Here is a 57,671-nt window from a genome sequence, read left to right on the forward strand (position 1 = left end):
CGTCCGGGTTGTGACCGCTTGACATCCAGTCGACCCAGCCCGCCCTTGCGGATATGGGCCGGTCGTCCCATGCGGCGGCGTGTCGCACGTGGCACGTTGGATACAGCACCATTCTGAGGAGAGGGCGGCGATCATGCGAGCTCACCTCGGCGACCAACTCGTCATCGAAAGCCCGAAGACTGGCGCGACCAGGCGCGACCAGGCGCGACGGCGAGATCGTCGGACTCCACCACGAGGACGGAACACCCCCCTACGACGTGCGCTGGTCGGACACGGATGATGTGACCCTCGTGTTCCCCGGGCCTGACGCACACGTCCGGCATGTGGAGCACGGGCAGCCCGGGACCACCCGCGGGTCTTCCCAGCCGGACACGGGTGAGGCGGAGGCCGTGTCCGCGGTCGCTCCGCCGACCGGGACACCCAACCCCGGCGGCATCGGCCGACGCGTGGCCGTCGAACGCCGGAGGCGCGGGCTCAGCCGGGAGGAAACGGCCCGCCGCGCCCGCATCTCGCCGGGCTATCTGGCGTACCTGGAGGAACAGCCGGCCGACCCGGCCGTGGCGACTCTCCTCAGTCTGGCCGATGCGTTGGGCACCACCGCCACGGCCCTGCGCGGGGCAGGCGTCGACCTGCCACCCGGTCAGGGTCACGCACTGCTGCATCCGATGCTGCGGGACCTCCGCCCGGAGGAATGCCGCCGCCTGCTGTCCACGCATGGCGTGGGGCGCATCGCCGTGTCGGCGCCCGAGGGTCGCCCCGCTGTCGTCCCGGTCAACTACGAGGTCGTGGAGGACACGATCGTCTTCCGGACCGCGCCCGACTCCGTGCCCGCGGCGGCTGTCGGAACGGAGGTCGCCTTCGAGGTCGATCACGTGGACGAGGCGATGAGCAGGGGTTGGAGTGTGCTCGCGGTCGGCCCCGCGAACGTCGTCACGGAGCCCGACGCCGTGCGTGGGCTCGCCCAGCGCGCACACACCGAGCCATGGGCGGGCGGTGCACGCGAGATGTGGGTGTCGATCCGGTCCACGCGCCTCTCGGGCCGGCGCATCACTCCGGCCGAACAGTAAGCGGCCACGGGCCGCCGACGAGCGGCCCCATCCCGGCGCGCCGCCGACTCGCGAGGGGAGGTTCCAGTGAGCCGACAGGCACCGGCCGACGCGGAGGTGACGGCCCTGGCCCAGGCCGCTGCCGCCGCCCCGTCGATGCACAACGCGCAGCCCTGGCTGTTCCGCTACTTCCGGCGCAGCCGCACGTTCGAAATCCACGCCGACTTCGAGCGCACCATGCCGCACTCCGACCCCGACACACGCGGCCTGCACATCGGCTGCGGCGCCGCCCTGCTGAACCTGCGAGTCGCCGTGGCCCACGAGGGTTGGTATCCGGAAACCCGGCTGCTGCCGGACCCCACCGACCGGACGCTGCTCGCGAGCGTGCGGCTGACCGGCGCCGCAACCGACGAGAGCGAACTCGGCGCGCTGTATCCCGCGATTCACCAGCGGCACAGCAGCCGTTACCCGTTCGAGGAGAGGGAGATCCCCGATCCCGTGCGGGAGGCTCTCAGCGCAGCCGCCCGCGTCGAGGGAGCAGCGCTGACCTTCCCGACCTCATGGCATCTGCGGGAGGTGCTGGAACTGGTCCAGGAAGCCGAGGCACGCGACATCACCGACCTCGGCAGCGACCAGGACCTGGCGCGGTGGACGCGTATCGACACCCCGTCGGTGGGCACCGCCGACGACGGAGTCCCGCACTACGCGTTCGGGCCGCGCAAGCGCGGCGGCAAGGCCCCCATGCGCGACTTCGCGGGCTCCCGGAGGGTGGCGGGCCGTGACGCCGCGGACTTCGAACGCACTCCTCAGCTGGCCCTCCTCAGTACGAGCCACGACCGCCCGGAGGACTGGCTCCGCGCCGGTCAGGCCATGGAACGCGTCCTGCTGCTGGCCACCCTTGAGGGCCTGTCCAGTTCCTTCGCCACCCAGCCCCTCGAATGGATCGACCTGCGCTGGCCGCTGCGCGACCCGGTGTCCGGGACGGGCTACACGCAGATGCTCCTACGCCTGGGGTACGGCCCCAAAGGACCCGGCACACCGCGCCGCCCGGTGTCGGACGTACTCGACATCCAGCCCTGACCGCCATCCAGCCCTGACCCGCCCGAGGGACCGCAGCCGGCCGGCGGTCGGCCTGGCGCACGGTCACTGAGTTGTCCCAGGCCCGTCCCGACCGGCTGACTCGCCGGTGAGCTGTGGCTCGACGTCCACGACGCCTTCCACGGCGCGCACGAGGCGCACGGCGACCGAGATGAGCGAGGTGTCATGGATGTGCCCGCGGAGCGTGACGACTCCCTCGTGCACGTTCACGTGGATGGCGTGGCTGAAGGCCGGGAAGAGGTAGGACACCACGGTGCGGCGGACCTCCTCCTCGATCTCCTCATCCGACCGCAGGAAGACCTTCAGCAGGTCGGCGCGGCTGACGATGCCCTGGAGCATGCCGATGTCGTCGACCACGGGCAGCCGCTTGACGTGCCGGACGGCCATGATCCTGGCCGCCTGTGCCAGGGTGGCGTCGGGGTGGACCGTGATCGCGGGGGTGCTCATGAGCTCCTCCGCCGTCACCGCCCCGGCCTTGGCGACGTCGGACAGGCGCCGGCGTTGCTCGAAGAGGCTCGGGTCGCTGTCGCGGAACTCCTCCTTGGGCAGCAGATCGGCCTCGGAGACGACGCCGATGACCCGCCCTTCGCCCTCCAAGACCGGCATGGCACTGACCTTCCACTGCTCCATGGTCTGCACGATCTCCTTGAAGGGCGCGTCGCGTCCGACGGCCACGACCGTCTGGGTCATCACATCGCTGACGATGTGCGGGGTCTCAGGCACCGCGATCCTCCTCGTCTCGCCTTGTCAGGGCACCTCCCCGGCGCCGTGGGGTGCGTACAGGTCGAGCAGCCGCACCCGGGAGGACCTGAGCCGGCTCGCGATCACGCCGGCGACGTAGGTCAACAGCGCGTGATCCAGCTCTGGGTCGTTCCCGCACAGCTCACGGACCGCAGCTGCGCCGAACTCGTAGGCACGTACCGGGCTGCTTGCCTGGGCCCCCAAGTGCCAGTGATGGGGAGGGATCAGCCAGGACCAGCCCAGCAGCTCCCCGGCACCGAGGGTCTCGATGACCGCTGCGCGGCGGCCGGGCACATGTACGTCGAGGGCGACGGTCCCCGTGTGGATGATCCAGAAGCGGTCGGCTTTGCCGCCCTCGTTGAAGATGCGCTCGTCGGTCGCGAACGACACCTCGCGAGCGAGGGGCATGAGCTGTTCGCGATGTTCCTTGGTCAGGGCGCCGAAGACGCCGGTCCTGGAAACCACGATCGCCTTCCCTTCACCATGACCGCGAAGCGGAAACCCGCTCGTATCAGGCCGATGCGACGGCCGTGGCGGCGATGCGAGGAATGGAACCCCGTTCTTTGTCCGACCGCATGACTCCACGATCGTCGCAAATCGCCGCAGTGCAACCTGGGCCGACGTCCCCCTTCGAGAGCCGGTCCAGGTGTCGCGACGGAACCCGTGCGGTGCGACGGTATTCACAGGGGCTTCTTCAAGGCAGTGGCCGGGCAGGAAGGTGGTGGCGACCATGGACCTCCCGCTGGTCGTGGGAGTCGACGGGTCGGATTCCAGCCTGGACGCCGTCGACTGGGCGGTGGACGAGGCCGCGCGCCTCGGGCTGTCTCTGCGGCTCGTCCACGCCTCTTTGTGGGAGCGGTACGAGGGAGGCCGGCCGTCCTTCAGTACCGGCCGTCCAGCCGAAGAGGTCATGGCCCAGCACATCGCCGCGTCCTGCGCGGAACGAGCCCGGCTGCGCAACCCGGAGGTGAAGGTCTCGAGCGACGTACTGCCCGACGACGCCGTGTCCGCTCTCCTGCACGCAGCTCATGAATCCTTCGCCCTGGTCACGGGCTCCCGCGGCCGCGGTGAAATCGCCGGGATGGTGCTGGGGTCGGTCAGCCTGGCGGTGGCCGCCCGTGCCGTGTGTCCGGTGATCGTGGTCCGCGGCGGGGAGCCGAACCAGCAGGGCTCCTTCGGCCGGGTAGTGGTCGGCCTCGGCGACTCCACGGAGGGCTCGGCCGCCGTGCGGTTCGCCTTCCGCGAGGCCGAGACGCGCGGCTGCGCCCTGCACGCCGTACGGGCCTGGCGCCGCCCCGCCCATGAACACCTGGACCATCCCCTGATCGCCGACGATGCCGCCGGTGCCCACGAGGAGCGCGCCTCCGCCCTCCTCACCGACGCGCTGCGCGACGCCGTACGGAATCACCCGCAGGTAGAAGTGCATCGTCAGGCTGTCGAAGGCCCCGCCCACAAGGTCCTGCTGGACGCCTCCTCCGACGCCGACCTGGTGGTCGTGGGTGCGCGCAGGCGCCACGGCCATGTCGGTCTGCAGCTCGGCAGGGTCGCCCACGCCCTGCTGCATCACGCCGAGTGCCCGGTGGCCGTCGTCCCCCAACGGGCCTGACCCGACGCGCGTCTCATACTCCTGCACACCTCGTGAAGGGAGAAGGAGAGGGCGGCGGATGTCGGAGTGGACCTGGGAGTACGAAGGCTACGATCCGGCCGGCGAGCGGCTGCGTGAATCGCTGTGCACGCTCGGCAACGGCTACTTCGCCACCCGCGGCGCCGTACCCGAGAACAGGGCGAGTCTGGTGCACTACCCGGCCACCTACGCGGCCGGGGTCTACAACCGCCTGGAGTCGACCGTGGCCGGGCGACGGGTGGTGAACGAGGACCTCGTGAATCTCCCCAACTGGCTGCTCCTGCGCTTCCGTCTCCGCCATGCCGACGGATCGGCGGGCCCGTGGTTCTCTCCCGACACGCGTCCGGTGCTCGATTACCGGCACACCCTTGATCTGCGCCGTGGCACGCTGACGCGCATGTTCCGGTTTCGGGACGAGGCGGCAGGCACGCTGAGCGTGGAGCAGATTCGCTTGGTTCACATGACGGATCCGCACCTGGCCGCACTGCGGACCGTTGTCACAGCCGAGGAATGGTCGGGAGAACTGGAGGTCGAAGCCGCCCTTGATGGCGACGTGATCAACAGCAACGTGCACCGTTACAGGTCCCTCAACCGTCACCACCTGGCCCGTGTACGGACCGGCGCGTCCGCGACCGACGTGACGTGGCTGAGCTGCCGCACCAGCACCTCCGATGTCGGCATCGGCATGGCGGCCCGTACGGTCGCCGCCGGGCCGCCCACGTCGTCGGAGTTTCGTCCGTCTCATCGCCGTGCCGTACACCGGCTGGTGATACCGGTCGCCCCAGGCCGACCCGCCGTCGTGGACAAGACAGTGGCCCTGCACACCTCCCGTGATCCGGCGATCAGTGACCCGCTCGGCGCGGCGCTCGACCAGGTGGCCTCGGCTGCGGGTTTCCCGGCGCTTGTGGACTCCCATGTCGCGGCCTGGGCGCGGTTGTGGCGGGGGGCGGACATCCAGGTGCAGGGGGAGGCGGGCCGTGTTCTGCGCCTGCATCTGTTCCATGTGCTGCAGACACTGTCGCCGCACACCGCGGACCTGGACGTGGGCGTGCCGGCCCGTGGGCTGCACGGCGAGGCGTACCGGGGCCATGTCTTCTGGGACGAGCTGTTCGTGCTGCCGTATCTGAACCTGCGTTTCCCGGAGGTCTCGCGGGCACTGCTCAACTACCGTCACCGGCGCCTGCCCCGGGCGTGCCGCGCTGCCCAGGCGGCGGGCCGGGGCGGGGCGATGTACCCGTGGCAGTCCGGCAGCGACGGCCGTGAGGAGACCCAGCAGCTGCACCTCAACCCCCGATCCGGCCGGTGGCTGCCGGACCACTCCCGGCTCCAGCACCACGTCGGCTCGGCGATCGCCTACAACGTGTGGCAGTACTGCGAAGCGAGCGGTGACACAGAGTACCTGCACACCAAGGGCGCGGAGATGCTGCTGCAGATCGCCCGCTTCTGGGCGGACAGCGCGCAGTTCACCCCCGGCCTCGGTCGGTATCGCATCCTCGGCGTGGTCGGCCCCGACGAGTACCACGACGGCTACCCCGACGCCGCCCGGCCGGGCCTGGACGACAACGCGTACACCAACGTCACCGCGGTCTGGGTCCTCAGTCGCGCCCTGGACCTGGTGCGGCGCCTCCCGGCATGGCGCCGACAGGAGCTGTTCGAACGTATCGAGCTGGACAGCGGCGAACTCCCGAAGTGGGAGGAGGTCTCCCGTCGGCTGCGCGTGCCGTTCCACCGGGGCGTCATCAGCCAGTTCGACGGCTACGGCGACCTCACCGAGCTGGACTGGGACGCCTACCGCACCCGCTACGACAGCATCCGGCGGCTGGACCGCATCCTCGAAGCCGAGGGCGACTGCGTGAACCGCTACCAAGCCTCCAAACAGGCCGACGTCCTGATGCTCGGCTACCTCTTCTCGCCCGCCGAACTGCGGGATCTGTTCCGCCGTCTCGGGTACGAAGTGGACGACGAGGTCTGGCGCAGGACCGTCGACTACTACCTGCGGCGCACCAGCCACGGCTCCACCCTCAGCGGCCTCGTCCACGGCCTCGTCCTGGCGAGGGCCAGACGAGCCGAGGCGTGGAGCTACGTCCGTGAGGCTCTGGAAGCGGACATCGCCGACATCCAGGGTGGTACGACCGGCGAAGGCATCCACCTCGGAGCCATGGCCGGGACTCTGGATCTGGTGCAACGCGGCCTGACGGGACTGGAGACGCGTGAGGACGCGCTCCGGCTGGATCCGGTACCCCTTCCTGCACTGTCGGAGTACGGGTTCTCCCTGCGCTACCGCGGACACTGGGGTGTCGGCATACGGCGCCGGAGCGGGCAGCTGGAGATCCGGGTGCCCGACTCGGAGGAGTCACCGATCCGCGTGGTGCTGGCCGACCGGGCTGTGACCGTAGCGCCCGGAGAGACCTGCACGCTCGTGCTGCCGGAGAGCTGATCCGCGCAGACGGGCGTGCCGACCTCGGCGTCTGCGGCAGGATCAGCCGGACAGGTCATAGGCTCCGAAAGCGGAGTTCGGCTTCAGGCGACAGTGCCCTGGGAGACGTGGATGAAGTGGTTGGTCTCGCTGGTCGGCGCCGGGCTCGTCATGCTCACCCTGCGGGACCTCTTTCATACCCTCTGGCACCCCACCCGCCACGGCGGCCTGAGCCGCCTCGTCATGACGGCGCTGTGGCGTCTCGCCCGGCGCCTCCGAGCGCGCCGGCGGGTGGTCGGGCTCGTCGGACCGCTCGCCATGGTCACGGTCGTGTCCATGTGGGCCGCCACCGTCATCCTCGGCTGGGCCATCGTCTACTGGCCCCACATGCCCGGGGCGTTCACCTTCTCGCCCGGCTCCAAAGCGGCCCAGGAGCCCGCGCTGCTCGACTCCCTGTACCTGTCGCTCGTCACGGTGGCCACCCTGGGGCTGGGGGACATCGCACCCGGTGAGGGCTGGCTCCGCCTGGTCTCCCCGCTGGAAGCCCTCGTCGGTTTCGTCCTCCTGACGGCCACTGTCTCCTGGGTGCTGGAGATCTACCCGGCGCTGACCCGCAGGAGGGTCCTGGCCATCCGGCTGGCACTGCTGCGCGACTCGGCGCCGACACCGCAGCAGATCGACTGCACAGCCGGGGCACTGCTGCTGGACAGCCTGGCCACCGAAGTCGTACGCGTGCGGATCGACTTCACCCAGTACGCCGAGGCGTACTACTTCCATGACGGGGAGGACCACTCGTCGCTGGCGGCCACAGTCGGCTACGCCGCCACCCTCGCCCAGCGAGGACAGGCAGCCCAGCGGCCGGAGGTGCGCCTGGCAGGTGACCTGCTCGCCGGTGCGCTGAACGACCTCGCCGCCATCGTTGACCAGCGTTTCCTCCACACCGGTGGCACGGCGGCGGAGGTCTTCGCCGCGTACGCCGCCGACCACGGGCGCAGCCTCGCACAGCCCTGACCAACCGGCCCATGCCTGGCACGCAGCGCCAGGATCGCCCAGACGACGAGTGGTCGGTCATGCCGGCCGGCGTCAGCGGTGGCACCCTGACAAGCGGACACCGGTATTCGGGGACAGCGGTTCCCTGCATGACGGGAGTGTGGTGGATGGCGCACAGCGAACAAGCCGGTCCTGATGCGGCCGCTCTGGCACGCCCCGGCGTCCTCCCGGTGGGTGACGGCGACCTTCGAGCAGTCCGTGGCGCACGCGCGTACGGAACTCCGCCGGGCACATGAGCGCGCAGCGGGGCGACCGCGGCTTTGATGCGGGCACCGACGCACCCCGTACGACATCGCCCGCATCTTCGGCGGCGGGTCTGTCGTCGGCCGAGGCCGCGCGCCGACTGACGCGTTACGGGCCCAACGCGATCCCGGCGGAGCCGCGCGCCCCCGTATGGCGGCGGGTGCTGCAGCAGTTGCGAGACCCGCTGATCCTGGTGCTGCTGGCGGCCGCCGCCTTGACGATCGCCACCGGTGACCTCTCCGACGCCGCCGTGATCCTGCTCGTCATCACGGTGAACACCGCAGTCGGCGTCGTTCAGGAGGTACGCGCCGAACAGGCGGTGATGGCCTTGTCCGCCATGAGTGCTCCCACCGCCAGAGTCGTGCGGGACGGCGAGGAACGCTCCCTCCCCGCCGCCGAGGTGGTGCCCGGCGACCTGGTCCTGGTGGCCGAGGGGGACATCGTGCCCGCCGACGGGGACGTACTGTCCGCGGCCTTGCTGCTGGCGGACGAGTCCTCGCTGACGGGGGAATCCGTCCCGGTGGAAAAGGCTCCCGACAGCGACCCCTCGCACGGCATGGTGTCGGCGGGCACGGTCGTCGTCCGCGGCCACGGACGCGTCATGATCACCGCCACGGGAGCCGACAGCGCGCTCGGCCGGATCGCGTCCCTGATGGGTGCCGCGCCCGGACTCACCCCGCTGCAACGCCGGCTGGCGAGGTTCGGCCGGGTTCTGGCAGCCGCCATCGTGGCCCTGTGCGCCCTGGTTCTGGCTCTCGGACTGGTGCGCGGACAGCCCGTGGAACTGATGATCGTGGCGGCGATCAGCCTCGCGGTCGCCGCCGTACCGGAGTCCCTGCCCGCCGTCGTGACGCTCGCGCTCGCCCTGGGGGCACGGCGGATGGCGGACCGGCACGCCATCGTCCGCAGGCTGCCCGCGGTGGAGACGCTGGGCTCCGTCACGGTGATCGCCACCGACAAGACCGGCACCCTGACCGAGGGCCGGATGGCCGCCGAACGGCTGTGGACGCCGCACGGAGAGGCCACGGTCCTGGGCACCGGCTACGAGCCCCAGGGCCGGGTCATCCGCGACGGAGAAACGGTCACGGCGAACGACGCACCCGACCTGGCGGCGTTGCTGCGCGTCGCGATGCTGTGCAACGACGCGGCGCTGGAGCCTCCGCCGGACGGCTCCGCGGAGTGGCGCGCGCTGGGTGACCCCACCGAGGCCGCGCTGCTCGTGGCAGGGGCCCGGCTCGGGCTGGACCGGGCGGCGCTGGACCGCGAGCTGCCGCGCCTGGAGGAGATTCCCTTCGACAGCGGCCGTAAGCGCATGACGACCGTCCACCGCCGGCCGGACGGAGCAGTGCGGGTCGCGTGCAAGGGAGCGCCGGAGTCCCTGCTCCGGCCGCAGGTCCTGGCCGACGGTCCGGACCTGCTCGCCCGGGCGGCGGCTCAGGCGGAGGGGCTGGCGCGTGACGGGTACCGGGTGCTCGCCGTCGCGTCGGCCGACCACGAGGAGGCGTTGGAGCCGTCCGGGACATGGGAGTCGGGCCTGTCGCTGCTCGGCCTTGTCGGCATCCTGGACCCGCCCCGCAGCGCGTCCGAGCCGTCGATCGCCGCCTGCAAACGGGCCGGCATCGTCCCTGTACTCATCACCGGCGATCATCCGCTGACCGCACGGGCCGTGGCGGAGCGCCTCGGCATCGCCTCCCGGGAGGAGGAGGTCACCACCGGGCAACGGATCCGGGAAGGCACGGCCGGCGAGCTGACCGGCGTACGTGTCTACGCCCGGACCACTCCCGAGCAGAAGCTGGACATCGTCGAGGCGTGGCGCGGGGCCGGGCAGGTGGTGGCGATGACGGGTGACGGGGTCAACGACGGCCCGGCCCTGCGTCGCGCCGACATCGGTGTCGCCATGGGGCGGCGGGGCACCGAAGTGGCCCGCCAGGCGGCCGACCTGGTGCTCGCCGACGACAACCCGGCCACCATCGTGTCGGCCGTCGAAGAGGGGCGCCGGGTCTACGCCAACGTGCGCCGGTTCCTGCTCTACGGGCTCGCCGGCGGCACCGCGGAGATCCTCGTGATGCTCCTCGGCCCCTTCTTGGGGATGCCGCTGCCGCTGCTGCCCGCACAGATCCTGTGGATCAACCTGCTCACGCACGGCCTGCCCGGCGTCGCGCTCGGCGCGGAGCCCGTCGCCCCGGACGCGATGCGCCATCCGCCCCGGCCCCCCGAGGAGAGCGTGCTGGGCGCCGGCCTGTGGCCGCGGATCCTGTTCATGGGCGCCTTCGTCGCCACTGTGACCCTGGTGGCCGGCGTGTGGGCCAAGGAGACGGGCCGCCCCTGGCAGTCCATGATCTTCCTGGTTCTCGGCGCCACCCAGCTGGGCGTTGCCCTGGGCTCCCGCGCCCGTCCGGGAACCCTGACCAACCCGTTCCTGCTGGTCGCCGTGGGTGCCGCCTTGAGTCTCCAGGCGGCCGGTGTCTATCTGCCCCCTCTCCGAAACCTGCTGGGCACAGAGCCGCTGTCGCTCGGGGACCTGGCGATCGCCTGCGCGATGTCCGGCCTCGGCCATGTGGTCATGCGTGCGCAGGCACGGCTGTGGCCGGAGCGGCAGCCGCGCGCCGCCTTGGCGGCAGGTGGTGATCCGGGTGGTCGGCGTTCTCGCTCCGCCCGGGCAAAGGGGCTCCGCTGATCTTGGTCTTCCCGCGCTGAGATGGACAACTACGTCATCGATCCCGACGTCCCTGGTGCTGTCGGAAAGAGTCATGCGCCTCGCCCGCGTACGTGCGGGCGCAGGGCATGGTGGCGGACCACGGTCGCGGTGAAAGCGCACGTGGCGGCAGCGGTGAGGGCCAGGAGCAGGTATCCCCGGGTGTAGTCGTCGGCGACGCCGTAGACGGCGCCCATGACCAGGGGCGGGAAGAAGCCGCCCAGTCCGCCGGCGGCGCCGACGATGCCGGTGACCGATCCGACCTGGTCGGCGGGTACGAGGCGGGCCACGAGGGCGAACACGGCGCCCGATCCGGTTCCCAGGGCCGCGGCCATGCCGAGGAAGGTCAGCGTGCCGATCGGGATCAGGGCGAGTTCGAGGGAGGCGAGGAGGGCGAGTGCGGCGATGGCGGCGTACGCCCCGATGAGCACGGGGACGGGGTGGAGCCGGTCGGAGAGCCAGCCGCCCACCGGGCGCGCGGCGACCGCGAGGACTACGAAGCCGGCGGTGCGCAAAGCGGCGTCGGAGCGCCCGAGATCGTAGGCGGTGGTGAGATACGTGGGCAGGTAGACGCTGAAGGCGACGAACCCTCCGAAGGCCACGGCGTAGAGGAAGGCCAGCTGCCAGGCGGTGGGCATCCGCAGGGTGGCTGTGGTGCGCGTGAGCAGCGAGCCGGCCGGGATGGCGCGTTCGGGCTGGTCGCGCAGGAGGAAGTGCGCGGTGACGGCGTAGACGGCCAGGATGCCTGCGACGAGGGTGAAAGGAAAGCTCCGGTCGACGGCATCGGCCAGTTGCACGGTGGTGAACGCCGAGATGGCCGTTCCCCCCGTGCCGATGCCGAAGACGCCGAGCGCCAGGCCGCGCCGTTCGGGCGGGTACCAGGCGTTGACGAAAGGGACGCCGACGGCGAACGTGGTCCCGCCCAGCCCGAGGAAGAAGCCACCGGTGAGGAACTCCGCCAGGGAGTCCGCCAGATGGCCCAGGTAGAGCACGGGCAGGATGGTCAGGGCGGTGACGAGGGGAAACATCCGGCGGGCACCCACGCGGTCGGTCAGCGCTCCGACCGGGATCCGGCCGAGCGAGCCGACGAGAACCGGCACGGCCACCACCAGGGACTGCTGGAACGAACTGAGGCCCAAGTCGTTGCGGAGCGTCGGGCCGAGCGGCCCCAGCAGAGCCCACGCCCAGAAGCCGGCCATGAACCCGGCCGTGGCCAGAGCCAACATGCGCGCCGGCTGCGTGAACGGGTTCACAGGCTCTTCCTCTCCACGCACACCGGCGACGCCCTCACCTTCGCGTACCGCTGTCGTAGCCGTGTGACGCTCTGCTTTCTCCGGATCGGCAGAAGTGGGTACAAAGAGGAATTCTGCGGTACGGATGTCCCCCAAGCTCTCCCTGAGCCAGAAGGCGACCCGGTGTCGGCCTCGGCTCCACACCGGAGCGGAACGGGTCTCAGGGAACGAGGCGGTCTGCCGCGGATGACGATACGGCCACGCGTATCGCCGTGACTTTGTACTCGGGGCAGGAGGTGACGGTATCTGCGACGTCCGAGGTGAGGCGGTTCACTCCGCTCGCGGGGAAGTGGAAGGAGCAGAAGACCTGGCCGGGGGTTGTCTGGTCACCGACACGAGCGATGAGCCGGGCTCGGCCGTGCCGGCTCTCCACCGTTACCTCCTCGCCATCGCGCACGTCGTACCGGCCGGCGTCGTCGGTGTGGAGGTCGAGGAAGTCAACCGGGTCGAGCGCGAGGTTGCCGCCGCGCCGCGTCATGCTTCCGGAGTTGTAGTGAGCCCAGCGCCGCCCGGTGACCAGGACCAGCGGATAGTCGTCGTCGGGTCGTTCGCCCGGAGGGAGATAGGGGGCGGCGGCCAGGTGGGCCCGGCCGTCCGCTGTGGCGAAGCGCTCGGTGTACAGCTTGGCTTCTCCCGGCCGGTCGGGGGCGGTGCAGGGCCATGGCACGGAGCCCTCGCGGTCCAGCCGGTCGTGGGAGAGCCCGGCGAAGACGGGCGTGAGCCGGCCGCATTCGGCGAGGGCGTCGGCGGGAGTCGCGCATCCCAGGTCGACTCCCATGGCCTCGGCGACGGCCCTGAGGGTGTCGAAGTCGGTGCGGGCCTGTCCCGGTGGGGATACGGCGCGGCGGACGCGCTGGAACCGGCGATCGAAGTTGACGAAGGTCCCGTCCTTCTCCAGCCAGGAGGCCACCGGCAGGACGACGTCGGCGTGCTGAGCCGTCTCAGACAGGAACAGTTCGTTGCAGACGACGAGCGGGCAGGCGTCCAGGGCCTTGGCCACCTGGTTGGCGTCGGGGTCGGTTGCGCAGACGTCCTCGCCGATGACCCACAGCGCCCGCAGATCCCCGGCTCGCGCCGCGGCGAACATGTCCGGGATCCGCAGACCGGGTAGCCCGGGGACCGGTACGCCCCAGACGCCCTCGGCCCGCGCGCGAACGGCCGGGTCGATGACCTTTCCGTAGCCGGGCAGGACATCCGGCAGAGCGCCCATGTCGGAGGCGCCCTGGACGTTGTTCTGGCCGCGCAGCGGGTTGACCCCGTACCCCCGGTCGGTGCCCACGGCGCCGCGCAGAATCGCCAGGTTGGCCAGGGACCGCACCCCGTCGGTGCCGTGCAGGTGCTCGGTCACGCCCAGGCCGTAGACGATGGCCGGCCGCTCTGCCCCGCCGTACAGACGGGCGGCGGCGACCAGGTCCGAGGCCGGCACACCGGTGAGGTCCGCGACGCGGTCGGGCGGGTAGTCGGCCAGCAGCTCGGTGAGTTCCGGTAGCCCGGTGGCCCGCTTGCGCAGGTACTCCTCGTCGGTCATCCCTTCGGTGAGCAGGACGTGGGCGAGCCCGTGGAAGAGCGCCACGTTGGTTCCGGGGCGGGGCCGCAGGTGTACGTCGGCGTGCAGGGCGAGGCCGACCGCGCGCGGATCGGCGACGACCAGCTTGGCCCCGTGGAGGACCCGCCTCAGCAGCCGGGCTCCGACCACCGGGTGGGCCTCGACGGGATTGGCCCCGATCACCAGCAGGCAGTCGGCCCGCTCCACGTCGTCGAAGGTGTCGGTGCCGCCGGAGAGCCCGAAGGAAGCGGTGAGTCCGGCGGCGGAGGGGGAGTGGCAGAGCCTGGAGCAGTTGTCGACGTTGTTGGTTCCGATGACGACCCGCATGAACTTCTGTACGAGGTAGTTCTCCTCGTTGGTGGCGCGGGCCGAGGAGATCGCCGCCACGGAGTCCGGGCCGCCGGCGTCGACGGCGGCCTGCAGTCCTCGGGCGACGCGAGCCAGTGCCTCGTCCCAGCCGACCGGCTCCAGCACGCCGTCGCGTCGCAGCAGGGGCCGGGTGAGCCGTTCCGGTGAGGTGCGGAATCCGTGGGAGAAGCGGCCCTTCACGCACGCGTGGCCGCGATTGACCGGCCCGTTCTGGGCGGGCAGCACCGCCGTGACCTCACCGTCCTGTGCGATCACGTCGAGGGTGCAGCCCACGCCGCAGTAGCCGCAGGTGGTGCGCGTCCGGGCCTGAGCGGGGTGGAACGCCGAGGTGAGTCCCCGTGCCGGTCCCGGCTGGGTGATCGCCCCCGTGGGGCAGGTGTCCACGCAGCCGCCGCAGGCCACGCAGTCCGACTCGGCCCAGGGCCCGCCGGTGCCGGGGGCCACGACGGTGTCGCCGCCTCTGCCGACCAGGGTGAGGGCGAAGGTGCCCTGCACCTCGGAGCACATCCGCACGCACCGGCCGCAGGCGATGCACAGGTCCCGGTCCAAGTGGACGTACGGGTGGGACTCGTCCCCGCCTCGGCCTCCGGCACCCTTTGCCGTCTCAGGGCCGATGCCCATCGACCGGCAGACATGGGCCAGTTCGCTGGGACTGCCGTCGGCGAGGGCCCGGGGCGGCAGCGCGGAGACGATGACCTCCACCGCGTCCCGGCGCAGCCGCACAACCTCGTCGCTTCCGGTGTCCACGCGCATGCCGGGGGAGGCCGGAGTGACACAGGCCGCCGCGATGCGCCCCTCGGCCCGTACGAGACACGTACGGCATGACCCGGCGGGACTGAGCCGGTCGTCGGAGCACAGCGCGGGCAGCTCGATCCCGGCCGCCCACACCGCCGTGAGCAGCGACGACTCCTCGGGCACCTCGACGTCGGTGCCGTCGACCTCGATCGTTACTCCGCTCATGGTCCCCACCCCGCCAGTCGGTCCCCATAGGCGCGGGCCAGGCTGTGCACGGCGGGCGGGATCCGCCGTCCGAAGGCGCACAGGCTCGCCTCGGCGAGGACCCGCGACAGCCGTTCCCACTCTCGGCCCGGCGGTGTGTCGGTGGACGCCCATTCCAGGCCGCGGCGCGAGCCGACACGGCAGGGAGAACACGCGCCGCAGCTCTCGGCCGCGGCGAACTCCCAGACGTGACGCAGCACTTCCTCCGGTGCCACACGCTCGTCGAAGGCGACAAGACCGGCGTGGCCGAGAGCGGCGCCCCGGGCCGACAGCCCTGCCTCCGACAGCGGCACGTCCAGCGCGTCGGCGGCGAGGAAGCCGCCCAGCGGCCCGCCGACCTGGAGAGCCATCAGCTCGGCGCCGTCCTTCAGACCGCCTCCCAGCTCGGTGACGATCCGCCGCACCGGCGTGCCGAGCTCGACCTCGTAGCAACCGGGCCGTGCGAACCGCTCCGAAAGACAGACCAGCTTGGTTCCCGTCTCGTCGGACGTGCCGCGCCGGGCGTACGCCTGACCGCCGTGCCGGACGATCCACGGGACGGCCGCCAGGGTCTCGACGTTGTTGACGACGGTCGGCGCATCCCACAGGCCGTGCTCGGTCGGGTACGGCGGGCGGGGCCGGGCGCAACCGCGACCGCCCTCCAACCCCGCGACGAGCGCGGTCTCCTCACCGGCGACGTAGGAGCCGGCGCCCTCGACGATGTGGATGTCCAGGGAGATGGCCGTCCCGTGCACCGACGGTCCGAGATGCCCGTCGGTGCACGCCTGGCGCACCGCTTCCCGCATCCGTACCAGAGCGGCCGGATATTCGGAGCGCACCAGCACCACGCCCTGACGGGCCCCGCACGCGAAACAAGCCAGGGCCAGACCCTCCAGCACGCGCCCCGGGTCGGCTTCCATCAGCAGCCTGTCGGCGTACGAACCCGGATCGCCTTCGTCCCCGTTGGCGACGACCACGGTCCCGGGTGCGCGGTCGGCCGCCTCCCACTTCGCCGCCACGCGGTATCCGGCGCCGCCACGCCCACGCAGCCCGGACGCAGCCACCTCCCGGTGCACCTCGTCCGGAGTGCTGGACGACACCGTCCTCGACCACGCCTGCCACGCAGGCTCACCGGAGAGCACACCACCAAGCAGGACCGGCTCACCGGTGTCGTCGGCCATTGGGATCTCCGGCGCCAGGGGTGGCTCCCGCCCGGCGAGCTGTGCGGGGAGGGTCGCCCCGGTACAGGGCGTGTCGCCGTCAAGGGCGGCGGGCCCCGCGTAGCAGTAGCCCAGACAACGGACGGCCTGGATCGACACGTCACCGCTCGGTGAGGCGTGGTGCGCAGCGACGCCCAGCTCACGCTCCACCTCCGCGAGGTGCCCTCCGCCTCCTGCGGCGAAGCACGCCGTCGCAGCGCACACCCGCACGTGACGGTCGCCGTGCGGGGCGGCGAGGTCCGCGTAGTAACTGGCAGGTCCCAGCGCGGCGGCAGCAGGCAGACCGACGCGGGCGGCGACAGCCGGCGCCCAGACCTCGGGACCGTCCCCCGTCGCGGCCCTGGCCTTGGCCAGAGCCTCCACCAACCTTTCTCCAGGCCGGCCACGCCGGTCCGCCAGCGCCCGGAAAGCGTCAAAAGTGTGAGCGGAATGGACGAGCGCCATGCATTCATCGTGGAGGAAGGCGCACGAGACCGCAGCTGGAGGACCGGCACGGCCGGACATCGGCATCGAGCACCTGCTGACCAGAGCTGGGACGCCAGGACCGGGCTTGCGGCCCGGACCACGCCGCTGGAGCCGGGAGGTGTCCCGCAGATGTGGCATGGACCGGCTGATTCCTCACCAATCGAGAGGAGGCGCATCGCCCACCGCATGGCCACCCTGTTCCGGACCAAGGCGAACCAAGCCCTGGACCGGGCTGAAGACCCCCGCGAGGTACTGGGCTACTCCTATACACAGCAGCAGGAAATGATGCAGAAGGTACGACGCGGTGTGGCGGACGTGGCCACCAGCCGCAACGGACCTGCAGACCCAGCACGCTTCGCTGCAGCATCCCTGCGCATCCGCGTGCGCGCATAGTGGTCGACCACCCTGCGGTGCAGGGCGTTCGTCGCGTACACCGTGGCCAGCGCCTCCAGCAGTGGCCCGCGGTGGGTGCGGTGTGCCCACAGCGGGACGCGCCGGCCCGCTCGGGGGCCGCTGATGGTGCGGTGCCGGCTGTAGCGGACGGCGGTCGCCAGGGCGGCGCGGCTCGCGCCGAGCGCCGGCTGCACTCATGCTCACCGAGGGTGACGCGGCCGATGGCGGTCAGGAAGCGTTGGCGGGGACTGCCCAGCGTGCTGGTGAAGGTCCCGTCGTCGGCCGGGCGGCCGTGGTCACCGCTCAGCATGGCCCTCTTTCGGCAGGACCACCTGTTCGAAGGAGGTCAGGCAGTGGTCGACCGAGCTGCCGGGCCGCAGCGGCAGCGGGCGGACGGTGACGCCGGGCAGCGGGCCCCGGTGGTCCGACAGCGGGGTGAGGAACAGGAAGACGCCGTGGTCCCGCCCGCCGGCCAGCAGGCGCGCGGCCACCACCGCGTCCTTCGGCCCGCCGATCGACGAGGTCATCGGCATGAACTTCTGCGCCGCCACCGTGGGGGTGTGCAGCGTGAACGTGTCCCAGGCGTACTACGAACGCCGCACCCAGGAGGGCAAGACCCGACGCGAGATCATCCGATGCCTCGAGCGATACGCAGCCCGAGAGGTATTCAACCTGGTCAGACCGGTATCCAGCTCCCCATCGTTATAGGGGCGTCTGAGAGCGCAACAGACGTGGAGGCCCCGTCAGCAAGAGGCGTTCTGGCGGGCCCCTGCCTGGAGCTCAAGACGAAGCCCCACCGGAGCGCTCCGGTGGGGCTTCGCCGCGAGCTCGACTGTGCTTGCGCGCAGGACGCGTTCGGCTCCTCATGCAGTCCGTGATCCTGCGTTGCTCTCGGGGACGCTGGATTTGCGGCTCGCCGGCGAAGCTGGGGGTTCTGTTGTGTGGTGGGTTGATGCGGTGTGCCCTGCTCGGGCGGGCCCAGCGGTACGGTGGCTGTCCGTGGATGTGCGGCGTAGTGGCCACCCTTTCGCGTTGCACGAGGCGCTCGCCCGGGCGACCGGAACACGGTCCGGGATGATCGGGGTGAGCGCCCCTTGCGACTCCCTGAACGACATCCCCCACCACTACCAGGAGGCGCAGCGCGCCCTGGAACCGTGCTGTTCAGCATCGCCCTGCGGCACTTCGCCGTGCAGACCGCGATGATCGGCTTCGCGGCGGTCCTCTCCTGCGGCGCCGTCGGGTCGGTTGCCGTCGCCTTGCGCGACCGCACCCGGTCCCGGCGAGCTCTCGGCGCAGTCCGCTTGGCCCTGTGACCTCCCTGCGGCGCATGCGACACAGGTTGTCTGGGAGGCGCGGACCCGGGCACCCGGTGCGGGCACGCGTGACGCGGACCCGCGGCAGACGGGAGGCCCGAGATGTCTGCGGAATCGGCCAGAACGATCGCGCTCCCCTCCGGTGAGGAGATCGCGGCGCTCGGGCAGGGCACCTGGTACCTGGGCGAGGACCCGGCCCGGCGTGAACAGGAGATCGCCGCGCTGCGGCTGGGCGTGGACCTGGGCATGACCGTCGTCGACACGGCGGAGATGTACGGCGACGGCGCATCCGAGGAACTCGTCGGGGAGGCCCTCCGGGGACGCCGGGCAGAGGTCTTCCTCGTCAGCAAGGTGCTGCCCGGCCACGCAACCCGGAAAGGCACCGTCGCAGCCTGCGAGGGCAGCCTGCGGCGGCTCCGTACGGAACGGTTGGATCTCTACCTGCTGCACTGGCGGGGACGGTGGCCACTCGAGGAGACCCTTGCGGGGTTCACCGACCTGATGGAGGCGGGCAAGATCCGTTACTGGGGCGTGAGCAATCTGGATGTCGCCGACATGGTCGAGCTGACCGCCTTCCCCGGTGGCGACGCCGTGGCGGTCGACCAGGTGTTGTACAACTTCTCCCGGCGCGGCATCGAGTGGGATCTGCTCCCGTGGTGCCGTGAGGCGGGGGTGACGGTCATGTCCTACTCCCCGATCGAGCAGGGGCGGCTGCTGAAGGTCGAGGCTTTGGGTGCCGTGGCCCGGGCCCTCGGAGCCACGCCTGCCCAGGTGGCACTCGCCTGGGTGCTGGAACAGGGGGTGGCCGCGATCCCGCGTTCCGGATCACCCGACCACGTTCGGGAGAACCGCGGCGCGATGGCCCTCCACCTTCCTACCAAGGCGCTCAAGGCCCTCGACGAGTCGTTCCCGCCGCCCAGCGGGCCCACGCCCCTGGAGATGCTCTGAAGGCGTCGACGGGATGGCGCGCCCCCCGCTCAGCCCGACCCCCTGCACCGGTCCCGGCCCTGTTCCCATCTCGGCGGGGTTCCCTCATGCGGGTGCCCCAATGCAGTCCCGCTTCCCGAATTGGTCGTGTCGTCCGGTCAGCAATTCCCGTTCGAGGCGTTGCAACGCCGTGCAGCCTCCTGCGGACGGACGGACGGACGGACGGACGGACGGACTGGCCAAGTGATGCCTGCGCACTTCATGCTGCTCTGCCAGGGGAAGAGGGGGGTGGCTTTTTCGGCCTGGGGTGCGGAGGCGCTCAGTAGGGGGCTCTGCGAATCTCGACCGGGTAACAGCCGATGGCGTGCCAAGGCCAACGGCAGGAATACCGTCGAACCGTGGGACCTACCGATCACCAAGGGCCTCCAGGAGAGCATCCACCGGTTCCGGCAGCTCGATGAGGAGGTCGAGCTGAAGCCGATTCTGGAGCAGCTCGCCGCGCACCCTCCCCTCGACAGGACACCCACCCAGGAGGCCGAAGACCGCTTCCCCGAGATCATCGGCGGTCTCAGCGTCGCCGTCGCCGAGACGTTCAAAATCATGTACCCGGATGTCAAGAACCCCCAGACCAGTCACTGGGAGGGCGTGACCGCGGTGTTCGACCGGCTGCTGTAGCAGCCGCTTCCCGGTGCATGTCGGCGGACTGAACCGACATGCCGGACGGGGCGAGGGAAAGTCGGGGCGCCTTCGGCCGGGCCCTGCAGTCGCCGGTCTGGAAAAAAGGGATGCGGACAGGCCCTGCCGGGTGTCCCAACCGCTCGCGTCCTACAACCACCGACTCGTGAAGGGAGCCGTACCATGACACAGGAACTCCAGGGGATGCGGGTGGGGATTCTGGCCACCGACGGCGTCGAGCGCGTGGAACTCGACCAGCCGCGCGGCGCGCTGCAAGGCGCAGGGGCGAAGACCGAGATCGTCTCACTCCACCCCGGCGAGATCCAGGCCCGCCAGTTCGACCTCAACGCGGCCGGAACCTTCCCCGTGGACCGCCTCGTCGCCGACGCCTCCGTCGACGACTACCACGCCCTCCTCCTGCCCGGCGGCACCGTGAACCCTGACCAGCTGCGCATGGACCGCGACGCGGTGCAGTTCGTCAAGGACTTCATGGCCAGCGGGAAACCGGTCGCATCGATCTGCCACGGCCCGTGGACCCTGGCGGAAGCCGACGCCGTGCGCGGCCGCCGTCTGACGTCCTGGCCCAGCATTCGCACCGACCTGCGCAACGCAGGCGCGGAGGTCGTCGACGACCAGGAGGTGGTCGTCGACGGGCAGCTGGTCACCAGCCGGAGCCCGGCCGACCTGCCCGCCTTCTGCGCCGCCGTCGTGGAGCAGTTCGCCCGGGCGCACCACCCCATGCCCGGTTGACCCGGCGGAATGGGCCCGGACGGGACACCTCGCGAGCGATGTCCGCCACACGCTGGAACGCTGCATGGCGACGCGCGCAACCCTGCGCCCCGAACCCGGCTGACCGGTGCTCAGGCCCTCACGTCGTCGTCAGGAGCGCGCGAGCCGGGCCGCGAGATAGGGCGCGGTGGCGCTTCGGCGGGTCCTCGCCACCTTGGCCGGCGGGCCCGTCGCGACCACCCGCCCGCCCGCGTCGCCGCCGCCCGGACCGAGGTCGATGACCCAGTCGGCGGTGGCGATCGTGTCCAGGTCGTGCTCGACGAGGACGAGCGTGTTGCCGGCGTCGACGAGCCGGTGCAGCTGTCGCAGCAGCAGCGCGATGTCCGAGGGGTGCAGTCCCGCCGTCGGCTCGTCGAGCAGGTAGAGCGCGTGCCCGCGCCGGGCTCGCTGCAGTTCGGTGGCCAGTTTGATGCGTTGCGCCTCACCACCGCTGAGTTCCGTCGCGGGCTGGCCCAGCCGCAGGTACCCCAGTCCCACCTCGCGCAACGTCTCCAGACTGCGGGAGGCCGCCGGGACGGCGGACAGGAACTTCGCTGCGGCGTCGACAGACAGCCCCAGTACTTCCGCGATGTTCTTGCCGCGGTAGGTGACTTCCAGCGTTTCGGCGTTGTACCGGGCGCCCTCGCAGGTCGGGCACGGCGCGTAGGTGCCCGGCAGGAACAGCAGTTCCACCGCGACGAACCCTTCGCCCTGGCAGGTCTCGCACCGCCCCTCAGCCACGTTGAAGGAGAACCGGCCGGCCGAGTAGCCGCGCGCCCTGGCTTCGTCCGTCGCCGCGTACAGCTTGCGCACCGCGTCGAACAGCCCGGTGTACGTGGCCAGGTTGGACCGGGGAGTTCGGCCGATGGGCCGTTGGTCGACGCGGACCAGCCGGTCGAAGGACTCGACCCCCGACGCGTCCTGGACGTCGACCTCCAGCTGCGCCTCGTCGGGTTCCTCGGGTGCGAGTCCGAGGTGGCCGCGGACGACCTCGGCGAGCACCTGCGTCACCAGCGTCGACTTTCCGGAACCGGACACGCCCGTTACCGCCGTCAATACGCAGAGCGGTACGTCGACGGACACGTCGTGCAGATTGTGGCGGGAGACGCCGCGCAGGTGCAGCCAGCCGTGCGGTGTGCGCGGGCGGTGTTCGAGCGGCTGGGCGCGCCCGAACAGGTACTGGCTCGTGGCCGACTCCTCGACCCGCTCGAGACCGGCGACCGGACCGCTGTACAGCACGCGTCCGCCGCCCTCGCCCGCACCGGGGCCGATGTCGACCACCCAGTCCGCCCGCCGTACGACGTCCATGTCGTGCTCCACGACGAACAGCGAGTTGCCCGCCGCCTTGAGGCGGTCCAGCACCTCCAGCAGCGGCTTTGCGTCAGCCGGGTGCAGGCCCGCGGAGGGTTCGTCGAGGACGTAGACGACGCCGAACAGCCCCGAGCGCAGTTGGGTGGCGATCCGCAGGCGCTGCGCCTCGCCGGGTGACAGGGTCGTCGAGCGGCGCCCGAGGCTGAGATATCCCAGGCCCAGGTCGAGCAGTACGTCGATCCGCGCGACCAGGTCGCCGCAGATCCGGACCGCGACCTCGGTCGTCTCCCCGGACCGGGCGGTCGACGTGGTGGCGTCGGCCTCGGACCGCCCCGCGACGGGCCGCAGCAGCGCCACGACCTCGGTAAGCGGCATCGCGTTGATCTCGGCGATGGAACGTCCGGCGAAGGTCACGGCGAGCGCCTCGGGCCGCAGTCCGCTGCCGTGACAGGCGGGGCAGGGCACACTCCTGACGAACCGGAGCGCCCGTTCGCGCATCTTCTCGCTCTTGGAGTCGGCTAGGACGTGCATGACGTGCTTGCGGGCGCTCCAGAACTTGCCCTGGTAGCCGTAGTCGACGCGGTCCTCCTCCGGCTCGATGTACACCAAGGGCTGCTCGTCCGTGTACAGCAGCCAGTCCCGGTCCTTCTTCCTGAGCCTGCGCCACGGCCGGTCGATGTCGATCCCCAGGCCGCTCACGACACTGCGCAGGTTGGCGCCCTGCCAAGCGCCCGGCCAGGCGGCGATCGCCCCCTTGCGGATGCTCAGCGAGGGATCCGGGACGAGCAGGTCCTCGGCGACGTCGTGCACGACGCCCAGTCCGTGGCACTCCGGGCAGGCGCCGGCCGCGGTGTTGGGTGAGAACGACTCGGCTTCCAGCCGTGCGGCACGGGGCGGATAGGTGCCGGCGCGGGAGTACAGCATGCGCAGCAGATTGGACAGCGTGGTGAGGGTGCCGACCGTCGAGCGCGAGCTGGGCGACCCGCGTCGCTGCTGCAGGGCCACGGCCGGTGGCAGCCCGGTGATTTCCTGCACGTGCGGTGCGCCGACCTGTTGCAACAGCCTTCGGGCGTACGGCGCTACGGACTCGAAGTAGCGCCGCTGGGCCTCCGCGTAGAGCGTGCCGAACGCGAGCGAGGACTTGCCCGAACCGGAGACGCCGGTGAAGGCGACCATCGCGTCCCGCGGAACGTCGACATCGATGTTCCGCAGGTTGTTCTCACCGGCGCCCCGGACATGCACGAAGGAGTCGGTTGCGTCCTTGTTCACCGTTCCTGATTACCTGATCGCGTCGCGAACCGCGCGACAGGAGCCGTCACCGGGCGCCGCTCCCAGGGATCATCCGAGAGCGCTTCACCATTGATCCGTACGTGGGCCTGACGGGAACCGTGTCCCCGTGCCTCACCCATCGCCCACAGGGACGATCGTCCGGCTGAAGCCCTATGGAGCCCCCGCAGCGAGGCGACCGCCCTTCGCGCCTCTCTCGATCGGCCCTGGCTGAGACCTGGCGGTGGAGCAGGCCCTGCGCGGGGAGGACGAGGAGATCTGACCGTACAGCCTGCACCTGCTGGCAGGGGGCCTGCATGTCACGCGGCGTCGGCGTCACCTCGGGGGCATCCTGTGGGCACTCGCAATCGCGGGGGAGCCGACGGGGGAGTCATGCGGATGTCGTCTCAGGGCGTTACGGTCGTGGCTCTCCTGGTGGACCCGGACGCGCCCACGGAGATCGCGCAGCGCATGGCCCCGATGCCTTCTGATCGGCTCGCCGACAGGTCAGGCCAGGGACGACGGTTCGACGTCGAGGTGGTCAGTGAGCCCTTCACCGCAGGGACCGAGGACCTGTCCACATTGACGCGCCGGATCATGGACCGCAGAAGCGAGGGAAACTGGGACATCGTCGTGGCCCTCACCGACCTTCCGCTGCACTCACATGGGCGCAAGCTCGTGGTGGATCTGAGTCACGAACACGGCTTGGCCCTGCTGTCTCTTCCCACGCCGGGGGCTTCCGGCTGCAGACAAGGGCCCAGCAGGCCGTGGAAGAAGCCGTGCTCAGCTTGATGGGCCCGCAGGCCACCGGGTCTGAGGGCCTGGGCCCTCCGGGAAGTCAGCCGCTGCGGGGGCCCTTCATCAGTCGTCTCGCGCCCATCCGTCCGGGCCAGGCCGGTGACGAGGAGATCGCCGATCTGCGGTACGTCGTGAGTGGGCCGCGCGGTTACCTGAGGGTGCTCCTCGGTATGGTCCGCGCCAACCGGCCGTGGCGTTTGGTGCCGGGTCTGTCCAAGGCATTGGCGGTCGCGCTCGCCACGGGAGCAGTCGCCACCGTGAACTCCACCATCTGGAACCTGGCCACGTTCCTGAGCACGCCACGCCTGGTGATCGCCATGGTCGGATCTGTCGCCCTCATGATCGGCTGGCTGATCGTGGACGCGAACCTGTGGCATCGAACGGACGAGGTTTCGCCGGAGGCGAGGAAGAGGGCGGCCCTCTGGAACGCCTCGACACTCATGACCGTGGGTATCGGGGTGCTCGTCTGCTACGCGGGTTTGATGGTCATCAACCTGGTGTGGGCGCTGTTCATCCTCAATGACCGGGTGTTCGCGACCATGACACGAACCCCGCTGCACGCCATTGAGTACTGGACGCTGTCTTGGTTCGTCGCTTCGGTCGCCACGGTGGGCGGCGCGCTGGGATCGGGCCTCGAGAGCGACGAGGCGATCCGGGCGGCCGCCTACTCCAAGCGCGAACAGGAGCGTCGCAGCGTGCTGCAGGACGACCACGGTGACTAGCTGGTGAACTCAGTCGGAGATGTGGCGTCGGTTGGTGGTCGTCCGGGTCCGGAGATTCCGCTGATCGGTCGGTGCGTGGTTGTTTCGCCTCGGGGGCCGACGGGGACCCGGACGCAACGCCGCCGGAGCGCCGAAGCTCCGCGTGGCGGGACCGACGGCAAAACGACCGTTCCATCTGATCCAGGTGAACGGCCCCCAGAGGCTGCCGGAGCCCCGGACCCCGTCGCAGCACTTCCGAGAGTCAGGCTCTCTGCGCCTTCCCATCACCGCCGTACCGCGACATCAGGGAAGCCACCATGAAAGCAGCGGTATACGAAGGACCGCGAACGGTCACAGTGAAGGACGTACCGGACGCGAAGATCGAGCACCCGTGCGACATCATCGTCAAGATCACCACCACCAACATCTGCGGTTCGGACCTGCACATGTACGAGGGCCGTACCTCGTTCGAGTCCGGCCGCACCCTGGGGCACGAGAACATGGGCGAGGTCGTGGAGGTCGGCTCGGCCGTCCGCAAGGTCCAAGTCGGCGAGTACGTGGTCCTGCCCTTCAACATCGCCTGCGGCTTCTGCAAGCAGTGCGAGCAGGGTCTGACCAACTACTGCCTGACCATGCAGCCGGAACCGGCCCTCGCCGGAGCTGCCTACGGATTCGCCGACATGGGCCCCTACCAGGGCGGCCAGGCGGAGCTGCTGCGCGTGCCCTACGGCGACTTCAACGCGCTGCGTCTGGGCGAGGACGCCGCCGAGCGGCAGACCGACTACGTGATGCTCGCCGACATCTTCCCCACCGGCTATCACGCCACAGAGATGGCCCATGTCAAACCGGGTGACCAGACCATCGTCTTCGGGGCCGGTCCGGTCGGGCTGATGGCGACCTACTCCGCCCTCCTCAGGGGCGCCGGGCGCGTCTGGACAGCCGATCACCAGCCCGACCGGCTGCGCAAGGCGGAGGAGATCGGGGCCATCCCCATCAACACCGCCGAGCAGAACCCGGCGGAGGTCGTCAAGGAGGCCACCCTCGGTCTGGGCGCCGACAACGGCTGCGAATGCGTCGGCTACCAGGCACACGACCCCGAAGGACACGAGGACGCCAGTCTCACGCTCAACGGACTGATCGACTCGGTCAGGTTCACCGGCGACATCGGAGTGGTGGGCGTGTTCCTGCCCCAGGACCCCGGCGGCGAGGAAGCCCAGGGGGAGCTGGAAGCCCAGGGCAAGGTCCCGATCGACTACGGCATGATGTGGTTCAAGGGCCAGAGCATGGGCACCGGGCAGGCGCCAGTGAAGAAGTACAACCGTGCCCTGCGGGACCTGATCGCCGGCGGGAAGGCCAAACCGAGTTTCGTCGTCTCCCACGAGCTCGGCCTGGACGAGGCCCCCACCGCCTACGAACACTTCGACGCCCGTGACGAGGGCTGGACCAAGGTGGTCCTGCATCCCAACGGACACGGCAACGGCCACAAGCGGTAAGAGACCCGGGGCCGCCGTGCCTCCTGTTCCTCCGCACCGGCCCGGGGGACGGGTAGCCATCTGCCCGTCCGCCGGACTGGGCTGGGGGCAATCGCCGCGTACCGGCCGGCCCTGAACCAACAACGACTGCGTGTCGCGCTCGCAGCGGGCGCGGGTCTGGCGCTCAGTACCTTCGTGGGCTACCTGGCGGCGGGGCGACTCGTGACGTTCCTCCCACTGCTGGCCGTATGGGCCTTCGCCGCCGGAATGGCGTGGGCCGTCGGATCGACCGCTGGGATCGTCGCAGCGACTACCGTGGGCAGCATGCTCGTGACCATCACCCTGCCCACGAGCGTCGGCCGAAACTCCTCGACCGCTCCGAGCGCGTCACCCTGCTCGTCGGGGAGGGGGCCCGGGCCGCCCGCGAGGACGTCCTCACCCTCGCCGACCGTCTGGCCGCACCGATGGTACTCACCCTGAAGGCGAAGGCCGCCTGACCCGGGAGTGCTTCTTGGCGTCGGGCGCGCTCCTTCTCGGTGGCGACGTGCTCGGTCCGGTCCTGTTCCTGGAGGACGAGAAACCCCACGGGCTGGCCCTGTGCGGTGATGGTGAAGTGAGGATGTGCCCTGCGGCGGCGATGAGCCGGGGTGCGTAGCCGGTCTGCCCGGCCGAGCAGGTGTGTCCTTCGGCCTCGGCGGTGGTGATCAGTGCCTGGATGAGTTTGAGAGCGCGTCCTGGGACGGGCTTGGTCAGGCCGAGCGGTTGGCGTTCGTTCTGCATGGCCCGGACAACGGTGTGCTGCCGAGTGAGTCGGGCGGGGACGGGGTCGAGGACGGCGAGGCGCCAGGCGGGGATGTCGGCGAGTTTGATTTCGTACCCGTCACGGCACCAGCTTCCGTAGAGCTCTTTCGTCTCCGGAATCCTTCCCGATCCGCGTGCGGCGGCGACGCGGGACGGCCACTTCTCCAAGTCGGGACCGCTGCCACTCTTGACGATTCGGCCGCCGGCTCCGCGAGATCCTGTAACAGCTGCTCCGCGAACGTCACACGAGACTGTGATGGAGTGCTTAGCTTCCGCGGCGCGGCCTGTGGTGCCTGCGCTCGGGTGGACTTGGGTCGTGGACCGGCGGCCTGGGTCTTCCGCGGGCGTGATCCGCGGGGAGGGTATGTGCCGTGTGCCAGGTAGTGCTGGCCGGCGCTCGTCAAGGCGACGCTCCACTGCCGGGTCTTCCGGGAGACCGTCACCAGGCCACGGTTGTGGAGTGCCTGGCAGGTGGTCTTGTAGGAGCTGGTGTTCCATACGCCTGCAGGGCACCCGGCTCCCACCCACTGCAACACCGAGAGCTGCCGCTCATTGACCCGCCGTTCCCATGGCCCGCCTTCGACTCGAAGTGGCGTACGACGGCGGCATGATGCCAGTTCCGTTGGTAGGCGACCGGTGCTTCGAGTCAATTCGCTCGAACGAGCGGGCTGACGTGGCTGGAAGCCGATTGGGCCGAGAACCGTAGGTGGGTGCCTGTCCTACGGCGGGGTCTGACTCCTGAGATCTCTGACCGAGGTGTCCTGACCACACGGTGTCGACCGCCGGCCAGGGGACAGCGCACTGTTGGTCTCGGGCTGATGGACGTGTCTCGAAAGGGGCTTGCCGGAAAGGCGTCATCACGATTCTGACCGTCCGCACGGCCCGCTGCCGGCTACGGGACAAGCCGTCGGATCTGAAAGGGAATGAGCATGACCGGCACGTCCTCCGCTTCGCGTCCTCGTCGGCGTCGGCCGGCGGGGGAGGTGGTCCTGGGAGTGGACACGCACCGGGATGCCCATGTGGCCGCTGTGCTCTCCCTGGTGGGGGAAGTGATCGGCGCCGATGAGTTCCCGGCCACCGCGGCTGGATACCGAGACCTGCTGGGGTGGCCAGGGCGTCGGGTACGGTGCGCTGGGCCGGAGTGGAAGGTACCGGTTCCTTCGGAGCTGCCCTGTCACGGTACCTGCTGGCCCAGGGCGTGGACGTTTTCGATTTGTGAACCGGTTCGAGAGAGCTCTTCCGCACCTGCGCAGGGCTCGTCGACGCCAGCCTGAATTACGATGCGGGCGAGGGGGCGGTGCTCCATGCCACCCACGTCACCCTGGGGCTCCTGGCCCGGCGCATCAGGCAGCTCAGCGACGAGGTCCAGGACTTGGAAGGCCGCCTGACCCGGTTGGTGGAGCGCCACGCTCCGCAGCTGCTCGAGGTGGTGGGCATCGGTCCGGACACGGCCGTCACCTTGCTGATCACGATCGGGGATAACCCGGAACGCCCGGGCAGTGAGGCGTCCTTCGCGGCGCTGCGCGGGGTCAGCCCAGTCGAGCGTTCCTCGGGCAGCCGGTCGTACCGTCGCCTCAACCGCGGCAGCGACCGAAAAGCGAACGCGGCCCTGCACCGGATCGTGCAGACCCGCCTGCGCGTTGACCCGCGCACCCAGGATTACTGCGAACGCCGCAACAAGGAGGGCAAGACCCGACGCGAGATAGTCCGAAGCCTCAAGCGCTACGCGGCCCCGGAGGTCTTCCACCTGGTCAGACCTGTGCAGCCGCAACCCTCGTTATAGGGGCAGTCGTGATACGTGAGAGGGTCTGGGGCGTGAGTGAGACACCACCGAACACCCTGCAATACCGCTTTGACGGGCCAGAAGACGCTCCGGTCCTGATCTTGGGTCCCTCACTGGGTACCACATGGCACATGTGGGACCGGCAGGTCCCGGAGCTGATGAAGCAGTGGCGCGTCTTCCGGTTCGACCTGCCCGGACACGGCGGCGCCCCCGCCCACCCCGCGGGCTCCGTCGGGGACCTCACCGCCCGGCTGCTCGCCACCCTCGACAGTCTGGGAGTGCACCGCTTCGGCTACGCGGGCTGCGCCCTCGGCGGCGCGGTCGGCGTCGAGCTGGCCCTGCGCCACCCCCAGCGGCTCGCCTCGCTCGCGCTGATCGCCACCTCGCCCCGCTTCGGCACCGCCGACGAGTTCCGCCGGCGCGGCGTGATCGTACGGTCGAACGGGCTCGACCCGATCGCCCGCAGCGCGCCCGACCGCTGGTTCACGGGCGGCTTCGCCGCCGCCCAGCCCGCGATCACCGAGTGGGCCGTGCAGATGGTGCGCACCACCGACCCCGGCTGCTACATCGCCGACTGCGAGGCCCTCGCCACCTTCGACGTACGGCACGAACTCGGCCGGGTCGGCGTGCCCACGCTGGTCCTGGTCGGCTCGGAGGACCAGATCACCGGCCCCGCCGAGGCCCGCACGCTGGTCGCCGGGATCCCGAATGCCCGTCTGGCCGTCGTACCCGGAGCCTCGCACCTGGTGCCCGTCGAGCAGCCGGCCGCCGTCACGGACCTGCTGGTCACGCACTTCTCCACCGCCTGGCAGCCCGCGTTCGACGCCACCGGCCAGATGGCCATCCAGGCGGCCCCGGTCAAGCCGGTCCTCGCCGCGCCGCCGCCCCCGCAGGCCACGCCCGTCGCCGAGATCGCGCCGCCCGTCGCCGATCCGCACGCGAACGGGCGGCCGGACCCCTACGACGCCGGGATCAAAGTACGCCGCGAGGTGCTCGGCGACGCGCACGTGGACCGGGCGCTGACGCAGGCCGGCGAGTTCTCCGGCGACTTCCAGGACTTCGTCACCCGCTACGCCTGGGGCGAGGTCTGGAACCGGCCGGGCCTGGACCGCCGTACCCGCAGCTGCATCACCCTCACCGCCCTGATCGCGGGCGGTCATCTGGACGAGCTCGCCTTCCACACCCGCGCCGCGCTGCGCAACGGCCTCACGCCGGCCGAGATCAAGGAGGTGCTGCTGCAGGCCGCCGTCTACTGCGGCGTACCGGCGGCGAACAGCGCGTTCAAGGTCGCCCAGCAGGTCATCCGGGAGGAGACCACGCCCCACGAGTGAGCCCCGCCACGAGCACCCGCCGCACACCCCGGGCAGGATGGACCGCATGAAGCTCACCAAGAAGACGCACGCCTGCGTCCGTCTGGAGAAGGACGGCCGGACGCTCGTCATCGACCCGGGCGGGTTCAGCGAGACGGACGCCGCGGCGGGCGCCGAGGCGATCCTCGTCACACACGAGCACGCCGACCACTTCGACGAGGAGCGGCTGCGCACCGCTCTGGAGGGCAACCCGGCCGCCGAGATCTGGACGCTGAAGTCCGTCGCGGACAAGATCTCGGCGGCGTTCCCGGGCCGCGTGCACACCGTCGGCCACGGCGACACGTTCACCGCCGCGGGCTTCGACGTCCAGGTGCACGGCGAGCTGCACGCCGTGATCCACCCGGACATCCCGCGCATCACCAACGTCGGCTACCTGATCGACGGCGGCGTCTTCCACCCCGGCGACGCCCTCACCGTGCCCGGCCACCCCGTGGAGACGCTGCTGCTGCCGGTCATGGCCCCCTGGAGCAAGATCTCCGAGGTGATCGACTACGTCCGGGAGGTCAAGCCGCGGCGGGCGTACGACGTCCACGACGCCCTGCTCACCGACCTGGCCCGCCCCATCTACGACCGGCAGATCGGGGCCCTCGGCGGCTCCGAACACCTGCGGCTGACGCCGGGCGAGTCCGCCCAGCTGTGACGGCGGACGGGCGGGACGGGTTGTCGGACCCGCCCGGTAGGTTGTGAGACATGCGCATCGCCACCTGGAACGTGAACTCGATCACCGCCCGTCTGCCCCGCCTGCTGGCCTGGCTGGAGAACAGCGGCACGGACGTGCTGTGCCTGCAGGAGGCCAAGGTCGCCGAGGAGCAGTTCCCGTTCGACCAGCTCCGTGACCTGGGCTACGAGGCCGCGGTGCACGCCACCGGCCGGTGGAACGGCGTGGCGGTGCTCTCCCGGCTCGGCATCGCGGACGTGGTCAAGGGCCTGCCCGGCGACACCGGGTACGACGGCGCGAGGGAGCCCCGGGCCATCGCCGCGACCTGCGGCCCGGTCCGCGTCTGGTCGGTCTACGTGCCGAACGGACGTGAGGTCGACCACGCCCACTACGCGTACAAGCTCCAGTGGCTCGAGGCGCTGAAGGCGACCGTCGCCGGCGACGCGGGCGGCACCCGCCCCTTCGCGGTGCTCGGCGATTTCAACGTGGCGCCGACGGACGACGACGTCTACGACGTGGCCGCCTTCGAGGGCCTCACCCACGTCACCCCCGCCGAGCGCGCCGCGCTCGCCTCACTGCGCGAGACGGGCCTGTCCGACGTCGTCCCGCGCCCGCTGAAGTACGACCACCCGTACACCTACTGGGACTACCGCCAGCTCTGCTTCCCCAAGAACCGCGGCATGCGGATCGACCTGGTCTACGGCAACAAGCCGTTCGCGAACGCGGTCAAGGACGCCTACGTGGACCGCGAGGAGCGCAAGGGCAAGGGCGCCTCGGACCACGCCCCCGTGGTGGTCGACCTGGAGGTCTAGGGCCTGCCGGGCACACCCTGGGGCCGCCCGCCCGGCGGGTGCGTCACAGCAGTGTCAGATCCACCGACTCGGCCATCGCCGCCAGCCCCGCGTCGCCCGGATGCAGATGGTCGCCGCTGTCGTACGCCGGCAGCATCCGCGACGGCTGCGCCGGGTCCCGTACCGCCGCGTCGAAGTCGAGCACGCCGTCGAAGACGTCGTTCTGCCGGATCCAGGCGTTCGCGGCGGTCCGCTCCGTCTCCAGGGCGGCGGTACAGCGAGGTTCGCCGCCGCACGGCACGAGCGTGGCCACCAGCACCCGCAGCCCGCGCGCGTGCGCCCTGTCGGCGATCTCCTCCAGCCCCGCTGTCAGCGTCTGCGCGCTGCGGCCCGCCAGCAGGTCGTTGATGCCCTCCAGGACGATCGCCGTGCGCACCGAGGTCTGGGCGTGCACGTCCCGGTCCAGCCGGTGCAGCGCGCTCACGCCTGCCGAGTCCGTGGAGACCCCGTCGCCGGGATAGCGGTCGGCAGTCACGCTGTTGCCCGCGATGCCCTGGTTGAGCACGCCGTACCGCGGCACCGCGCTCTGCGCCCGCAGCCGCCCGGCCAGCACGTCGGGCCAGCGCCGGTTGGCGTCCACGGTCGACTTGTCGCCGTCGGTGATCGAGTCGCCGATCACCACCACCGACCCCGGACCGCCGGCCACGTCCACACCGGTCAGCAGTGGCCAGTTCGTCAGGACGCCGGTGTACGCCGTGGCCGCGCCGGCGGCGGTGTGGTCACCGGGTTCGCTCAGGTACGACCGCTGCTGTGCGAGGCGGTGCACGGGCGCCGCCTCGATCGGGCCGGGCAGATGGAAGCTGACCAGCAGATTGGCACCGGCGGGCACGTCGAAGGCGATCGGATCGCTGTACGCCTGTGCTCCCGCCGGAATCTCGGTGTCCGCCGCCCCGCCGAAGGTCAGCCGCACCGGCGTGGCCTCGGCCGCCGCGCCCGTGTCCTGCACGGCCACCGTGGCGCCGCCGATCCGTACCGGCGCCGCGGCGAAGGTGTTGTCGAATCGCAGCCGCACCCCGGTCCCGCCCACCGACGTGTGGACCACCAGCCGCAGCGTCCGGTCGGTCCACGGGCCCACGGCCGGATACCCGGAGGTCGCCGTGGCCCAGGCGCCGGTCCAGCCGGTCGTGGCGGCGCGCACCGACAGGGCGAAGACATGCAGGTCGGGGGCGAGGGGCAGCTGCACCGAGGCGACGGACCGTGTCGCGTCGACCGGCACCGTCACGACGTACAGCCGCGCCTTCTCGGCGAGCGGGCCGTCGGGCGTGTTCACGTGCGGCAGCGCCACCGCCTTGGTGGCGAGCGGGCCGCGCCGCCAGTCGGGGGCGGTGAGCGTGTAGGGGGAGAGAGTGCCGTCGGTGTAGGAGACGGTGCCGGAGGCAGTGAGGTCGGCGCCTGACGTGCTCGCGACCAGGAAGGCGAGTGCGTCGCCCCGGCCGGCCAGTGCCACGCTCTGGCCGTTCGCCCGCACGTTGTCGGGCAGACCCGCGACCCGGTTCGGCCAGGTCAGTGTGGCGCCCTGGACGGTGAGCGCCTGGCCCGGGGTCCAGCCGGCGGCCGTGAGGTCCTCGGCGGACAGGGAGGCTCCCGCGCCGTCGAAGTCGGCCGCGGAGGGGTCGCCGTCGTCGCTCACGGCGGTGTTGTCGAAGAGCTGCTCCAGCGGCAGCGGCGCCGCTCGGTCGTCGTGCTCGGCCTGCGCCGACGCCACCGGCAGCACGGAAGCGATCAGTACGAGGACGACCGCGAACCCCCGGACACCTCGGCGTACCAAGCGACCCTCCTGCTCTGTGCCGCGACGGGACATGGGTGAAGCCATGATCGTGAAGCTAGGGAGAGGGAGGTGGTGGGTCAACGAACCATGCGCGAACACGGTGTGAAACCGCCCGGACGACCGGATACGGCCGTCCGCGCGCCTGTGGTGCGCACGCGGGTGCGAATGACAGGCTGGAGGTATGAACATCCCTTTCCTGGGCCACCGACGCCAGAGGCCCGGGGTCTTCGACCCCGAGGGCATCGCCGAACTCCTGGCCGAGTGCGAGCTGCTCCGTTCCCAGGCGGGCCGGGTGGGCGTCCAACTCGACGACACCGTGGACTCGTTGGAGGCGCTCGACCAGCTGCTGCCGCGCTGGCGGGACGACGAGGAGATCCTGCCCTGGCTGGGCAACGACGCCGGTCTGTACCTGGGCACGGTGATCGTGCGCACGGTCCCCGGCGCGGTCTGGGAGATCTGGCCGGACGGTCAGCCGGTGGTGCGGCTGGAGTCCGGGCGGGTGTTCGACGTCGTGGCGGCGGGCCAGGAGTGGGCCGCCAGCGGCGTGCCCGAACTCTCCCAGCTGTACGCGGAGGTCGCCGAGTCCTGAGCCGGATGGGGCAATTGCGGTAAATACGGCTTATGCCCGAAAAATGCGTGTCGGGTGTCAGCTCCTCGCCCGCACGGATAGTTTGCGGCAGCCACGACACGGCCGAGAGTTGAGTGGGGGAGAGCATGGCCTCGATCCGCCGATCGAACGTGTGCCCCGCACCAGATCCGCGTTCACCGTGTGCGAACGCCATCGAACCCGGCCTCCGGAAGGCCGTGTTCGTGCCCGGCGTGTGCGGAAGGCCGTTCACCCCGCACTTCCTCGCGCCCCGGGTCCCGCGGTTCACGGCCGGCAGACTCGTCGCGCCCCGGTCTCGACTACGATGTGCCGTTCAGCCCCGTGATGGGTGCTCCCCCCGCGGCCGTTCGGCCGCAGGGGCAGCGGTACCCCGAGCCAGGCCCGTCCGGCGGCGGCCGGAGATCACTGCTCGCGCAGCGGAATCGACACGTACGACGGGTCGTTCGCCGGTGAGGAGAAGGTCAGCCGCGCGCCGGACGGGTTGTGCTCGATGTAGAGCGGGTCGACCGTGTCGACGACCAGGGCGAGCCGATGCCCTGCCGGGACGTCGTAGGCCGTGGAGAACAGCTCCAGATCCACGCCGAAGGGCTGTCCGGGCGTGCGCCCGTGGAAGGTGTACGGCGCGTTGCTGATCAGCTTGCCGAGGCCGAGCGGGCCCACGTCGTAGAGGTAGGCGACGAGGGTTCCGCTCTCCTTTGTCGGGGTGAGGGTCGTGTGCAGCTTCGCCGTACCCCGCACGCGCTGGGGCGTGGCGTACTTCCCGGACTGCCACACGGCGGCCCAGCGGCGTGGCAGCAGGGGGATCGAGGCCGTCGGGGGCAACTGGGCGATCTGGTCGAGGATGTTGGAGAGGAAGACGACACCGCCGTCCGCCCCGGAGTTGACGTTCGTGCGGATCGTGACCGAGCCGGCGAGGTCGATCTTCCGGCTGGTCGCGGCCACCGACTTCCAGTCCGGGTAGCCCTCGTAGCCGCCGCCTGTGCGGGCCTTGAGGCGGACCGGCTGCTCACGGTCGATGCCGTTGTCCACGCCCCTGAGGTGGTGGTCGAACCAGCGCCCGGTGTCGGCCCACACGTCGTTGGGCAGGCCCAGCAGTCCGGTGGCCTCGGCGGTCGCGTGGTCGCCGGGGCGCAGGGAGAGTCTCTTCGGGACGGTCAGCTTCTCGTAGAAGTCCGCGTACTGGTTGGGCGGGAAGATGGTGTCTCCCCAGGCGTTGGCGAGCATGACCGCGGCGCCGTTGTCGTTGATCCGGTCGAGGTAGGCCGCGGGGGAACGTTTCTTGCCCCAGGCGATCAGCTCCGGTTCCTTCTCCAGGTTGGAGGCGAAGAAGTCCTCGAACACCTGCTGGAGTTCGGCGCTGGGCCGCCCGGTGAGCTGGCCCGCGCCCCACAGCAGGGCGGCGGCCTGGGAGTGCTGGGTGCGGCCGGAGTAGATCGAGTCGATCAGGTCGGCCCAGCCGCTGAGCGCCGCGACGGCCCTGACGCGTCTGTCGTGCGCGGCGGCGAGCAGGGTGATGCCGGCGCCGTACGAGACGCCCGCCATGCCGACGCGCCCGGCGTCGGACGGGGTGTTGGCGAGCGCCCAGTCGATGACCTTGGACGCGTCGGCCACGTCGGGCGGCCCGGCGACCTCTATGTGGCCACCGGACTGCCAGAAGCCGCGGGTGTTGTACGTGACGACGACGTAGCCCGCGTCGGCGAGCTTCTGGGCCTGGGCGAGGTACTCGATCTGCGGCGTGGCCCAGCTCGTCGGCAGCACGAGCAGCGGGTGGCGGCGGCCGGCGCCGGCGCCCGCGGGCGTGACGACGTTCGCCTTGAGGATCGTGCCGCCGTCCCCGGTGATGTCGACGAAGCGGACGGTGTTCGGGGCCGCCTGGGCGGCGGGGGCGAGCCCGAGGGCGCTTCCGGCGACCAGGGTCGCGGAGACGGCGCCCACGGCAGTCGTACGCAGGGCCTTGCGAGGGAGTCCCACGGGTCACTCCTCACTCGTGTAAGTGCAAAGTGACCCGACGGTAACCTCGGCGGCTTACTGTAGGTAACCCGTCGGTAAGTTACGTGAAAGTAACAATCATTGAAATGCACAGCACCCTAGGACGCACGATGCGAGGTACGGGGAGGGGTGACCGTGGGGGCCGGCGCCTGGGCCGCGCGGGTCACGTCCGCGACCAACTCGACCACGTCCGGGCCGTAGGCCTGCGAGTTCACCACCTTCAGCAGCAGTACGAAGGTGTGGTTGCCGTGCTTGCGGGCCAGTCGCTCGTGGTTGCGGGCCAGGTAGCGGGTGGCGGCCTGGTTGGTGATCGCGGTCTGGCCGCAGAAGAGGAAGACGGGCCGCGTGCCCGGGCCCTGATCCACAGTCAGCCGGGCGAGGAGCACGTGCTCTTCTCTGCCGGGCTCCACGCGGTACCGCTCGGAGCCGATCTGGAAGGCGCCGCGGTCCGGTCCGGGCTCGGCGTCGACGTTCACCCGCACACCGGGCAGCAGGGACGCGAGGTGCGCCGTCATGCGGCGGTTGGACGCCGGGCCGCCCACACAGAACTCCGTGCGCTCGCCGAAGCCCTGGCGTGCCGCGTCGTGCGGGACGATCTGGGCGTAGGCGTTGCAGTCCTTGATCAGCGCGGCCAGCTCGAGGAGCGCGAACACGTCGAAGCGCATCACCGACAACTCCGGCCCGCCCGCGCCGCGGTTCACCACCAGCAGCGACTCGGAGTTGTCGGGCAGCCCGAAGAACACCTGCTTGCGGCGGAGCCTGCGCTTCCAGAGATAGGTGCGGGCCAGCCAGCCGATCGCGGCGCTGAGGCCGGCGGCGATCACGCCGAGGACGATGTTGCGCACGTCGTCAGTCATGGGCGCGCATGGTAGCGGGCGCAGGGAAACCGTGTTCGAGTGGTGGGTGAGGGGGTGTGCGCGCGCTCCTGACGCGGGCATGCCCATGAATTAGGCTGCGCGGACGGTCCCTGACTGGAGGTGCGGATGCGTCGCCCTGTCGTGCGGAAACTGTCGGTTCTGGCGGTGTCGGCCGCCGTGGTGTCGGTGGGGGCCGCGGCGCCCCCGGCTCCCCGGACGGCGCCGGTGGAGAAGGTCCCGGTCGCCGTGGGGTACGGCGGCGCGGTGTCGAGCGTCGACGCGGACGCCTCCGCCGCCGGCATCGAGGTGCTGAGAAAGGGCGGCAACGCCGTCGACGCGGCCGTGGCCACCGCCGCGGCACTGGGCGTCACCGAGCCCTACTCCGCCGGTCTGGGCGGGGGCGGCTACTTCGTCTTCTACGACGCCAAGTCCCGTACCGTGCGCACGATCGACGGTCGTGAGACGGCACCGCTGAGCGCCGACGAGAACCTCTTCGTGGAGAACGGCAAGCCCGTTCCCTTCGCCGAGGCCGTCACGAGCGGGCTGAGCGTCGGCACCCCCGGCACCCCCGCGACCTGGGGGACGGCGCTGCGCAGCTGGGGCAGCAAACCGCTGCGCACCCTCCTGGAGCCCGCCGAACGGCTGGCCCGCGACGGCTTCACCGTCGACGCCACCTTCCGCGCCCAGACCGCGTCCAACGAAGCCCGGTTCCGGAACTTCCCGGACACCGTGAAGCTCTTCCTGCCCGGTGGCGAACTGCCCGTCGTCGGCTCCACGCTGACCAACGGCGACCTGGCCGCCACCTACGACGAACTGGGCCGCAAGGGCGTCGACGCGCTGTACCGGGGCAAGCTGGCCAAGGACATCGTCGACACCGTCAACGAGCCCCCGGTGGACCCCGACTCGGGGTACCACGCCCGCCCCGGCGACCTGTCGCTGAAGGACCTGGCCGCCTACCGCACCAAGCAGCAGGCGCCCTCCCGGACCACGTACCGGGGCCTGGGGGTCTACTCGATGGCGCCCTCCTCCTCGGGCGGCACCACCGTCGGTGAGGCGCTCAACATGCTGGAGCTGAGCGACCTGTCGAGGAAGCGGACGAGTGACGCCCAGTATCTGCACCGCTTCATCGAGGCGAGCCGGATCGCCTTCGCCGACCGGGGGCGCTGGGTCGGCGACCCCGCCTTCGAGGACGTACCGGCCAAGGAGTTGCTCTCGCAGCGCTACGCCGACTCGCGCGCCTGCCTGATCAAGGACGACGCGGTGCTGACCAGCCCGGTCGCGCCGGGCGACCCGCGCAAGCCGGCGGCCTGCGCCACGGGCGGCACGGCCGCGCCGACGACCTACGAGGGTGACAGCACCACCCACCTCACCACAGCGGACCGGTGGGGCAACGTCGTCTCCTACACGCTCACCATCGAGCAGACCGGCGGCAGCGGCATCACCGTCCCGGGCCGCGGCTTCCTGCTCAACAACGAGCTGACGGACTTCTCCTTCGCCCCCGCCAACCCGGCGGTGCACGACCCCAACCTGCCCGGCCCGGGCAAGCGTCCGCGCTCGTCGATGGCGCCGACGATCGTGCTGGACGAGCACGGCAGGCCGGTGGTCGCACTCGGCTCGCCCGGCGGCGCCACCATCATCACCACCGTGCTGCAGACGCTGACCGGGTTCCTGGACCGGGGGCTGCCGCTGGTCGACGCGATCGCCGCGCCCCGGGCCAGTCAGCGCAATGCCGCGCAGACCGAGCTGGAGCCCGGCCTCTACGACGACAGCGCGCTGCGGAAGCGGTTGCAGGACATCGGCCACTCCTTCCGCCCCAACCCGGAGATCGGCGCGACCACGGGCGTACAGCGGCTGCCGAACGGCAAGTGGCTGGCCGCGGCCGAGACCACCCGGCGCGGGGGCGGGTCCGCGATGGTGGTGTGGCCGGTGCGGTAGGCCTAGACGGCCGCGCCCTCGGTACGGAATGTCAGCCTGCCGTCCTCCTCGTCGACCCGCACCCGGTCGCCGTCCTTGACCCGGCCGTCGAGGAGGAGGCGGGAGAGCTGGTTGTCGACCTCGCGCTGAATGGTGCGGCGCAGCGGGCGGGCGCCGTACTCCGGCTCGTAGCCCCGCCGGGCCAGGAGGTCGACGGCCGGGTCGGAGAACTCGACCGTGATGCCCTGCGCGTGCATCAGACGGCGGGTGCGCTCCAGCAGCAGGTCGGTGATGCTGTGCAGTTGGTCCGGCGTGAGCTGGCGGAAGAAGACGATCTCGTCGATCCGGTTGAGGAACTCGGGCCTGAAGTGCTCGCGCAGCGGCCGCAGGATCTGCTCGCGGCGCGCCTCCTCGTCCGCGTCGGCGCCGCCCGCGCCGAAACCGATGCCGGCCCCACGCCGGGTGATCGCCTCGGAACCGAGGTTGCTGGTCATCACGATCACCGTGTTGGTGAAGTCGACCGTGCGGCCCTGAGAGTCGGTCAGCCGGCCGTCGTCGAGGACCTGGAGAAGGATGTTGAAGACGTCCGGGTGCGCCTTCTCCACCTCGTCGAGCAGCAGCAGCGAGTACGGGTGCCGCCGCACCACCTCGGTGAGCTGGCCGGCCTCCTCGTGGCCGACGTACCCGGGCGGCGCGCCCACCAGACGGCTGACGGTGTGCCGTTCCTGGTACTCGCTCATGTCGAGCCGGACCATCCGCTCCTCGCTGCCGAACAGCGCCTCGGCCAGCGCGCGGGCCAGCTCCGTCTTGCCGACCCCGGTCGGGCCGAGGAACAGGAAGCTGCCGATCGGCCGGTCGGGACTGGCCAGCCCGGCGCGGGAGCGCATGACCGCCTCGGAGACCACCCGGACCGCCTCGTCCTGGCCGACGACCCGCTCGTGCAGGTGCTCCTCCAGGCCGAGCAGCCGTTCCTTCTCCTCCTCGGTCAGCCTGCTCACCGGGATGCCGGTCTGGCGGGACACCACCTCGGCGATGGCCTCGGTGGTGACCTCCAGGTTCTGCCCCTCGTCGGCCTGGTCGTCGCCGGAGGCCTGCGAGATCCGCTGCCTCAGCTCCATGATCCGGTCCCGCAACTGGGTGGCCTGCTCGTACTGCTCGGCGGCGACCGCCTGGTCCTTGTCCCGGGCCAGTTGTTCGGCCTCCCGCTCCATGGCCCGCACGTCCGTGCCCTTGGTACGCGCGCGCAGCCGCACCCGCGCGCCCGCCTGGTCGATCAGGTCGATGGCCTTGTCGGGCAGCCGCCGGTCGGTGAGATACCGGTCGGACAGCTCGACGGCGGCGACCAGGGCCTCGTCCGTGTAGCGGACCTGGTGGTGGGCCTCGTAGCGGTCGCGCAGGCCCCGCAGGATCTCGATCGCGTCCGCGGGAGTCGGCTCGGGGACCAGGATCGGCTGGAAACGGCGGGCGAGGGCCGCGTCTTTCTCGATCCGGCGGTACTCCTCCAGCGTCGTGGCGCCGACGATGTGCAGTTCTCCACGGGACAGGGCGGGCTTGAGGATGTTGCCCGCGTCCATGGAGCCGCCCTCACCGCCGCCGCCCGCGCCGACGACGGTGTGCAGCTCGTCGATGAAGACGATCAGGCGGTCGGAGTTGGCGCGGATCTCGCCCACGATGTTGTTGAGCCGCTCCTCGAAATCGCCCCGGTAGCGCGTGCCCGCGACCACGCCGGGCAGGTCGAGGGCGAGCACCCGCCGCCCGATCAGTACGTCGGGCACGTCACCGTCGGTGATCCGCTGCGCCAGCCCCTCCACGATCGCCGTCTTGCCGACGCCCGCGTCACCGATGAGCACCGGGTTGTTCTTGCCGCGCCGGGAGAGCACCTCGATGGTCTGCTCGATCTCCTCGTCCCGTCCGATCACGGGGTCGATACGGCCCTGCCGGGCCAGCTCGGTGAGATCGCGGCCGTACTTGTCGACGGTCGGCGTGGCCGTGGACCGGGGCTGCTCGGGGCGTGCCTGCGCGGTGTCCGGGGCCTCGGGCGGCATGCCGGAGGGGGCGAAGCGGGCCGCGTTCAGGATGTGCCCGGCGGCGGAGTCCGGGTTGGCGGCGAGGGCGCTGAGCACGTGCTCGGGGCTGATGTAGCCGGTGCCGCTCGCGCGGGCCAGGTCGTGCGCGTCCAGCAGGGCCCGCTTGACGGCCGGGGTGAGCGAGAGGGAGGTGGGCGGCGGGGCCTCGTTCTGCGGGTGCTGGACCGGGCCCGAGCGCTCGTCGATCTCCGAGGCCAGGCTGTCGGGGTCAGCGCCGGCGCGGCTGAGCAGGCTGCGGGTCGGTTCGCTGGCGAGGGCCGCGCGCAGCAGGTGCTGGGTGTCGAGGTCCCGGCTGCCGTGCTCGGCGGCGTACTGGGCGGCGCCGCGCACCATGTCCCGGGCCGGCTGACTGAGCAGCCGGCCGATGTCGATCTGGCGGGGACCCGGACGAGGTCCGCCGAAGAAGCGGGCCAGGAATTCTCCGAACGGGTCCGGGTTCATGCCCTCCGGGCCGGGGAAGCCGCTGGTCATCACAGTTCCGTTTCGCTGGTCGGCGTACCGGTGTGCACGGGTTCCCGTGCGCTGCGCGGCCGTGCGTGGGGTGCGCTGCTCAACACCCTGGCACGATCGGGAGCGGGTGGCATGTGGAGCCGCGGTCCGTGGGCCCTCCCCTTGATCGGCGGGCGCGGGCCGGCAGTGGCCGGTCGCCCGGTCCGTGGGTCATTCCTTGCCCGGCGGTGGCGGGCTGTGCGTGGCCGGTGCCCCGGTCCGTGGGCCGTCCTTGCTCGGCGGGCGCGGGCTGTCAGTGGCTGGTCGCCCGGTCCTGCGCGCCCCTTCCGGGTGCCGGCCTGGCCGGGAGGACGCGGTCCCGCTTGATAGCCACGGGTGTGTTCGGCGTGGGCCGCGCGGCATCCGTCGTTCGTGCGCAGGGACCGGCCGTCGGGGGCCGTGTGGCAGTCGTCCCGGCCGCTCGCGACGAGCGGGGGCTCGATGGCCCACTCCATGCGCTTGCTCGGGCGCAGGCCCCTTCCTGGGCGGCTTCATTCGAAGCCGAAGGGGCTTCGTGCACACGGCGGCCGCTGCCGTGGCCGCCGGGGCGAGGTCGCCGGCGCGCGGCCGGAAGGTGGTCGGGATGCCGTGCCCGAGAGGGCGTCGCTCGATGAGTCCCTCCCGGACCCCACCGCGCCAATTGTGATACCGGTATTAGAATGGCGGCATGGTGCGCACCCCCCTCACCCCTGAAGAGCGTGAACGCGGCGAGCGGCTCGGGCAACTGCTGCGCGAGGCGCGCGGCGGCCGCAGCATGGCCGAGGTCGCGGCCGCCGCCGGTATCTCCGCGGAGACCCTCCGCAAGATCGAGACCGGCCGCGCCCCTACGCCGGCCTTCTTCACCGTGGCCGCCCTCGCCCGCGCGCTCGGCCTGTCGATGGACGATCTCGCCGGAGCGTGCGCGCCGGTGGGGGTCTGACGTCGCCGCCGGAAAACTCCCCGTAGCGGCGCCGTAACACGACTGGTGTTGTCTACGGCGCGGAATGCTTCGCTCCTTACGGGGGTCGCGCCATGGCGGCGGAACAACTACCGGTCCGCGTGCGGGAGTTCGCGAACCACCTGACCGGCCTGCTGGCGAGCTTGGACAACGGTGCCGGGTGGTGCGCGGTGTTCTGGCAGCGCGATCCGGAGGGCATGCGGGCCTGCCTCGACGGGCGCGAGGTGCCTCCCTGGGACGTGGTCGAGGCGCTTGTGCAGGATCTCGCCGCGGAGCACGGCCCCGAGGCCGCCGCCGCCGAACTGCGACGGGCCCGCCCCCTGCACGCCGCCGCGCTCCTCGCGTACGACACCCGGCCCGGCGGCCGCGACGCCCTCGGGGATCGGCTCGACGCCATGCTCCAGGAACAGCGGTACGCCGCCGGACGGCTCGCTGAGCTGGGCCGGTTACTGCCCACGGCCGCCGGTCGGGCCGACGCGGACGCCATCCGCCTGGACCTGGCATGGGCCCGCGACGACCACGGCCGGGCGACCGCACGGTGCGCCGAACTCCGCAGGAGGATGGCGGACTTGGACCGACGGGCGGCGGACGGACGCGAGGCCGGGGGAGCGCTCCTGGATCCCGGCGGTGGCTCCGGGGAGGCCGTTCTCGATCCCGGCGCCGTTCACGGCGTGGCTCCCGGCTCCGGCGCCCCCGCCGGCACGGCCGCCACCGACTCGGCCGCGAGGGACGGACGGGAGGGCCGGGGGAGGGGGCTGCGCGAGCAGCGCAGGCGTCGCCGGGGCGGCGCCCGTTTCGCGGGCATGGCGGAGGAGGGTGCCGCCCCCACCGTCGCGCCCCCGGGCGCCGTGCCCGGACTGTCCGCCCCGGCCCCCGCCACCGGACGTTCCCCGCGAGGAGCCCGTTTCGCGGGAGCGGCAGCCGAGCCCGCCGCGGCGCCGGAGCCGCCGCTCGAGGAAGTGGACGGAACGGCGCGGCAGGAGGCCGCAGCTATGGCCGAGACGCTGGCGCGGCTGCGGAGCGAGGGCCGCACGGGGGAGGCGCACGTCCTGCTGGCCGAGGCCGCGTACGGGCCCGCCGCCCGCTTCCCGCTGTTCGCCGGCGAGCTCGAACGGGCAGGGCTCGGTGCCGACTGGGCGACGCTGCTGTGGGAGGCCGCCTCGCTGCCCGCCGGCCGGCTCGTCGCCGCGGCGGACGCGCTGGTCGCGGCGGGCCGGGACGCCGACGGGGCACGGCTCCTGCGGCAGGGCGTGGCGCGGCCGCCGGGCGAGATCGGCCTGGCCGTGCTCGGGCTGGCCCACGAGGGCCGTCACCGCGAGGTGCGCGCGCTGCTCGACGCGTACGTCCGCGTCCGCACCCCCGACGAGGCCGCGCGCAGTGCCGGAGCCGAGCCGGAGACCCTGGTGCCCCTCCTGCTGGAGGCCGCGCGCGGCGTCTCCGCCGAGCGGCACCGGGATCTGGTGCACGCCCTGAGGGTTGCCGGGCTCACCGGCTGAGCACGCTGCCGGACGTGCGTGACGAGCCGTCCGCCGCCCGTGGCGCCGCCGGCCACGCGGGCCGCGTCAGGACGCACGGGAGCATCGCCGGCGGGGACGTCTTCAGGGCGCCCGGTCCGGGCACTCGAGGGCCCGGAGGCGTCCGGCGGCGGACCCGCCGGCTCCCGGGGGCGGCGAGCCGGGCGGCGCCGCCGTCGTCGCTCGTCCGGGTCACCGGGGGCGCGCACGGCGCGGAACGGCCGCAGGGTGGTGGTGTCCGCGGGAGGTGCTCGCCGAGCGCCACCGTCTCGGTCGGTGGAGAGGCCCGCGGCGTGTCCACCCGGCCGAGGGGGCTCGACAGCTGCTTGTGGAGGTTCCGTGCGCGACATGCCGTTGACCAAGAGCATCGGTGAACTCCTGCACCGGCGGCACGGCTCCCCCCGGCGGGCCCACGCCCGGCCCGGGCCGGACAGGTTCGGGTTGGACAGCATGCTGGCCGGGGGATTCACCGCCGGCACGCTCGGCCCCGAGGACGAGGCGAGACTCGCCGACGAGGTGGCTCAACTCCTTCCCCACGGCGCCGACATGGTCACCAAGGCGCGGGAGACGCTGACCACGATCGTCGATCACCTCGGGGGGCAGCGAGAACTGATGGCCTGGCTCGACCGCCACCCCGGCCGCCCCAGACTGATCGCGCGGATGTACGTGCTCATGGGTCAGCTCGACCGCTACAGCGACGAAGGCGCGGTGCTGGACGCGCTGCGGGCGTCCCGGGCCCAGGACCCGTATCCCGGCGGGCTGCGCGACTACCTTCCGCCGGACACCACGGACGAGACCCTCGGCACCGTGGCAGCCCGGATCGAGGACCTGCTGGCCGACGGCCGTGAGGAGGAGGCGGTCCGTCTCGCCCTGGCGACCACCTCCTGGCTGCGGCACGTGGCCGAGAGCGCCGACGACCCCCTCCCCGTCGTCCGTGAGATGGGTGAGCTGATGGCCCATGTGCACGAGGACGTCGGCGAGGCCGCCCGTCGCTCCTGAAACGGCGCGCCGCACCGCCGCTCGCCCCGGCGCCTGACCGGACGCGGGTGGCCGGGTGCCGGGCGCCCCGGGGCGCGGGAAAGTGACCGCCGGCAGACGCGGGAAACCGGCCGACGCCCATGTCCGCGGCCCCGAGCGCCCTCACGCGCGTCGCTCACCCACAGGAGTGTGAAACAGCCCCGAAACCCGGGGTTGACGACGATGGTCTTGGCAAGTCCTTCGCCTGGGCATACGTTCGTGCCTCTACGCCCTGCTCTACGGGCGTAGAGGCGCTGACGCCCCGTCGAAGGAGCAGCTCATGGCGAACATCGTCCGTGCCGCTCTGGTCCAGGCCACCTGGACCGGCGACACCGAGTCCATGGTGGCGAAACACGAGGAGCACGCCCGCGAGGCGGCCCGGCAGGGCGCCAAGATCATCGGGTTCCAGGAAGTCTTCAACGCCCCCTACTTCTGCCAGGTCCAGGAGCCGGAGCACTATCGCTGGGCCGAGCCGGTGCCGGACGGGCCGACCGTGCGCCGTATGCGGGAACTGGCGCGCGAGACCGGCATGGTGATCGTCGTGCCGGTGTTCGAGATCGAGCAGTCCGGCTTCTACTACAACACCGCCGCGGTGATCGACGCCGACGGCAGCTACCTCGGCAAGTACCGCAAGCACCACATCCCGCAGGTGCGGGGCTTCTGGGAGAAGTACTACTTCAAGCCCGGCAACCTCGGCTGGCCCGTCTTCGACACCGCCGTGGGGAAGGTGGGCGTCTACATCTGCTACGACCGTCACTTCCCGGAGGGCTGGCGCCAACTCGGCCTGAACGGCGCCCAGCTGGTGTACAACCCGTCCGCCACGCACCGCGGACTGTCGTCCTACCTGTGGCGGCTGGAGCAGCCGGCGGCGGCCGTCGCCAACGAGTACTTCGTCGCCGCCATCAACCGGGTCGGCGTCGAGGAGTACGGCGACAACGACTTCTACGGAACGAGCTACTTCGTCGACCCGCGTGGGCAGTTCGTGGGGGAGACCGCCAGCGACAAGGCCGAGGAACTCGTCGTGCGCGACCTCGACTTCGACGTCATCGAAGAAGTGCGGCAGCAGTGGGCCTTCTACCGCGACCGCCGCCCCGACGCCTACGAAGGGCTGGTGCAGCCGTGACCAAGGATCTGCTGGGACGCCACCGGGCCGTGCTCCCCGACTGGCTCGCGCTCTACTACGACGAGCCGCTCGAGATCACCCACGGCGAGGGCCGGCACGTCTGGGACGCCGCCGGAAACCGCTACCTCGACTTCTTCGGCGGCATCCTGACCACGATGACCGCGCACGCCCTGCCCGAGGTGACCAAGGCGGTGAGCGAGCAGGCCGGACGGATCATCCACTCCTCCACCCTGTACCTCAACCGGCCGATGGTCGAACTCGCCGAGCGCATCGCCCAGGTGAGCGGCATCCCGGACGCCCGGGTCTTCTTCACCACCTCCGGCACGGAGGCCAACGACACCGCCCTGCTGCTGGCCACGACGTACCGCCGCAGCAACACGATCCTGGCGATGCGCAACAGCTACCACGGCCGCTCCTTCAGCGCCGTGGGCATCACCGGCAACCGCGGCTGGTCGCCTACCTCCCTGTCCCCGCTCCAGACGCTGTACGTACACGGAGGCGTCCGCACCCGCGGGCCCTACGCGAGCCTCAGCGACGACGAGTTCATCGCGGCCTGCGTCGAGGACCTGACCGACCTGCTCGGCCACACCCGCCCGCCCGCCGCGCTGATCGCCGAGCCCGTCCAGGGCGTCGGGGGCTTCACCGCCCCGCCGGACGGGCTGTACGCCGCCTTCCGTGAGGTGCTTGCCGAGCGCGGGATCCTCTGGATCGCCGACGAGGTGCAGACCGGCTGGGGCCGCACCGGCGAGCACTTCTGGGGCTGGCAGGCGCACGGCCGCAGTGGTCCCCCGGACATGCTCACCTTCGCCAAGGGCATCGGCAACGGCATGTCCATCGGCGGGGTCGTCGCCCGCGCCGAGATCATGAACTGCCTCGACTCCCACAGCATCTCCACCTTCGGCGGCACCCAGATCACCATGGCCGCGGGCCTCGCCAACCTCACCTATCTGCTGGAGCACGACCTCCAGGGCAACGCCCGGCGGGTCGGCGGACTGCTGATCGAGCGGTTGCGGGCCGTCGCCGCGCAGGTGCCGGCCGTGCGGGAGGTGCGCGGCCGCGGGCTGATGATCGGCATCGAGGTGACCCGGCCGGGCACCGACGAGGCCGATCCGCAGGCCGCGTCCGCCGTGCTGGAGGCGGCCCGCGCGGGCGGGCTGCTCATCGGCAAGGGCGGCGGGCACAACACCAGCGCCCTGCGCATCGCCCCGCCGATGTCCCTGACCGTCGCCGAGGCCGAGGAGGGCGCCGCCGTCCTCGAACGCGCTTTGAGGAGCATCGGCTAGCACGAGAGAAGCAAGGGAGCGCCGCCATGACCACCACCCCGGAGTCCTGGGAGCCCCTCGAACCGGCCCTGTCGGTCCGGCAGGTCCTCACGCTGGAGCGGGTGCTCGCCGGGGAGCCGGAAGTGGTGGCGGGCGCGGGCCAGCTGGACCGGCCGGTGCGCTGGGTGCACGTCGCCGAGGCCGCCGACGTCGGCGTGATGCTCAGCGGCGGGGAGATGGTCCTCACTACCGGCGTCCTGCTCGCCGGTGACGCGGACAAGCAGGCCGAGTACGTGAAGTCGCTGCACCGGGCGGAGGCGGCGGCCCTCGTGCTCGGCCTCGGCCGCGCCTTCCCCGCCGCGCCGGACCCGATGCGGCGGGTCGCCGAGCGCTGCGGGCTGCCCATGGTCGTCCTGCACCGCCCCTTCCCCTTCGCCCAGCTCACGGAGGAGGTCCAGTCCCGGCTGGTCAGACGCAAGTTCGCCGCGGTAAGCCGCTCCGAGGAGGTACGCACCGAGCTCACCGCCCTGATCACCTCCGGCGCCCCGCTGCAACGCCTGCTGGACGAGGTGGCCCGGCACAGCGCCTGTCCCGTCGTCGTGACCAACCTCGCCCACCGCGTCCTCGCCACGGCGGGGGAGCGTCCCGCCGTCGACGACGTGCTGCGCGACTGGGAGCGCATCGCCCGCCAGGCCGGCGGCAGCGAGGGCGACGGCTGGATCCGCGCCGAGCTGGGCGGGCGCGGCGAGCGGTGGGGACGCATCATGCTGTGCGGATACCGGGGCGACACCGCCACCGGGCGGCTGCTCGCCGACCGGGCCGCCGAGGCCCTCGTGCTGCACCGCATGCTCGACGGCTCGTCGGGCAGCTGGGAGGAGCAGTCGGCGCAGAGCCTGCTGACGGACCTGATCGGTGGCGTCGTACCGGCACGGCAGTTGCTGCCCAGGGCACGGGCGGCCGGGCTGCCGGTCAACCGGCGCACCTTCGTCCCGCTGGTGGTGCGTGACCGGGAATCCGGCCGGCCGGACCGGGTGATGCGCCTGCTGGGGCTGCCCGGAATCGCCGCCGAACTCGCCGGCGGGACCACCGCGGTGCTGCTCAGCCTCGCCCCGGACCAGGACGCCGAGGCGCTCACCGCCCACTTCGCGGCACGGCTGCGGGCCACGTCACGGCCCGTCGTCGTCGCCGCGGCGGACCCGCGCGCCGCCTGGGACGAGGTCCCCGCGGGCCTGCGCGAGGCGCTGCACGTCGCGGACGCCGTGGCCGGCTCCCCGGCCGTCCTCGACCTCCCGGCCGTCGTCCGCCTGAAGGACGTTCATCTGCGGGGCCTGATCCGGCTGCTGCGGGACGACCCGCAGGTGCAGTCCTTCGCGGAGCGGGAGCTGGACGGGCTGCTGTGCGCGCGGGACGACGAGGCGGGCACCCTGCTCGCCGTGCTGCGCACCTATCTCGCGACCGGCCGCAACAAGTCCCGCACCGCGCAGCTGCACCACGTCTCACGGCCCGCGCTCTACCGCCGTCTGGAGGCGATACAGGCCCGCCTCGGTGTCGACCTCGACGACTTCGAGCAGGCCGCGTCGGTGCACATCGCGCTCCTCGCACACGACGCGCAACAGGGGTGAAACATGCGACGACCTGCGATGACGGCGGTGAAACATGGACCCCCACAAGGGTGACACGGTGGCACGCCGCGCCCTCGCGGACGTGACACGGTGCAACTCAACGACGGCAACCGGACTTCCTAGGCTCACCGGACACCGAGCTACCGGAACGACCGGAGGTCCCGATGAGCCGAGTGATCCGCGCCGCCGTCTTCCAGACGTCATGGACCGGCGACAAGGAGTCGATGATCCGGGTGCACGAGCAGGCGGTGCGCGACGCCGCCGCCCAGGGCGCCCAGATCCTGTGTTTCCAGGAGCTGTTCTACGGACCGTACTTCTGCCAGGTGCAGGACCCGGCCTTCTACGAGTACGCCGAGCGGATCCCGGACGGCCCGATCGTGCGGCGGTTCCAGGCGCTCGCCCGCGAGCTGGGCATCGTCCTCGTACTGCCGATGTACGAGGAGGAGCAGCCCGGCGTGCTGTACAACACCGCGGCGGTGATCGACGCGGACGGCTCCTACCTCGGCAAGTACCGCAAGACACACATCCCGCAGGTGCGCGGCTTCTGGGAGAAGTTCTACTTCCGGCCCGGCAACAGCGGCTGGCCGGTCTTCGACACTGCCGTCGGCAAGGTGGGCGTCTACATCTGCTACGACCGCCACTTCCCGGAGGGCTGGCGGGCGCTCGGCCTCGCGGGCGCCGAGATCGTCTTCAACCCCTCGGCCACCTCGCGCGGACTCTCCGGCTACCTGTGGCAGCTGGAGCAGCCGGCGGCGGCCGTCGCCAACGAGTACTTCGTCGGCGCGATCAACCGGGTCGGCGTCGAGGAGTACGGCGACAACGACTTCTACGGCACCTCGTACTTCGTGGACCCCGAGGCCCAGTTCGTCGGCGAGGTGGCGAGCGACAAGGAGAGCGAACTGGTCGTGCGGGACCTGGACATGGCCAAGCTGCGCGAGGTCCGCGACCGCTGGCAGTTCTACCGCGACCGGGCGCCGGGCACGTACACCCCGCTGACCGCGCCCTGACAGCACCCATCACGGCAGGAGAGGGAGCATGAGCCGTACCGTGATCCGCGGTGGCCTCGTCGTCACCGCGTCCGACGAGATGCACGCCGACGTCCTGATCGAGGACGGCCGAATCGCCGCCCTCGCCGCATCCGGCACCCCGGCCGCCGAGGCCTGGACGGCCGAGCAGGTGCTCGACGCCACCGGGAAGTACGTCATCCCGGGCGGCGTCGACGCCCACACCCACATGGAGCTGCCGTTCGGCGGCACCTTCGCCTCCGACACCTTCGAGACCGGCACCCGGGCCGCCGCCTGGGGCGGCACCACGACGATCGTCGACTTCGCGGTGCAGAGCGTCGGCCACAGCCTGCGCGAGGGGCTGGACGCCTGGCACGCCAAGGCCGAGGGGAACTGCGCCGTCGACTACGGCTTCCACATGATCGTCTCCGATGTGCACGACGAGACGCTCAAGGAGATGGACCTGCTGGTGGAGGAGGGGGTGACCTCCTTCAAGCAGTTCATGGCGTATCCGGGCGTCTTCTACAGCGACGACGGCCAGATCCTGCGCGCCATGCAGCGCTCCGCCGACAACGGCGGGCTGATCATGATGCACGCGGAGAACGGCATCGCCATCGACGTCCTCGTGCAGCAGGCTCTGGCCCGGGGGGAGACCGACCCCCGGTATCACGGCGAGGTGCGCAAGGCCCTGCTGGAGGCCGAGGCCACCCACCGCGCCATCAGACTGGCCCAGGTCGCGGGAGCGCCCCTGTACGTCGTGCACGTCTCGGCGACGGAGGCGGTCGCCGAGCTGACCCGGGCGCGCGACGAGGGTCTGAACGTCTTCGGCGAGACCTGCCCGCAGTATCTGTTCCTGTCGACCGACAACCTCGCCGAACCCGGTTTCGAAGGCGCCAAGTACGTCTGCTCCACGCCGCTGCGGCCCCGCGAGCACCAGGCGGCGCTGTGGAAGGGGCTGCGCACCAACGACCTCCAGGTGGTCTCCACCGACCACTGCCCCTTCTGCTTCGCCGGGCAGAAGGAACTCGGCCGCGGCGACTTCTCCAAGATCCCCAACGGGCTGCCGGGCGTGGAGAACCGGATGGACCTGCTCCACCAGGCCGTCCTCGACGGGCACATCACGCGCCGCCGCTGGATCGAGATCGCCTGCGCCACCCCGGCCCGGATGTTCGGCATGTACCCGAAGAAGGGCACCATCGCGCCGGGCGCCGACGCCGACGTCGTGATCTACGACCCGCACGCCGAGCAGGTGATGTCGGCCGAGACGCATCACATGAACGTCGACTACTCGGCGTACGAGGGCAAGCGCGTCACCGGCCGGGTCGAGACCGTGCTCTCGCGCGGCGTCCCCGTCATCACCGAGCGGGAGTACACCGGGCACGCCGGACACGGCGTCTTCATCCCCCGCTCCACCTGTCAGTACCTCAACTAGGAGCGGTGCCCATGGACTTCGGACTCGTGCTGCAGACCGACCCGCCGGCCTCCCGGGTCGTCTCCCTGATGAAGCGTGCCGAGCGCAACGGATTCACCTACGGCTGGACCTTCGACTCGGCGGTGCTCTGGCAGGAACCCTTCGTCATCTACAGCCAGATCCTCGCCAACACCACGAAGCTGACGGTCGGCCCCATGGTCACCAACCCGGGAACCCGCACCTGGGAGGTCACCGCCTCCACCTTCGCCACGCTCAACGACATGTTCGGCAACCGCACGGTGTGCGGCATCGGGCGCGGCGACTCGGCGATGCGGGTGGCCGGCCGCAAGCCCAACACCCTCGCCCGGATCAGTGAGGCGATGAAGGTCATCCGGGAACTGGGCAGCGGCCGGCAGGCCGAACTGGGCGGCACGGTGATCAGGTTCCCGTGGATCAAGCCGGGCGCCCGGCTCCCCGTGTGGATGGCCGCGTACGGGCCCAAGGCGCTGAAGATGACCGGTGAGGAGGCCGACGGGTTCATCCTCCAGCTCGCCGACCTGTATCTCACCGAATACATGGTCAAGGCGGTCAAGGACGCGGCGGTCGCCGCCGGGCGCGACCCCGACGCGGTCACGATCTGTGTGGCCGCCCCCGCCTACGTCACCGAGGACGACTCGCCCGAGGCGCTCGCGCACGCGCGGGAGCAGTGCCGCTGGTTCGGCGGGATGGTGGGGAACCATGTCGCCGACCTGGTCGCCAAGTACGGCGAGCACTCCGCCGCCGTACCCGCCGAACTCACCGACTACATCAAGGCCCGTGACGGGTACGACTACGCCCACCACGGGCGCAGCGGCAACCCCGACACCCAGTTCGTGCCGGACGAGATCGTCGACCGGTTCTGCCTGATCGGGCCGGTCGAGAAGCACGTCGAGAAACTCAGGGCGCTGCGCGCACTGGGCGTCGACCAGTTCGCGGTGTACGACATGCACGACGCACAGGAAGCGGTGATCGACGCCTACGGCGCGAAGGTCATCCCCACGCTCCGTTCCTGAACGCGCAGCGACCACCGACCGACCCCCCACCCCTTGCCCTCCTCCCCGCCGTTCCGGGGAGGGGGCCCAAGGCCTCCGCACGGCCTCTCCCGTCCCACCTTGCCGATTGGCCTGCCATGACCGAAACAGTCCCCGCGGGGTCGCCCGCCACCCAGAGTGCCGACGCCGACGGCCGGATAGAGCTGGCCCCCGAGGCCTTTCCCGCCGAAAGCCCGTTCGCCAACGAGGATCTGCGTCCCGTCCCGGTCGCCGAGCGCACGTGGACGACCTACAACTTCGCCGCGCTGTGGATCTCCATGGCGCACTGCATTCCCAGCTGGACCCTGGCATCCGGTCTGGTCGCGCTCGGCATGGACTGGAAGCAGGCGGTCTTCACCATCGCCCTGGCCAACGTCATCGTGCTGCTGCCGATGCTCGCCACCGGCCACGCCGGGCCCAAGTACGGCATTCCCTTCCCGGTGCTCGCCCGCGCCTCCTTCGGGCTGCGCGGCGCCAACGTCCCGGCGCTGATCCGGGCGGCGGTGGCCTGCGGCTGGTTCGGGATCCAGACCTGGATCGGCGGCAGCGGCATCTTCGCCCTCGGCTCCAAACTCACCGGCGGCGAATGGGAGAAGGCCGGGCAGATCGCCGGCAACCCCTGGCCGCTGTGGCTGTGCTTCATCCTGTTCTGGGCCGTCCAGATCGCCATCATCCATCGCGGCATGAACTTCCTGCGGCACTTCGAGAACTGGGCCGCGCCCTTCGTGATCGTCGGCGCCTTCGTGCTGCTGATCTGGATCGCCGTGCAGGCGGACGGCTTCGGTGAGTTGCTCTCGCAGCCCTCCAAGCTCGGCTGGGGCGCGGATTTCTGGCCGGTCTTCTTCCCGTCGCTCATGGGCATGATCGGCTTCTGGGCGACCCTGTCGCTCAACATCCCCGACTTCACCCGCTTCGGCGCCAGCCAGCGCGCCCAGACCCGGGGCCAGACGCTGGGCCTGCCCACCACGATGACCCTGTTCGCGATCCTCGCCGTCCTCGTGACCTCCGGCTCCGAGGTGGTCTACGGCGAGGCGATCTGGGACCCGGTCACCCTCGCCGCCAAGGCGGACAACGTCTTCGGCCTGCTCTTCGCGCTGATCACCGTGCTGATCGCCACCATCTCCGTGAACATCGCGGCGAACGTGGTCTCCCCGGCCTACGACCTGGCCAACCTGGCGCCGAAGTTCATCAACTTCCGTACCGGCGCGCTGATCACGGGCGTGGTCGGAATCCTGATCTTCCCGTGGAAGCTGATCTCGACGCCCGAGTTCTACATCTTCACCTGGCTCGGCGTGGTGGGCGGACTGCTCGGCACGGTCGCGGGAATCCTGATCGCCGACTACTGGATCGTCCGGCGTACGGTCCTGCACCTGGCGGATCTGTACACGCCGGGCGGGCGCTACTGGTACGCCTCCGGCTGGAACTGGCGTGCCCTGGTGGCGTTCGCCGTCGGCGGCGTGCTCGCGATCGGCGGCGCGTACTCCACGGTGAACGCGGACGGGGTGCGCTCCGGCCCCTTCCCGTCGGAGGGCCTGATCCCGTTCCTGAAGCCGCTCGCCGACTACGGCTGGGCGGTGGGCCTCACGGCCTCGCTGCTGCTGTACGTGGCGCTGATGCTGCCCCGTGAGCGCGCCGGCGGCGACCGGGCCACCTGAGCCGCCCCGCCGACCGGGCGGTGAGGCCTACCCGCCGCCCTCCAGCGCCGCAGCCGCCTCCTTCGCCGCCTTGATGGCGCCCTTGTTCATCTCGTCCGAACTGGGCGCCTCCTTCGACTCGAAGTCCGAGCCGTTGTAGGTGACGACCACGAGCGCGTTGGACGCCCGGACGATCACCGTCGCCTCGCGCGTCTTCTGGTCGTCCTCGGTGGTGAGGTTGACGACCGAGTAGGCCGCGTCGCCCGTGCCGGGGACCGCGCCGCCGCCGCTCTTCTCCCGCACGCGTGCCTCGTACTGCTTGAGCGCCTTGTCGTCCGAGTCGCTGATCTCGAAGGAGACGTCCAGCCAGCGGTAGTCGTAGCCCTTCAGGGCGTTCCAGGAGCAGGTGCGGCGGACCGACTTGTCCGTCGAGGTGATCTCCTTGCCGGCCGTCTTGGCGCCGGGCACCAGCGACGTGATCGTTTTCTGGCCCAGGCTGTCGCAGGGCGCCGGGGCCGCGGTGTACGTCTTCGGCACGGTCGTCGAGGACGGCGCCGAGGCGGACTGGGTCCCGGTCCGGTCCGCCTCCTTGCCCTGGGCGGCGGGGGCGCTGGGCTCCGGGCCGGAGCTGAGCGCCCAGCCCGCGCAGGCGAGCACGACGACCGGCGTCAGGCGCGCGGTGAGAGCGAGCGGCAGAGGAAGAGAACGCACGGCGCACTTCTCGTGGGGGTGGGTGCGGAGGGGGTCCGCACTGCGGACGGGACGCCAGTGTCACACGAGTCTCTGTGGGGCGGAAGTGCCAACTCGCTCCGTGCCTGAGCGGTAACTGTGGCTGACGGTCGGCGCGTTGTGTGTCCGGTTATGTCCCCGCGAGCGCCCGGCGCCGGACCCACGCCCGACTCGATCCGGCCCACGGCGGGAACGCCCCGCATACGACGAGGCGCCCCGCACACGACGAGACGCACCGGACAGCGATCGGTGTGATCGGACCGCCGCACCGTTGCCCCCTCCTGCCGGTGCAACCAGCGGAGCCCGCCTTCGTCGCGGCCCCCTCCCGTGGGCGCAACCGGCGGAGTCCGCCTACGAGTCGGGGCTGGTGTCGGCGCGCGGCGGTCGGCCCGTCATACCGCGCCGGACAGCGCGAAGACGGCGCAGGTGGCCGTCCCGTGGGCGTAGAGCTTGCCGTCGGCGGCCCCGGTGAGCCGCGCCTCCGCGGTCGCCGTCGTGCGGCCGACATGGACGGCCCGGCCCGTACAGCGCAGCGTCGGGGAGGCGGCCAGCACCGGTCTGACCAGGTTCACACCCAGCTGCACGGTGGTGTACGCGCGGCCGGCCGGCAGGGCGGTCAGTACGGCGGTGCCCAGGGCGGAGTCGAGAAGGGTGGCCATGTAGCCGCCGTGGACCGTGCCCATCGGGTTGAAGAGGTGCTCGCCGGGCTCGCCCTCGAAGACGGCCTCCCCGTCCTCGACCGCCACCAGCCGGAAGCCGAGCGTTCCGCAGATCGGCGCTTGCGGCAGGTCTCCGTTCAGACTCATGCGGGCCAGCTCGATGCCCGCGCGCCCGCCCGCGGTCGCGTAGCTCGTCGGGGGTCCCCATGTGTGGGTGCGGGAGCGGATGCCGGCGGGGCCGGCGCCGTCGGAGCGGGTGCCGCCGGTCGTCGTGGGGTGGTGCGTGGCGTGCTGCGCCATGGTGCCTTCCGTTCTGTGATGACCCGGCTGCCGGGTTCCGTTGCCTGAGTGTGTGACCGCCGGGCGGCAACGCCGTCGGAGTGCCGCCGCCCGGACGGAGGCGGCGACGGCAGGTCAGGGAAGCTTCACGGCCAGGAGATCGACGGGCCGGATGTCCGGGGCCTCGCCGAGCATCGTCCCGGCGGCGTCCATCAGCGCCGCCGCGATCTTCCCCTGGAGATGTCCCTGACGCCCCTCCTCGTCGTCGAAGGTGTCGAAGACGCCGAAGGTCGTGGGCCCCTGCCGGAACGCGAACCAGGTGACGGTGTGGTCCTCCTGCCGCGCGAGCTGCAGCGCGTCGCGCAGCAGGGCGTCGACCTGGTCGGCGTACTCGGGCTTCGCCTCGATGCGGGCCAGCAGTCCGAGCTTGGTCATGGTGCGCTCCCGTGGTGTGGTCGTCGTGTCGGTGCGGTGCCGGTACCGGGCACCGGATCTCGTCCGGACACCGAGAATCTAGGCCGCCCGAAACGCCTCACCCAGCGTCGGAAGCGACGCGATCGATACTGTTTCCGACATGGACGTAGCTGTGCTCGCCTACGACGGCGTCTTCGATTCCGGGCTCGCGGCGATCCTCGACGTGCTGGAGGGCGCCAACGCCATGCGCGGCGAGTTGCCGGAGCCGCCACCCGCCTGGGAGATCGCCACGATCGGCTTCCGCCGGCGGATCCGCACCGGGGCGGGACACGTGGTCCACACCGCCCCCGTCAGCGTCGCGGAGCACGCCGACCTGCTGCTGGTGCCGGCTCTGGCCGAACGGCGGCCCGACGCCCTGCTCGCCCATGTCTCGGGCCCGGCCTCCCAGCCCGTACGGCGCCTGGTGGCGGCGACACGGGAGCGCCGCACACCCGTCGCCTCCGCCTGCACGGGCACCTTCCTGCTGGCCGAGTCGGGCGTCCTCGACGGCCGGCTCGCCACGACGAGTTGGTGGCTCGCGCCGTACTTCCGCAAGCGCTACCCGGCGGTGACGGTCGACGAGAGCCGCATGGTCGCCACGTCGGACGGCGTGACCACCGCGGGGGCGGCCTTCGGCCACGTCGACCTGGCGCTCGCGATCGTACGGATGAGCAGTCCGGCCCTCGCCGATCTGGTCGCCCGTTATCTGGTCGTCGACGAACGCCCGTCCCAGGCGGCGTACACCATCTCCGCGGCCCTGGCGCAGAGCGACCCGACGCTGGCGGCCTTCGAGCGCTGGGTCCGGATCCACCTGGACCAGCCCCTCTTGATCGCCGACGCGGCGCGGGCCGTCGGGGTGAGTGAACGGACGCTCCAGCGGACCGTGCGCCGCACGCTGGGCACGTCGCCCGTCCGCTTCGTCCAGGACCTGCGCGTCGAACGCGCCTCCCATCTGCTGCGCACCACGGATCTGTCCCTGGAGGCCATCGCGCGCAAGGTCGGCTACGAACACCCCAACACGCTCCGGATCCTGCTGCGCGAACGCACGGGAGCCACGGCGAGCGCTCTGCGGGGGCCATGACCACGCGAGGCCCTACGGGGCCGCTCCGGACCAGCCCGGGTAGACCCAGGCGATCCCGCGAGCCGCGATGAGTCCTGCCGCGTCCGGCGGTCGTACTGTCGAACCCGTTACCGAGGAGGACTTCTGATGCGCAGCGTGACCTACTCGATGAACGTCTCACTGGACGGCTACATCGTCGGGCCGGACGGCGACTTCGACTGGACGGCGCCCGACGAGGACGTCTTTCGCTTCTGGATCGACGAGATCCGGCAGGTCGGCGTCCACCTGTTGGGACGACGGCTGTACGAGGCGATGC

44 protein-coding genes and 4 pseudogenes (1 of these 48 running past the window's edge) are annotated in these 57,671 nt (G+C 71.3%); 34 read left to right on the plus strand and 14 right to left on the minus strand.

From position 1 onward, the window contains the following. Window positions 1-133: 133 nt before the first annotated feature. Together ACIHCM_RS00005 and ACIHCM_RS00010 are read left to right on the plus strand one after the other, a co-directional pair. Window positions 134-1,067: pseudogene (locus tag ACIHCM_RS00005) on the plus strand (pyridoxamine 5'-phosphate oxidase family protein). Window positions 1,068-1,133: 66 nt separating this feature from the next. Further along, window positions 1,134-2,126, plus strand: a complete 993-nt coding sequence (locus ACIHCM_RS00010) for an Acg family FMN-binding oxidoreductase (RefSeq protein WP_399887076.1) — start codon at window positions 1,134-1,136, stop codon at window positions 2,124-2,126. Between the two features lie 63 nt (window positions 2,127-2,189). Here the strand turns inward: ACIHCM_RS00010 and ACIHCM_RS00015 are convergent, their stop codons facing one another. After that, complete coding sequence (locus ACIHCM_RS00015; protein ID WP_399887078.1) at window positions 2,190-2,867, minus strand: CBS domain-containing protein; 678 nt, start codon at window positions 2,865-2,867, stop codon at window positions 2,190-2,192. Between the two features lie 24 nt (window positions 2,868-2,891). Further along, the gene (locus ACIHCM_RS00020; RefSeq protein WP_399888645.1) at window positions 2,892-3,293 is read right to left on the minus strand and encodes a Crp/Fnr family transcriptional regulator; all 402 of its coding nucleotides are present in this window, start codon (window positions 3,291-3,293) and stop codon (window positions 2,892-2,894) included. Between the two features lie 322 nt (window positions 3,294-3,615). On the opposite strand from ACIHCM_RS00020, the gene ACIHCM_RS00025 reads away from it, so the two are divergent. From ACIHCM_RS00025 to ACIHCM_RS00040, 4 genes are all read left to right on the plus strand, one after another. Then, a complete protein-coding gene (locus tag ACIHCM_RS00025) occupies window positions 3,616-4,491 on the plus strand; it encodes a universal stress protein (protein ID WP_399887081.1) in 876 nt (291 codons plus the stop codon). 58 nt (window positions 4,492-4,549) lie between these two features. Then, window positions 4,550-6,946: a glycoside hydrolase family 65 protein gene (locus tag ACIHCM_RS00030; protein WP_399887083.1), complete on the plus strand. Its 2,397-nt coding sequence runs from the start codon at window positions 4,550-4,552 to the stop codon at window positions 6,944-6,946. A 111-nt stretch (window positions 6,947-7,057) separates the two neighbouring features. Next, complete coding sequence (locus ACIHCM_RS00035) at window positions 7,058-7,936, plus strand: potassium channel family protein (protein WP_399887085.1); 879 nt, start codon at window positions 7,058-7,060, stop codon at window positions 7,934-7,936. A 271-nt stretch (window positions 7,937-8,207) separates the two neighbouring features. Next, entirely contained in the window at window positions 8,208-10,895 is a 2,688-nt protein-coding gene (locus tag ACIHCM_RS00040; RefSeq protein WP_399887087.1) for a cation-translocating P-type ATPase, read from the plus strand. A gap of 71 nt (window positions 10,896-10,966) precedes the next feature. Here ACIHCM_RS00040 and ACIHCM_RS00045 read toward each other — a convergent pair whose 3' ends face one another. From ACIHCM_RS00045 to ACIHCM_RS00055, 3 genes are all read right to left on the minus strand, one after another. Beyond that, the gene (locus ACIHCM_RS00045) at window positions 10,967-12,139 is read right to left on the minus strand and encodes an MFS transporter (RefSeq protein WP_399888648.1); all 1,173 of its coding nucleotides are present in this window, start codon (window positions 12,137-12,139) and stop codon (window positions 10,967-10,969) included. 226 nt (window positions 12,140-12,365) lie between these two features. After that, complete coding sequence (fdhF, locus tag ACIHCM_RS00050) at window positions 12,366-15,080, minus strand: formate dehydrogenase subunit alpha (RefSeq protein ID WP_399887089.1); 2,715 nt, start codon at window positions 15,078-15,080, stop codon at window positions 12,366-12,368. After that, on the minus strand, window positions 15,077-16,762 hold the full coding sequence (locus tag ACIHCM_RS00055; RefSeq protein WP_399887091.1) for an NAD(P)H-dependent oxidoreductase subunit E: 1,686 nt from the start codon (window positions 16,760-16,762) through the stop codon (window positions 15,077-15,079). The genes fdhF and ACIHCM_RS00055 overlap by 4 nt, the downstream gene beginning before the upstream one ends. Before the next feature lie 150 nt (window positions 16,763-16,912). Between ACIHCM_RS00055 and ACIHCM_RS00060 the strand changes: the two are divergent. Next, window positions 16,913-17,113 (plus strand): annotated as a pseudogene (locus ACIHCM_RS00060) (PspA/IM30 family protein); the annotation flags it as partial. Between the two features lie 359 nt (window positions 17,114-17,472). Here ACIHCM_RS00060 and ACIHCM_RS00065 read toward each other — a convergent pair. Continuing rightward, window positions 17,473-17,727: a hypothetical protein gene (locus ACIHCM_RS00065; RefSeq protein WP_399887093.1), complete on the minus strand. Its 255-nt coding sequence runs from the start codon at window positions 17,725-17,727 to the stop codon at window positions 17,473-17,475. Between the two features lie 406 nt (window positions 17,728-18,133). Between ACIHCM_RS00065 and ACIHCM_RS00070 the strand changes: the two genes are divergently transcribed. The 5 genes from ACIHCM_RS00070 to ACIHCM_RS00090 all read left to right on the plus strand — a co-directional run bounded on the left by ACIHCM_RS00070 (window position 18,134) and on the right by ACIHCM_RS00090 (window position 20,841). Next, window positions 18,134-18,379 (plus strand): hypothetical protein, encoded by a 246-nt coding sequence (locus ACIHCM_RS00070; protein WP_399887095.1) that lies wholly within the window; start codon window positions 18,134-18,136, stop codon window positions 18,377-18,379. Beyond that, window positions 18,331-18,489: a hypothetical protein gene (locus ACIHCM_RS00075; RefSeq protein WP_399888749.1), complete on the plus strand. Its 159-nt coding sequence runs from the start codon at window positions 18,331-18,333 to the stop codon at window positions 18,487-18,489. Before ACIHCM_RS00070 ends, ACIHCM_RS00075 begins: the two co-directional genes overlap by 49 nt. A gap of 102 nt (window positions 18,490-18,591) precedes the next feature. After that, window positions 18,592-19,437, plus strand: a complete 846-nt coding sequence (locus tag ACIHCM_RS00080; protein WP_399887097.1) for an aldo/keto reductase — start codon at window positions 18,592-18,594, stop codon at window positions 19,435-19,437. 225 nt (window positions 19,438-19,662) lie between these two features. Further along, window positions 19,663-20,091 carry a DUF1931 family protein gene (locus ACIHCM_RS00085; RefSeq protein ID WP_399887099.1) on the plus strand — a complete coding sequence of 143 codons (429 nt, stop codon included), beginning with the start codon at window positions 19,663-19,665 and terminating at the stop codon, window positions 20,089-20,091. 183 nt (window positions 20,092-20,274) lie between these two features. After that, window positions 20,275-20,841 carry a type 1 glutamine amidotransferase domain-containing protein gene (locus ACIHCM_RS00090; protein ID WP_399887101.1) on the plus strand — a complete coding sequence of 189 codons (567 nt, stop codon included), beginning with the start codon at window positions 20,275-20,277 and terminating at the stop codon, window positions 20,839-20,841. 129 nt (window positions 20,842-20,970) lie between these two features. On the opposite strand, the gene uvrA is transcribed toward ACIHCM_RS00090, so the two are convergent. Then, window positions 20,971-23,439, minus strand: coding sequence for an excinuclease ABC subunit UvrA (gene uvrA / locus ACIHCM_RS00095; RefSeq protein ID WP_399887103.1), 2,469 nt, complete (start codon window positions 23,437-23,439; stop codon window positions 20,971-20,973). A gap of 390 nt (window positions 23,440-23,829) precedes the next feature. Here uvrA and ACIHCM_RS00100 point away from each other — a divergent pair. The 8 genes and pseudogenes from ACIHCM_RS00100 (at window position 23,830) to ACIHCM_RS00135 (ending at window position 31,831) form a co-directional block, all read left to right on the plus strand. Continuing rightward, window positions 23,830-24,956 (plus strand): annotated as a pseudogene (locus ACIHCM_RS00100) (hypothetical protein). Window positions 24,957-25,252: 296 nt separating this feature from the next. Next, complete coding sequence (locus ACIHCM_RS00105; protein ID WP_399887105.1) at window positions 25,253-26,428, plus strand: glutathione-independent formaldehyde dehydrogenase; 1,176 nt, start codon at window positions 25,253-25,255, stop codon at window positions 26,426-26,428. A gap of 132 nt (window positions 26,429-26,560) precedes the next feature. Beyond that, a pseudogene (locus tag ACIHCM_RS00110) lies at window positions 26,561-26,770 on the plus strand (hypothetical protein); the annotation flags it as partial. Continuing rightward, window positions 26,680-26,904, plus strand: a complete 225-nt coding sequence (locus tag ACIHCM_RS00115; protein ID WP_399888752.1) for a hypothetical protein — start codon at window positions 26,680-26,682, stop codon at window positions 26,902-26,904. The pseudogene ACIHCM_RS00110 and the gene ACIHCM_RS00115, both read left to right, overlap by 91 nt. Window positions 26,905-28,505: 1,601 nt before the next feature. Continuing rightward, a complete protein-coding gene (locus ACIHCM_RS00120; RefSeq protein WP_399887107.1) occupies window positions 28,506-28,991 on the plus strand; it encodes a transposase in 486 nt (161 codons plus the stop codon). Between the two features lie 32 nt (window positions 28,992-29,023). After that, window positions 29,024-30,322, plus strand: coding sequence for a 4-carboxymuconolactone decarboxylase (pcaC, locus tag ACIHCM_RS00125; protein WP_399887109.1), 1,299 nt, complete (start codon window positions 29,024-29,026; stop codon window positions 30,320-30,322). A 46-nt stretch (window positions 30,323-30,368) separates the two neighbouring features. Further along, on the plus strand, window positions 30,369-31,001 hold the full coding sequence (locus ACIHCM_RS00130) for an MBL fold metallo-hydrolase (protein ID WP_399887111.1): 633 nt from the start codon (window positions 30,369-30,371) through the stop codon (window positions 30,999-31,001). Window positions 31,002-31,051: 50 nt separating this feature from the next. Beyond that, a complete protein-coding gene (locus ACIHCM_RS00135; RefSeq protein ID WP_399887113.1) occupies window positions 31,052-31,831 on the plus strand; it encodes an exodeoxyribonuclease III in 780 nt (259 codons plus the stop codon). Window positions 31,832-31,874: 43 nt separating this feature from the next. On the opposite strand, the gene ACIHCM_RS00140 is transcribed toward ACIHCM_RS00135, so the two are convergent. Next, a complete protein-coding gene (locus ACIHCM_RS00140) occupies window positions 31,875-33,671 on the minus strand; it encodes a GDSL-type esterase/lipase family protein (protein WP_399888651.1) in 1,797 nt (598 codons plus the stop codon). 148 nt (window positions 33,672-33,819) lie between these two features. Between ACIHCM_RS00140 and ACIHCM_RS00145 the strand changes: the two genes are divergently transcribed. Beyond that, window positions 33,820-34,227, plus strand: a complete 408-nt coding sequence (locus ACIHCM_RS00145) for a DUF6278 family protein (protein ID WP_399887115.1) — start codon at window positions 33,820-33,822, stop codon at window positions 34,225-34,227. A 420-nt stretch (window positions 34,228-34,647) separates the two neighbouring features. On the opposite strand, the gene ACIHCM_RS00150 is transcribed toward ACIHCM_RS00145, so the two are convergent. Then, on the minus strand, window positions 34,648-36,216 hold the full coding sequence (locus ACIHCM_RS00150) for a CocE/NonD family hydrolase (RefSeq protein WP_399887117.1): 1,569 nt from the start codon (window positions 36,214-36,216) through the stop codon (window positions 34,648-34,650). A 116-nt stretch (window positions 36,217-36,332) separates the two neighbouring features. Continuing rightward, window positions 36,333-37,091, minus strand: coding sequence for a hypothetical protein (locus tag ACIHCM_RS00155; RefSeq protein WP_399887119.1), 759 nt, complete (start codon window positions 37,089-37,091; stop codon window positions 36,333-36,335). A gap of 126 nt (window positions 37,092-37,217) precedes the next feature. Between ACIHCM_RS00155 and ggt the strand changes: the two genes are divergently transcribed. Further along, window positions 37,218-39,026, plus strand: coding sequence for a gamma-glutamyltransferase (ggt, locus tag ACIHCM_RS00160; RefSeq protein ID WP_399887121.1), 1,809 nt, complete (start codon window positions 37,218-37,220; stop codon window positions 39,024-39,026). A gap of 2 nt (window positions 39,027-39,028) precedes the next feature. On the opposite strand, the gene ACIHCM_RS00165 is transcribed toward ggt, so the two are convergent. Beyond that, the gene (locus ACIHCM_RS00165) at window positions 39,029-41,563 is read right to left on the minus strand and encodes an ATP-dependent Clp protease ATP-binding subunit (protein WP_399887123.1); all 2,535 of its coding nucleotides are present in this window, start codon (window positions 41,561-41,563) and stop codon (window positions 39,029-39,031) included. Window positions 41,564-42,248: 685 nt separating this feature from the next. Here ACIHCM_RS00165 and ACIHCM_RS00170 point away from each other — a divergent pair. The 10 genes from ACIHCM_RS00170 (at window position 42,249) to ACIHCM_RS00215 (ending at window position 54,196) form a co-directional block, all read left to right on the plus strand. Beyond that, window positions 42,249-42,500 (plus strand): helix-turn-helix domain-containing protein, encoded by a 252-nt coding sequence (locus tag ACIHCM_RS00170; RefSeq protein WP_399887125.1) that lies wholly within the window; start codon window positions 42,249-42,251, stop codon window positions 42,498-42,500. A gap of 92 nt (window positions 42,501-42,592) precedes the next feature. After that, window positions 42,593-44,014, plus strand: coding sequence for a hypothetical protein (locus ACIHCM_RS00175; protein WP_399887127.1), 1,422 nt, complete (start codon window positions 42,593-42,595; stop codon window positions 44,012-44,014). 366 nt (window positions 44,015-44,380) lie between these two features. Then, entirely contained in the window at window positions 44,381-45,031 is a 651-nt protein-coding gene (locus ACIHCM_RS00180) for a hypothetical protein (protein WP_399887129.1), read from the plus strand. 298 nt (window positions 45,032-45,329) lie between these two features. Further along, the gene (locus ACIHCM_RS00185) at window positions 45,330-46,172 is read left to right on the plus strand and encodes a nitrilase-related carbon-nitrogen hydrolase (RefSeq protein WP_399887131.1); all 843 of its coding nucleotides are present in this window, start codon (window positions 45,330-45,332) and stop codon (window positions 46,170-46,172) included. Further along, a complete protein-coding gene (locus ACIHCM_RS00190; RefSeq protein ID WP_399887133.1) occupies window positions 46,169-47,455 on the plus strand; it encodes an aspartate aminotransferase family protein in 1,287 nt (428 codons plus the stop codon). The genes ACIHCM_RS00185 and ACIHCM_RS00190 overlap by 4 nt, the downstream gene beginning before the upstream one ends. A gap of 26 nt (window positions 47,456-47,481) precedes the next feature. Next, window positions 47,482-49,056 (plus strand): PucR family transcriptional regulator, encoded by a 1,575-nt coding sequence (locus tag ACIHCM_RS00195; protein WP_399887135.1) that lies wholly within the window; start codon window positions 47,482-47,484, stop codon window positions 49,054-49,056. Window positions 49,057-49,220: 164 nt separating this feature from the next. Beyond that, window positions 49,221-50,063 (plus strand): nitrilase-related carbon-nitrogen hydrolase, encoded by an 843-nt coding sequence (locus ACIHCM_RS00200; RefSeq protein ID WP_399887137.1) that lies wholly within the window; start codon window positions 49,221-49,223, stop codon window positions 50,061-50,063. A gap of 28 nt (window positions 50,064-50,091) precedes the next feature. Beyond that, window positions 50,092-51,492: a dihydropyrimidinase gene (gene hydA / locus ACIHCM_RS00205; RefSeq protein WP_399887140.1), complete on the plus strand. Its 1,401-nt coding sequence runs from the start codon at window positions 50,092-50,094 to the stop codon at window positions 51,490-51,492. Window positions 51,493-51,503: 11 nt separating this feature from the next. After that, window positions 51,504-52,523, plus strand: coding sequence for a TIGR03842 family LLM class F420-dependent oxidoreductase (locus ACIHCM_RS00210; protein WP_399887142.1), 1,020 nt, complete (start codon window positions 51,504-51,506; stop codon window positions 52,521-52,523). A 116-nt stretch (window positions 52,524-52,639) separates the two neighbouring features. Next, window positions 52,640-54,196, plus strand: coding sequence for an NCS1 family nucleobase:cation symporter-1 (locus ACIHCM_RS00215; protein ID WP_399887144.1), 1,557 nt, complete (start codon window positions 52,640-52,642; stop codon window positions 54,194-54,196). A 27-nt stretch (window positions 54,197-54,223) separates the two neighbouring features. Here the strand turns inward: ACIHCM_RS00215 and ACIHCM_RS00220 are convergent, their stop codons facing one another. The 3 genes from ACIHCM_RS00220 to ACIHCM_RS00230 all read right to left on the minus strand — a co-directional run bounded on the left by ACIHCM_RS00220 (window position 54,224) and on the right by ACIHCM_RS00230 (window position 56,277). Further along, window positions 54,224-54,886 (minus strand): hypothetical protein, encoded by a 663-nt coding sequence (locus ACIHCM_RS00220; protein ID WP_399887146.1) that lies wholly within the window; start codon window positions 54,884-54,886, stop codon window positions 54,224-54,226. Window positions 54,887-55,296: 410 nt separating this feature from the next. Beyond that, window positions 55,297-55,863, minus strand: coding sequence for a PaaI family thioesterase (locus ACIHCM_RS00225; protein ID WP_399887148.1), 567 nt, complete (start codon window positions 55,861-55,863; stop codon window positions 55,297-55,299). A 114-nt stretch (window positions 55,864-55,977) separates the two neighbouring features. Continuing rightward, window positions 55,978-56,277, minus strand: a complete 300-nt coding sequence (locus tag ACIHCM_RS00230) for a putative quinol monooxygenase (protein ID WP_399887150.1) — start codon at window positions 56,275-56,277, stop codon at window positions 55,978-55,980. 139 nt (window positions 56,278-56,416) lie between these two features. On the opposite strand from ACIHCM_RS00230, the gene ACIHCM_RS00235 reads away from it, so the two are divergent. Beyond that, window positions 56,417-57,376 carry a GlxA family transcriptional regulator gene (locus tag ACIHCM_RS00235; protein ID WP_399887152.1) on the plus strand — a complete coding sequence of 320 codons (960 nt, stop codon included), beginning with the start codon at window positions 56,417-56,419 and terminating at the stop codon, window positions 57,374-57,376. Window positions 57,377-57,502: 126 nt separating this feature from the next. Continuing rightward, window positions 57,503-57,671: the start of a dihydrofolate reductase family protein gene (locus ACIHCM_RS00240; RefSeq protein ID WP_399887154.1), read on the plus strand. It continues 395 nt past the right edge of the window; 169 of the gene's 564 nt are visible here — the first part of the coding sequence; the start codon lies at window positions 57,503-57,505; its stop codon lies beyond the right edge, outside the window.

Source organism: Streptomyces sp. NPDC052023 (genome assembly GCF_044548465.1).
Classification (GTDB): Bacteria; Actinomycetota; Actinomycetes; order Streptomycetales; family Streptomycetaceae; genus Streptomyces.

What these genes read in the sequence shown, in the direction of transcription:
- ACIHCM_RS00045 (WP_399888648.1), bottom strand. Translation starts at nt 12,139, where the DNA reads ATGTTGGCTCTGGCCACGGCCGGGTTCATGGCCGGCTTCTGGGCGTGG.
- ACIHCM_RS00210 (WP_399887142.1), top strand. Translation starts at nt 51,504, where the DNA reads ATGGACTTCGGACTCGTGCTGCAGACCGACCCGCCGGCCTCCCGGGTC.
- ACIHCM_RS00180 (WP_399887129.1), top strand. Translation starts at nt 44,381, where the DNA reads ATGCCGTTGACCAAGAGCATCGGTGAACTCCTGCACCGGCGGCACGGC.
- ACIHCM_RS00195 (WP_399887135.1), top strand. Translation starts at nt 47,482, where the DNA reads ATGACCACCACCCCGGAGTCCTGGGAGCCCCTCGAACCGGCCCTGTCG.
- ACIHCM_RS00020 (WP_399888645.1), bottom strand. Translation starts at nt 3,293, where the DNA reads ATGCCCCTCGCTCGCGAGGTGTCGTTCGCGACCGACGAGCGCATCTTC.
- ACIHCM_RS00030 (WP_399887083.1), top strand. Translation starts at nt 4,550, where the DNA reads ATGTCGGAGTGGACCTGGGAGTACGAAGGCTACGATCCGGCCGGCGAG.
- ACIHCM_RS00130 (WP_399887111.1), top strand. Translation starts at nt 30,369, where the DNA reads ATGAAGCTCACCAAGAAGACGCACGCCTGCGTCCGTCTGGAGAAGGAC.
- ACIHCM_RS00080 (WP_399887097.1), top strand. Translation starts at nt 18,592, where the DNA reads ATGTCTGCGGAATCGGCCAGAACGATCGCGCTCCCCTCCGGTGAGGAG.
- ACIHCM_RS00215 (WP_399887144.1), top strand. Translation starts at nt 52,640, where the DNA reads ATGACCGAAACAGTCCCCGCGGGGTCGCCCGCCACCCAGAGTGCCGAC.
- ACIHCM_RS00135 (WP_399887113.1), top strand. Translation starts at nt 31,052, where the DNA reads ATGCGCATCGCCACCTGGAACGTGAACTCGATCACCGCCCGTCTGCCC.
- ACIHCM_RS00085 (WP_399887099.1), top strand. Translation starts at nt 19,663, where the DNA reads ATGCCTGCGCACTTCATGCTGCTCTGCCAGGGGAAGAGGGGGGTGGCT.
- ggt (WP_399887121.1), top strand. Translation starts at nt 37,218, where the DNA reads ATGCGTCGCCCTGTCGTGCGGAAACTGTCGGTTCTGGCGGTGTCGGCC.
- ACIHCM_RS00225 (WP_399887148.1), bottom strand. Translation starts at nt 55,863, where the DNA reads ATGGCGCAGCACGCCACGCACCACCCCACGACGACCGGCGGCACCCGC.
- ACIHCM_RS00235 (WP_399887152.1), top strand. Translation starts at nt 56,417, where the DNA reads ATGGACGTAGCTGTGCTCGCCTACGACGGCGTCTTCGATTCCGGGCTC.
- ACIHCM_RS00200 (WP_399887137.1), top strand. Translation starts at nt 49,221, where the DNA reads ATGAGCCGAGTGATCCGCGCCGCCGTCTTCCAGACGTCATGGACCGGC.
- ACIHCM_RS00055 (WP_399887091.1), bottom strand. Translation starts at nt 16,762, where the DNA reads ATGGCGCTCGTCCATTCCGCTCACACTTTTGACGCTTTCCGGGCGCTG.
- ACIHCM_RS00230 (WP_399887150.1), bottom strand. Translation starts at nt 56,277, where the DNA reads ATGACCAAGCTCGGACTGCTGGCCCGCATCGAGGCGAAGCCCGAGTAC.
- ACIHCM_RS00175 (WP_399887127.1), top strand. Translation starts at nt 42,593, where the DNA reads ATGGCGGCGGAACAACTACCGGTCCGCGTGCGGGAGTTCGCGAACCAC.
- hydA (WP_399887140.1), top strand. Translation starts at nt 50,092, where the DNA reads ATGAGCCGTACCGTGATCCGCGGTGGCCTCGTCGTCACCGCGTCCGAC.
- ACIHCM_RS00155 (WP_399887119.1), bottom strand. Translation starts at nt 37,091, where the DNA reads ATGACTGACGACGTGCGCAACATCGTCCTCGGCGTGATCGCCGCCGGC.
- ACIHCM_RS00185 (WP_399887131.1), top strand. Translation starts at nt 45,330, where the DNA reads ATGGCGAACATCGTCCGTGCCGCTCTGGTCCAGGCCACCTGGACCGGC.
- ACIHCM_RS00040 (WP_399887087.1), top strand. Translation starts at nt 8,208, where the DNA reads ATGAGCGCGCAGCGGGGCGACCGCGGCTTTGATGCGGGCACCGACGCA.
- ACIHCM_RS00170 (WP_399887125.1), top strand. Translation starts at nt 42,249, where the DNA reads ATGGTGCGCACCCCCCTCACCCCTGAAGAGCGTGAACGCGGCGAGCGG.
- fdhF (WP_399887089.1), bottom strand. Translation starts at nt 15,080, where the DNA reads ATGAGCGGAGTAACGATCGAGGTCGACGGCACCGACGTCGAGGTGCCC.
- ACIHCM_RS00035 (WP_399887085.1), top strand. Translation starts at nt 7,058, where the DNA reads ATGAAGTGGTTGGTCTCGCTGGTCGGCGCCGGGCTCGTCATGCTCACC.
- ACIHCM_RS00090 (WP_399887101.1), top strand. Translation starts at nt 20,275, where the DNA reads ATGACACAGGAACTCCAGGGGATGCGGGTGGGGATTCTGGCCACCGAC.
- ACIHCM_RS00140 (WP_399888651.1), bottom strand. Translation starts at nt 33,671, where the DNA reads ATGTCCCGTCGCGGCACAGAGCAGGAGGGTCGCTTGGTACGCCGAGGT.
- ACIHCM_RS00025 (WP_399887081.1), top strand. Translation starts at nt 3,616, where the DNA reads ATGGACCTCCCGCTGGTCGTGGGAGTCGACGGGTCGGATTCCAGCCTG.
- ACIHCM_RS00145 (WP_399887115.1), top strand. Translation starts at nt 33,820, where the DNA reads ATGAACATCCCTTTCCTGGGCCACCGACGCCAGAGGCCCGGGGTCTTC.
- ACIHCM_RS00165 (WP_399887123.1), bottom strand. Translation starts at nt 41,563, where the DNA reads ATGACCAGCGGCTTCCCCGGCCCGGAGGGCATGAACCCGGACCCGTTC.
- ACIHCM_RS00105 (WP_399887105.1), top strand. Translation starts at nt 25,253, where the DNA reads ATGAAAGCAGCGGTATACGAAGGACCGCGAACGGTCACAGTGAAGGAC.